The sequence below is a fragment of the Joostella sp. CR20 genome (genome assembly GCF_038433465.1).
GTDB lineage: Bacteria > Bacteroidota > Bacteroidia > Flavobacteriales > Flavobacteriaceae > Galbibacter.
On record NZ_JAESVF010000002.1, the window covers coordinates 1 to 57671 of the forward strand.

The following is a 57671-nucleotide window of genomic DNA, read 5'->3' on the forward strand; positions in this document are numbered from 1 at the left end:
TAAATTCTAATTATTAAAAAGCTCCTACTTCGGCAAGTCGAGTTACTGGTCTGTTATTGTATGAGCTTAAAGATGTTATTCTGAAGTATCTTGCATTTGTTGCTGATTCGAAAACAAACTGTTGTTTTAACATATCATCTGTTGCGGTATGTGCTCCTATTTCGGTATAACTTACATTGTCAGTTGAAACTTCAATAGTGAAGTCTTTCATCATTCCATTTGCATTTTGTTGGTTTTGTAAAATCGAAATTCCACTTAACGATTTAATTTCTTTCATATCAACAGTTACACTGTGAGGGTGAGGAAATGAGCTGTAATATCCAGAATGCCATAGAGTTGCAGGATCATTGTCTAATAAGTAAACAGCTAATCCTGTACTACCTTGGAATCCAGTTTCTTCAGAGGAAGCTTCAACTGTCCAGTTGCTTTTGTCAAAATCATCATATAAGTAATAGTCGATGTCTATATCTGGTTTTCTGTCAACATAATTATAATCATGATTACTAAAAGTTTTGCGTTCTCCATTTTCAAATACTGCCGATATATTTAGCTTAAATGGATATTGTTTGTACTCTTCATCTATATCGCTAAGTGGCATGGTGAACGAAATTTCCTTTCTGTTATTATTGATGCTGATGTTGGTTGAAGTCCATGTAATAGCATTATAATTTAAGTCGTTCGGTCCTGTTTTTGGATCGTTGTACATAATCATTCCTTTTACAGGAATATCAGTCTCAAATTGAATTGTAGCGTATAAATTTTCAGAATCAGCATAAATACGTTGCTTTTTAATTTCTAAATTTGGTGTTTCAGTATAAAAATCTATAGATGGATCTGTGTTGAAAATTTGATTATTGTCTAGAATTAAACTCGAAGCCTTCGTTAATTTTATTCCATTTGGATTACTCCAGTACTGACTATTTCCATTTCCCATCATTGCAGTAAAATTATCTGAAATTTTTTGTCTGTTATGAGGAAGGTTTAAGCCATGTCCTAACTCGTGGATAAGTCCACCTATCCACTTATCGTCTACGCTAGGAAAACCAACGCCATCAACCCATTTTGACATGTCGTAACCGTTTTCGTAGTCTCTTACAAATGCATATTTACCAATACCATAAAAAGGAACACCCACCTCATAACGAGGGATGAAAACTAAAATATGGTCACTTGTTTTTAAGTCTGGATTTTCAGCAAAGTAAGCATCAATCTCTACAATTGCTTTTCTACCACCACCATCATAAGGATAATCGGCAGAAGTTTCTTGGGCATTTATTAAATGGATTTTAACGAGTCCTGGACTTTCTGGGTCTTCTTGTAGTCCGAATTTTTTGTATTCAAATCCATAGTCGCTTAATTCTTCTGCATAATACTCTTGAACATGTTTTAAAACATCGGTAAGTCGCTGTTGGTAATTAGCGTAGGCATCAACATCGTTAGGTAGGAAGTAAACTACGTTTAATTGTTTTTGACCAGGTTTTGATAATGCATCTGGATCGGGGATGTCTGTTCCTCCTCCAGAGGTTCCATCGAGATTATCGCAAGATGCGAAAAAACTGCATAGAGCAAGGCATACCATAAGTAGGTTTACCAATTTAAATTTTGTTTTCATAATATTTTGGTTGTTAAAATTTTATTAAATGTAATATATACTTTTTAAAAATGCAAGTAAATGTAAATTAATAGGTTACGTTAATTGTAATTTTCATGTCATTATTTATGAATTCAAAGCAAATTTACTTTTGAATTCATATTCATCATTTCCCTTGCTATCTATTGTGTAACGCTATATTTGTGTTTATTTTTAAGCGAATAAAAAAACTACAGAATGACTGAAATTAATTGGCAAGATTTTGAAAAAATAGAAATGCGCGTAGGAACTGTGATAGAGGTAAATGATTTTCCTGAAGCTAGACGACCTGCGTTTAAACTACAAATAGATTTTGGTGCTGAAATTGGTATTAAAAAAACATCAGCACAAATAACAAAACGTTATAAAAAAGAGGAGCTGTTGGGGAGGCAAGTAGTTGCGGTAGTGAATTTTCCCAAAAAGCAAATAGCCAATTTTATGAGTGAATGTTTGGTTGTTGGTGCTGTTGGAACCGATGGTGATGTAGTGCTTTTGAATCCCGATTTTAAGGTTGAAAACGGATTGAGAATAGGGTAGTGTAATTTCTATAAAATGAAAAAGGCTGTTGTAAAACAGCCCTTCATTTTATTATACAAATCTCTATACCAACTGAAATTGTATAAGTTTTATTTTCAATACTTCTTGTATTTCGAAGAAATTGATTTTTAAATATCGTCGAAACTAATATCTGTAAATTTCTCGGTAGTTACTTCTTCTAAAGTATCGTTATCTTCAGCGAAAGTTTCTTTTTTGAAATCTTTTTGATGACGTTCAGAAATTACTTCTTCTCCTTTTTCATTAATTACAAAGTCAATCATTTCTTCTAAATTCTCTTTAAAAGCAGCAAAATCTTCTTTGTACAAATAAATTTTGTGTTTCTTGTAGTGGTAAGATCCGTCGTCGTGGGTAAACTTTTTACTTTCGGTAATTGTTAAGTAATAATCTCCAGCTTTGGTTCCTCTAACATCAAAGAAATAAGTTCTTCTTCCAGCTCTCAACACTTTAGAGAATATCTCATCTTTCTCTACAAAACCTTTATCGCTCATAATTCCTCTAAATACTTTTATATGTTAACAAAATCAAAAATGTAAAAAAAAATGAAATCAAACAACAATTTCTCTAACTTTCTTTTTCTGATATCTGATTTTGGTACAATTCGTGGTAGTACCCTTTTTGGTTTATTAGTTGATTATGAGTTCCTTGCTCTGTGATTTTACCGTCTTCAAGGACAATAATTTTGTCTGCATTTTTTGCTGAAGAAATACGATGACTCACAATTATTGTAGTATTTTTCTTCGAAACTTGTTTCAGATTATTCAATATTTCTTCCTCAGTTTCTGTGTCAACGGCAGATAAGCAGTCGTCAAACAAATAAATGTTCGGATTTTTTATAAGTGCTCTCGCTATAGAAACACGTTGTTTTTGTCCGCCACTCAAAGTGAGTCCACGTTCGCCTAAAACAGTATCGTATTTTTTAGTGAATTCAACTATGTTTTGGTGTACAGCTGCTTTCTTTGCAGCGCTTTCGATAGCTTCTTGCGTAGCATCTTTTTGCCCGAATTTAATATTGTTGCCAATAGTGTCGGAAAACAAGAAAGCATCTTGCGGTACGGCGCCAATACTATTTCTTAAATCTGATAAGTTGAGTGTGTCTATTGGAGTTCCATCAATTAAAATAGTTCCGCTAGTTACGTCGTAGAGTCTTCCAACAAGATCTAAAACAGTCGATTTTCCAGCGCCAGTTTTTCCAATAATGGCTAAAGTTTCTCCTTGATTTATAGTGAAGGAAACATTGTTAAGCGCTGTAATTCCTGTATCGTCATACGTAAAAGTTACATTTTTAAATTCTATTTTTCCTTTTATTTCTGAAGGAAGAACGGTTGGATTTTTAATTTCTGGATCTAAATCTAAAAATTCGTTGATACGTTTTTGAGAAGCTTCTGCACGCTGCACTATTGAAGTTACCCAACCTACGGTAGCTACTGGCCAGGTAAGCATGTTAACGTAAATGATGAATTTTAAAATTACACCTGTTGTTGCGATTTCGCCATTAATATATTGGAGTCCGCCAACGTAAATTACAAAAATGTTACTTATACCAATCAATAAAAGCATGAGTGGAAAAAACCATGCGTTTACCTTTGCTAAGTCCATGTTGACGTTTTTTCCTTCGAGCGCTAGAGAATCAACTTCGTCACCTATTCTTCCTTCAATTCCGTAAGCTTTTATTACTGATATTCCGGAGAAAGACTCTTGGGTAAACGTTGAAAGTTTTGATAAATATTGTTGTACTTCGGTACTTCGTTTGTGTATTACTTTACTGATGTTGTAAATCAGAATAGATAAAATTGGAAGCGGAATAAGTGTGTATGCTGCCAATTTTGGAGCGGTGTAAAACATCAACGGAATAACACATAAGAATAGTGTAATGGTTTGGATGCTATACAAAATTGCAGGACCAGCGTACATACGTACTTGTCCGACATCTTCACTTATACGGTTCATCAAATCGCCCGTTCTGTTTTTCTTATAAAAATTAAGCGAAAGACGTTCGTATTGTTCGTATACTTCGTTTTTTAAGTCAAATTCAATATATCTTGAAATATTGATAATGGTTTGACGCATTAAAAAAGTAAATAATGCCGATAATGCTGCCGAGCCAACAATAATAAGAATGTAGCGTAGCAATTGCATTTTTACCGTAGAGATATCGGCGTTATCATCTAAGATATAAGTTTCAACTGCGTTAACAGATTGCTCAACATATTCTGGTAAAACAAGTTTAAAGACAGTGGCTAAGATTGTGATAAATACACCAATAATTAATTTCCACTTATATTTCTTAAAGAATTTGTTAATATATTTTAGTTCCTTCATTAGTTTTATTCAAAATCAATTTTTTTAATAAATCCTCAACGAGACGACTTATTTTAGCTTTTATATTGAAATATTCGTATTTTTGCGCTATTATTTTAACGATATTAAAAAATAAGCAAACAAAAAACGATAATTGTATGGTTTCAGAAATTTTAAATCCTTCAGAACTTAAAAAAGCAGACCCAGTGTTTGGTCAGCTTTCGTTCAATGATCATGAGCAGATTGTTTTCTGTCAGGACAAAGATACAGGATTAAAAGCAATAATAGGAATTCATAATACAGTTTTAGGTCCGGCTTTGGGAGGTACCAGAATGTGGAATTATGCTAACGAGTGGGAAGCATTAAACGATGTGTTGCGTTTATCTCGAGGGATGACTTACAAATCGGCCATTACAGGTTTGAACCTTGGAGGAGGAAAAGCGGTAATTATTGGAGACGCTAAAACTCAAAAAACGCCTGAGTTAATGAAGCGTTTTGGGGAGTTTGTACATTCGTTAAGCGGAAAATATATTACTGCTGAAGATGTAGGAATGGAAACTGCCGATATGGATACTGTTCGCGAAGTAACTCCATACGTAACGGGTATTTCAGAAGAAAAAGGAGGAGCAGGAAATCCATCACCAATTACTGCCTACGGGGTGTTTATGGGGATGAAAGCTGCTGCAAAATACCAATTTGGAGATGATAGTTTAGAAGGTAAAAAAGTACTTGTGCAAGGTGTTGGGCATGTTGGGGAAACCTTAGCAGATTATCTTTATAATGAAGGTGCGCAGTTGTTGATTTCTGACATCAATGAAGCTAAATTATTAGAATTAGCAAAAAGATACAAAGCACAAATTATTCCTGGAAACGAAATCTTTAATCAGGAGCTAGATGTGTACGCGCCATGTGCGTTGGGAGCAACTATTAACGATGCCACGGTAAACGAAATTAAAGCAAAAGTAATTGCTGGTGCAGCCAACAATCAGCTTGCAGACGAAAAAGTTCACGGAGCAATTTTAAAAGAAAGAGGAATTGCTTACGCACCAGATTTCTTGATTAATGCTGGAGGAATTATTAATGTTTATGCTGAATTAGAAGGATACGACAAAAAAGAAATCCTTAGAAAAACAGAAAATATCTTTAAAACTACCTTAGATATTTTTGCACATGCTGATAAAAATGAGTGCACTACGCACGAAGCTGCCTTGAGTATTGCTCAAAGTAGAATTGATAACAGAAAATTAGCATTGAAAAAATAAGACGTTTTCTAAAATAATATTATTTTTGCAGGGCGAAAGGGTATTCCTTTCGCCCTCATTATTTATTATAGGCAAGAAAGTTCTTTAAGCATGTTAACAAGAAGACACATCAGAGTTAAAGTAATGCAATCTGTGTATGCATTCATTCAATCTAAAAACACTGATTTAGGTAAAGAAGAAAAATTTTTATCTGCTAGTATGGAGAATATGTACAATTTGTACTTAACACTCTTGGGTTTACTAGTAGAAGTTCAAAAAACAGCTGAAGAGCAGCTTACACTCTCACAAAAAAAATACCTCGCTACCAAAGAGGAAAAAAATCCGAAGCGTAAATTTATTGACAATCCTGTTTTACAATTATTGGTTAACGATACAGTTTTAACCGAAAAATTAGAAAACAGAAACATCAGTTGGGATCTAGATGATGAGTATGTGAAAATTATTTACAGAGCCATTTTAGAAAGCGATTTGTACAAAGCCTACATGGCAAAAGAAGTAACAACTTTTAAGGAAGATAAAAAACTTATTTTGGAGTTGTTTCAGCATATCATTGCGCCAAACGAGAAGTTGTACGAATATATTGAAGATAAAAAACTTACATGGGTTGACGATCTTCCGTTGGTAAATACGTTGCTTGTTAAAATGATTAAAAAATTGAAGGAAGATTCTCCAGAAGATTATTTCCATCCTTCATTATTTAAAGATCAAGACGATAAAATGTTTGCAAGTGAATTGTTTAAAAAGACAATTTTGAACAACGAACGCCTTCAGCAGGAAATAGATGGTAAAACTCCAAATTGGGATACCGATAGAATTGCCGAACTCGATTCTGTATTACTGAAAATGGCCATTTGTGAGTTTTTAAAATTCCCATCAATTCCAGTAAAAGTAACTATTAACGAATACCTTGAAATCGCTAAAGAATACAGCACTCCAAAGAGTAGTATTTTTATAAACGGAATTTTAGATAAACTCGTAAAAGAGTACGAAGCTAACAATTCGTTAAATAAGTCGGGGAGAGGTTTGATGTAATAAAATATTACTATTTTTGTGAGTCATAGACAGGTTTTAAATAGTAAACCTATTCACAATTAACCACTTAGAAAAACAATAAAATTTTATTAAAATGAAAAAAGTATTATTGGTATTAACTGTAGCAGCAGCGGTAAGTTTTACATCATGTAAAGATAACGCAGCAAGTAAAGTAAATTCGGATAACGTAGCAGCAGCAGAACAACGTGACGAAGCGGCAAAAAAAGTTGCTGTAATGACTTTTGAAGAAACAGAGCACGATTTTGGAAACATTCCACAAGGGCAAGCTGTAGAGAAAGTTTTTAAATTTAAAAACACAGGAGATGCTCCTTTAGTAGTTACAGATGCAAAAAGTAGCTGCGGATGTACAATTCCAAAAAAACCAGAAGCTCCAATTGCTCCAGGAGAAACGGGAGAAATTTTGGTAAAATATAACGGAAGCGGAAGAAATGCTGTAACAAAAACAGTTACCATTACTGCAAATACCGAAAAAGGAACAGAGCAATTAAGAATTAAAGCGTTTGTAGAAGCTAAAGATGCTGCTGCACAACCTAAAGCATAAACACGTAATTAATGGAAGCAATTAATCAATTTGCACCTTTTATTTTAATTTTTGCTGTGATGTATTTTTTTATGATACGTCCGCAATTAAAAAAGCAAAAGCAAGAGAAAAAGTTTGCAGAGGAATTAAAACGTGGTGACCGTGTGGTTACCAAAAGTGGTTTACATGGTAAAATTGTAGACCTTAATAATGATAACACTTGCGTAATTGAAACAATGGCAGGTAAAATGAAGTTTGAACGTTCTGCAATTTCTCTAGAACTTTCGCAAAAACAAAATACTTCTGCAGCACCTGTAAAGGATAAAAAATAAGCAGTAAAGTTTTAAGTTATAAAAAAACCGATTCATCTGAATCGGTTTTTTTATTTTAAAAAAAGTTTAGTTATTTATACTTATCATTGAGTCCTTTCCCTTCAAGTATTAAAGGAATTATTTTATCCAATCTCCGTTGTTTTGTACTTTCTTGTTTGGCTTCAGCAATAAATTCATGGTATTCTTTTTGTCTTCCTTTTGTTAATGCATTAAATGAAGTTTGTAATTTTTCATCTTCAGCTAAAGCGGTAATTAGAAAAGGAGCTGTAATTTCTTTTTTCTTCGGAATACTAACCGTTTTATTCTCCTTCTGATTGGCAATCGCTTCTAAAACATAAGCTTTTACTAATTTCTCATCAATATCATTGATGTTTTCAAAGCGCCATTGACGAAGTGCCACCGTTTTACCTTCTTGTGCATTCAGTAACACTTTTGTTTTGTCGGTTAATAATGCACCGTTATGAAACCAAAGTCCAACATACGATTTAAACGCTGCGATACCAATTACATTTTTACCATTAATAGTATAGGTAGGGACACCCCATTTAACGGTTTCTTCCAATTCGGTGGCGCACAAAACTTTTCTTAAGGCGTAAAGCTCTTTGTGCCAAGCAGTGTTTTCTTCGTAATATTCGTTGGCTGTTTTAGTTTTCTTCATTGTAATATTTGGCTGTTAGCTCTACAATTTTCACAATTACGTCGGTTGCTTTTTTCATACTTTCCACAGGAACGTATTCGTATCTTCCGTGGAAATTATGTCCGCCTGCAAATATATTTGGACACGGTAAACCCATGTACGAAAGTTGAGAACCGTCGGTACCACCACGAATAGGTTTGATAAGCGGTTTGATATCTAAATCTTTCATTGCTTGTTCGGCAATATCTACAATATGCATAACAGGCTCAATTTTTTCTTTCATGTTGTAGTATTGATCTTTAATTTCGAGAGTGATGATATCTCCAAATCGTTCTGTTAGATCGTTAACTACTCGAGTTACAAGTTCTTTACGCGCATCAAATTTATCGCGGTCGTGATCTCTAATAATTCCGTTAATTACAGCGAGTTCTACATCTCCTTTAAAATCGTAAAAATGAAAAAATCCTTCTCTAAAACTAGTGTATTGCGGCATTTCTTTTTTCGGCATCAACGATAAAAACTCGTTGGCAATAACTACGGCATTTATCATTTTTCCTTTGGCGTAGCCAGGGTGAACACTTTTTCCTTGTACTGTAATTTTTACACCAGCAGCATTAAAATTCTCGTATTCGAGTTCTCCAATTTGAGAGCCATCCATAGTGTAAGCCCATTCAGCACCAAACTTTTTAACGTCGAACTTATGGGCGCCTCGACCAATTTCTTCATCGGGAGTAAAGGCAACACGCACAGGTCCATGATGAATATGTGGGTTATTGATAAGGTATTCCATAGCGGTTACAATTTCTGTAATTCCCGCTTTATCATCTGCGCCGAGTAGCGTTGTCCCGTCGGTTGTGATTAGTGTTTGTCCTTTATATTGTTTTAAATCGGTAAAGTAACTTGGCGATAGCACTATATTTTGCGCTTCGTTAAGTATAATCTCTCCGCCATCGTAGTTCTCGATAATTTGCGGATTTACATTTGTTCCAGAAAAATCTGGGGATGTGTCGAAATGCGATATAAAACCGATAGTTGGTACTTCTCTATCTAAATTTGAAGGAAGTGTGGCCATCACATAAGCGTGCTCGTCTATAGTAACATCTTGCATCCCGATTGCTTTGAGTTCTTCGGCCAATTTGTTGGCAAGATTCCACTGTTTTTCTGTACTTGGCGTAGTGTCGCTATTTGGATCGGATTGCGTATCTATTTTAATGTAGCTTATAAAACGGTCTATAATTTGTTGCATAAATTCTTTTTTATCAAAAATACATAATACTTGAAAAGTATCCTTGTGTAAAGTTTTTTATTTGAGAGTTGAATAGTTTGAAGTTTGGTGTATGGAGTGAAAGGTTGGAGATTGAAATTATAAAGACCCCTAAAGTTCCCTCAAGGGGATAATAAATTCCCCCTTTGAAGGGGGGTAGGGGGATGTGTGAAAGTTTGAAGTTTACTTTCCAAATGCAACACAAACAATTCTGAAAAGTAAAATACGCAAGCGTTTGTCGCTAGCCCCGATTGAGCCAACTACCGTGTAGTGGTGAAAGCCTGCCTACCGTAGGCAGGCGGGTAACAGCAATACTAATGAAGCTTTACTTTAGTGCTGCTGAAAAAATATTTTAAGAAAAAGGAAAGCATAAATTTTTAGTTTGAGTACTTTTGCAAAAACTAGCAAAAACATGTATAAATTACTCATACGACCTATTTTTTTTCTGTTTGATCCTGAAAAAGTTCACCATTTTACGTTTTCTGTTTTAAAGTTTATTAATAAAATTCCGGGAGTATCGGCACTTATTAGAGCCATTTTTGTGGTTGAAGATAAACGTTTGGAACTTGAAGTTTTTGGATTGAAGTTTAAAAATCCGGTTGGACTGGCTGCTGGTTTTGATAAAGATGCTAAACTGTATAAGGAGCTTTCTAATTTTGGTTTTGGATCGATTGAAATAGGAACGCTTACACCAAAGCCACAACCTGGAAATCCTAAAAAACGCCTTTTTAGAGTGATTGATGATAAAGGGATTATTAACCGAATGGGATTTAATAATGGTGGCGTTGAAGAGGCTGTTGAGCGATTGAAGAAGAACAATGGAGTGCTGATTGGTGGAAATATTGGGAAAAATAAAGTGACACCAAATGAAAATGCTGTAGACGATTATGTGATTTGTTTTGAAGCGCTTTATCCTTATGTTGATTATTTTGTGGTGAATGTGAGTTCGCCAAATACGCCAAATTTACGTGCGTTGCAAGATAAAGAACCGTTAACTGCTTTGTTGCTTACATTGCAAACTTTAAACGCTAGTAAAGAAAAATCGAAACCTATTTTATTAAAAATTGCTCCAGATTTGACCGATTCGCAATTGATGGATATTGTTGAGATTGTAAAATCGACAAAAATTGCAGGAGTGATTGCTACCAATACCACAATTAGTCGCGAAGGGTTAACATCTGAAAATAAAGAAGAAATTGGAGGGTTGAGCGGAAAACCACTGACTAAAAGATCTACGGAAGTGATAAGGTTTTTAGCTGAAAAATCGGAGAATGCTTTTCCGATTATTGGTGTAGGAGGAGTTCATACACCAGAAGATGCTATTGAAAAATTAAATGCTGGTGCTTCGCTTGTGCAACTTTACACTGGCTTTATTTATGAAGGTCCTGCTGCGGTAAAGAAAATTAATAAGGCTCTTTTAAAGCGCTAGTTTTGGATATTCAAATATTAATAGCTTTTACCATTGCTTCGGTTGTATTGGCTTTAACTCCCGGTCCAGACAATATATATGTGTTAACGCAAAGTATGGCAAATGGAGTTAAAAACGGACTCATAACTGTACTTGGACTTATTTCTGGTTGTTTGGTGCATACAACTTTAGTGGCGTTTGGCGTAGCTACTTTTATTATTGAAAATCAAATTTTATTTACTTCTTTAAAAGTTTTTGGGGCTTTGTATCTATTATACTTGGCTTATTCGGTTTATAAGAGTGATAGCGAAATTCAATTTGAAACCAGCACAGCTTCTCAAAAGTCGACTTTAGGTTTTTATCTTCAAGGGTTTTTGATGAATTTACTTAACCCAAAAGTTTTGATTTTCTTTTTAGCTTTCTTTCCTGGTTTTTTGTTTAGTGATACAATGCCAGTTATCGCGCAGTTTTATACATTAGGAAGTATCTTCTGTTTAATCACTTTCTTAATCTTCTCATTAATTGCATTACTGGCAGGGCGTATTTCGGTATTCGTGAAGGAATCTGCTAAAGTAGGAGTATTCTTTAAATGGTTGCAAGTAGTTGTTTTTGTGTTACTCGCCGTGATAATTTTTGTTTAATACCTGATTTCTTTCGTTTTACAGCTTTATATTGTAGAATTATTACTATTGTAAGTTATTTTTTTACTACATATAAGATAAGGATTACAATAAATCTTGTAAGAAACACTCATTTTAGCAAGTAATTTTGTCATTCATCGATATTTAATTGAAAAAGTTTAAAGCCTTTTTACATTTACATCGTTGTTGTTGAGGATGTCTTAACAAACAATGCCCCAAAGTGCGAATATGCTATTACAAGTTTCCCCTTTCGTGCGTTCTTTTTTCCCCATACATACATATAGTGATTGAATTATTTTAAAACCAATAAATATCTATCTATTATGAAAAAAGTAATTTTTTGCGCTGGGGCGCTTTTATGCGGAGCTGTGGTTATGGCTCAAGATAATTTTTCTTTGTCAACACAGACAGGGAATGCGAATACGGTCAATGTAGACCAAACTGCTGGAGATTTTTCTATTTCTGGAATTGCTCAGATTGGAGACAACAACACAGGAAATGTAACACAAGCTAGTGAAGGTAACTATGCTGCAGTTTCTCAAACTGGGAACTGGAACACAGCTACAACGTCTCAAAACGAGAATGGCGTACAACAAGGAGGTTATAATCAATCTACTCAAACTCAAGTTGGTAATTACAATACTGCTACTGTAACTCAAGATACGCAGTATGCAAGTGGAAATGGTAATGGTACTACAAATTCTGTAGCTGTTCAAACTCAAACAGGAGATGGGAATGTTGCAACTGCAACTCAGGCTAACAATGCTCACCAAAACACTCAAACTCAAGTAGGAAACAACAACTCTTCTGTTGACTTACAAAAAGGTTCTACTGAGGTTTCTGTTACTGAGCAATACGGTAACCACAACACAAGTACTGTAGTTCAAAATGCTTGGGGAAACAACAACTATGTTAAGCAAAGTGGTAATTATAACTCAAGTACTATTAACCAAGACGGTGGTCAAAACATGAACACTTTCATTCAAACTGGTAATAATAATACTGGAGTTATTTCTCAAGTTGGAGATAACAATGTAAACGTGAGTCTTGCTACCGGTAATTTCAATAATACCAACGTTAGTCAATAAAAAATCATCAAGATAATCTAAGCAATTATGAAAACAAAAATGAATATATCATTATTAGTGGGATGCTTAATGATGGTAACAATTGGGTTCGCTCAAAATAATACAAGTGCACTTTCTCAAAGTGGAAATGACAATAATTCGACTGTAACACAAAAAGGAGATTTAAATACTTCTGATGTAATGCAAACAGGAGATGATAACCTTGCGACAGTTTCTCAGAAAAAAACTGAAAACGATGCAGTTACAAGTCAAGTTGGAGATGATAATACTTCGGATGTGATGCAAAAAGGTACTTTGAATATGTCGACAGTAGATCAAGCTGGAGATGATTTAAGTGCTGATGTTGATCAAGACGGACGTGAGAATATTTCAACAGTAACACAAACTGGAGACTTTGCTGAAGCAACTGTTTATCAAGATGGTAAATTTAATGAGGCAACTGTAACTCAAGACGGAGATGCTCTTACATCATTAGGGAAAAATACTGCTGATGTAATGCAAGAAGGAAATAGAAACCTTGCAGTTGTTGATCAAGATGGTCGTTTTATCGATGCTGATGTAGATCAAGTTGGAAACCGTAATACGGCTACAGTTTCTCAAGACGGAGAATTTATTACTAGTGAGTCTTTACAAGAAGGAAATCGTAATACAGCTACCGTAACACAAGATGGTACAGTTTTATCTAGTGAAATCGATCAATTAGGGAACCGTAATGATGCTACTGTAACTCAAACAAATTTTGATGCTTCAAGTACTATTTACCAAGATGGAGACCGTAACTCAGCTACAGTTGCTCAAAATTCTGGTGCTGTTAGTCTTTTTGATGACGGACTTAACAGTGAAATCGACCAAATTGGAGACCGTAACACTGCAGTTGTAACACAATCTTATGTGTCTCAAGGTGCATTGTACGAGGTTGATATTGATAGTGATATTGATCAAGAAGGAGATCGTAACTCTGCAACAGTTTCTCAAACAGGAAGTGCTGAATTGGATGGTTACTTAGTTCCGTTTTTTGGCTTTGGACCTTACGGTGAAGCAACTCTTGAAAGTGATATCGAGCAAACAGGAGACTTAAACGAAGCTGTTGTTAACCAAGTTGGAGACGAAATCGAAAGTGATGTTATTCAACTAGGAGACGAAAACTTAGCTACTGTAGATCAAGTTGGAGTTGAATTAAACAGTTTTGTATTACAAAGCGGAAATGGTAACGAGAGTGCTACTTCTCAAAGTGGAGCTTCTCACGGAAGTGGTGTAGTTCAATGGGGAGATGGTAACTCTAGTGATGTTGCTCAAATGGGAGTTGGACAAATTAGTGGTGTTGCTCAAGTTGGTTCAATGAATACAAGTACTGTATCTCAAGATGGTGAAGCTAACTTAAGTGGAGTTTTACAATGGGGAGATAGTAACATGAGTGCTGTATCTCAAACTGGAACAGGAAGCATGAGTGGTGTTGCTCAATTTGGTGAAGGAAACATGAGTACTGTTACTCAAGGTGGAGACGGTGGTCACTTAAGTGGAGTTTTACAATGGGGAGATAACAACATGAGTACTGTATCTCAATCAGGTATGAGCCAAACTAGTACTGTTTCTCAAATTGGAAATGGAAACATGGGTGCTGTAACTCAAGGAAACTAATCCGTAGGTTATAAACCAAAAAAATAAACACACAATTTAAGTAGCAAGGGAATTTTCCCTTGCTACTTTTAAACTATAAAAATATGAGAGTTAAAACAGTAATATTTACAATTTTATTTTCTGGAATTGGTGTGGTTGCTGTAGCTCAAAGTCCAAAAACTGTAAACGAAGCAATGCTTGCTAATAACCAAACATTGGTTACTCGTAAAAATTCAACCAGCACTCAAAACCAAAACAATGGGGTTTATCTTTCTCAAGTAGGAGATTATAACAGTGCTTCGGTAGCTTTAAAAGCTTCAGAGGTAAATTACAATTTGCAACAAAACGGAAATCAAAATAATGTTAACCAAATGGTTGTTGCACAAAGTATAACTCAGAATGTAACACAGCAGGGAGCAAATAATTATGTGCAGGAAATTGCATACAATCCAAATAATGCAATGAATACACAAACCATTCAAGAAGGGAATAATTTGCTAGTAGAAAAATATGGTAGTAATAGTATCGGAGATAATATGACTATTAAAATGACTGGAAATGATCGATCGGTAATTGTTAGAAACTATAAATAATTTTTTGATTGAAAAAAGCATGTTTTATCATAATGTTATTGCTTTCATCAGTATCTGTTTTTACTCAAAATTTAAATAAAGAGGTAGAGGCAGATATTTTGGTACAAGATCCTAAAGAAGACGTGGTTTTCTATTCGGCATCAGTAAAGAATTTAACAGGAGGTAATTATAGTTTAACCTATCAATTTTCAGTATTAAAAAAAAACAAACAAGAAGAAATAGATAAAGAAACACAAGAAGGGCGCTTCACCCTTACACCTTTTGAGAGTAAGAATTTATTTAAATCTCAATTAGTGGTATCCGACACTATTGAAAACATTCTTTTACTCTTAATTTTTAATGAAGACAAACTTATAAGTACCCATAAAGCAGAAGTTAATTTTAAAAAAGAACTTCCCCAAGAATCTTATAATAAAATGAATGAAGGATTAATGATTAGTGGGATTGTAGCTGAAGATACAAAGACAAAAGCAGGAAAAGATTTTTACGATTTTTTTTATCAGAAATATCATATGAGTTCGCTTAAAACTAATAAAATTATAAAGGTTGAAGAAGCCATTAGTTTTGGACGGACTACTAGAATTCAACTTAAAATAGAAAATCAAATTGTATATCAATTTTTTGCACAACCTAAATTAGATTATATAAAAACACAAGCAGAGTATGCCATGACCTATTTAAACAGGTATTTGCAACAGCTTGAACAGTCAAAAGTCAGTTCCACTCAATATTAAATATTTAGAAAATGAAACTTATAACCAGCCTATTTTTGTTTTTTACTATTTCAGTAATGTATTCGCAAGACCTTGTGTATACACCAATTAATTCTAGTTTTGGAGGTAATTCATACAATTACCAGTGGTTGTTGAGTTCGGCGCAAGCACAAAACTCATTTAAAGACCCAAATGCTTCCACTAGAGAGGAAACATCAGAATTAGAATCTTTCCAAGAGAGTTTAAATTCACAACTTTTAAGTCAGCTTACACGACAATTGTATGCCGAGCAATTTGGCTCTGGCGAATTGCAAGAAGGTACATACACCTTTGGTAGTTTAGCTTTAGATGTTTATCCATCTGAAGGTGGCTTGGTTATCGATATTTTAGATACCAACACAGGCGAACAAACTCAGGTTGTTATTCCAAATTCTTAACATTTTAGCATGACTTATCGTACCTTATTATATGTAAGCATTTTAATGCTTTTTGCAGGATGTGGCACCTATTTTAATCAACCCGTAGATTTTACAGATGCCCGAATAGGAGAAAATACCCAAGCAACAAGTCGTTTAAAATCGTTGCCCGAGCCTCAAGAAAAAGTAGTGGTTGGGGTGTATAATTTTAGAGATTTAACAGGGCAGTACAAACCTACCGAAGTAGGAAGTACTTTTAGTACCGCAGTAACGCAAGGTGGAACTGCAATTTTAATTAATGCACTTGAAGATTCTGGGTGGTTTACTACCATCGAAAGAGAAAATATTGGAAATTTATTAAACGAGCGTAACATTATTCGTTCTACTCGCCAAGAGTATCAAGGAGCGCAAACCAAACCAAGTGTACCTCCGTTGTTGTTTGCCGGCGTTTTATTGGAAGGAGGAATTGTTTCCTACGATTCTAATATCGTTACCGGTGGGATGGGAGCGCGTTATTTTGGTGTTGGCGGAAGTACACAATATCGTCAAGATCGTGTAACTGTTTATCTTAGAGCTATCTCTACTTCAAACGGAAAAATTCTTAAAAATGTTTACGTTTCCAAAACCATACTTTCACAAGCGCTCGATGCCAATTTGTTTAAATATGTAAAGTTTCAACGTCTTTTAGAGGCTGAAGTTGGATTTACCAGAAACGAACCAGTACAGCTGGCAGTAACAGAAGCTATCGAGAAAGCTGTTGAAGGACTTATTGTTGAAGGAATTGAAGAAAATTTATGGCACGCAAGAGACGGCGCCGATGCTGAAGCAGAATTGCTAAAAGATTACAATGAAGAAAAAGAAGAAGCCGAATTAACAAAACTCTACAACAGAAAATACATCAGTCGTGAGTATAGTCATTCCTTAGGATTGAGTTTGGGCGGAGCACTAAACAATAGTGATTACAGCGCTTCCGAACTTCGACCTTCTTTTAAAGTTGACTATTTGTACCGCATGTCGAGGTATCTTTCTTTGAATGTTAGTGCCAATTCTTTCGAACTTAATAATGGCGATTTGTACAAAAGAAAATTCGCTTCTATCGATACCAATTTAGGATTCACCTTTTTACCGAATGATGATTTAACTCCTTTTGCCTACGGCGGAGCAGGAATTCTCTTCGGTTTTGAAAACGATCAAACACCCGAAAATGCCGAGAGTACATTTTTTAAAGCGCAATACGGACTCGGACTCGAATATTTTATCAATCAGAAAATATCTTTAAAACTTTTTGCTGATCAAAACATGACGTTTTCTGATGATCTTGATTATTTGAGAAACGGAAAACGCGACGACTATTACTTCAATTTTGGCTTTGGAGTAAGTTTTACCTTAGGAGTGAAGAATAAAATGCAACTTAACTAACCAACATCAATGCAATGAATACATTAAAACAAATATTAGTTATTTTAGGAATTATTAGCTGTGTTGTTGCGTGTAGCGAAGATACTGTAGATGCTTACGGAACAGGAACGATAACAGGAAAAGTTGTATTAACAGGTGTAAACACACCCATGGAAAATGTAAAAGTTTCAACCAATCCTGCTTCTTCTACGGTTTTTACCGATGAAAACGGAGACTTTGTGTTGAAAGATGTTGAGGTAGGCGATTATTCGGTGCAAGCGCAAATCGACGGATACCTAACTGCTTTTGAAGGCGCAACTGTAAAAACAGGCTTGGAAGTGAATGTAATTTTTGAAATGGAGGTGGAAACCGCCAATAATAAAGCTCCAGATGCACCGCAGTTATTAGCACCAGAAAATGGAGCAACCGACCAAAATTTGGAAATGCAATTTATTTGGAAAGCTACCGATAGAGAAGGCGATTCACTTACATATTCCTTAGAAATTAAAAATAGTTTAAACGACGATATACTTAGTTTTGAAGGTATAAAAGACACAACTTACACGGTGGATGGATTGAGTCACGGATTAAAATATTTCTGGCAAGTAAAAGTTTCCGATAGTATAAATAATCCTGTGTTGAGTGAAGTGTATTCGTTTACCACACTTAAAAATCCGCAGTACGATTATGTATTTACGCGTGTTATTGGAGGCAATAATGTTGTAATGGCAAAAGATGAAGATGGAAAAGAAATTCAACTTACAAGTAGTTCTACCAACAGTTTCCGTCCGAAGTTGAGTGATGCTGGCGATAAAATTGCTTTTATACGAACAGTCTCAGGAAAGAATCAAATTTTTGTAATCAATGCCGATGGTACTAATGAAAAACAGCTTACAACAGCTATCCCGATAAATGCTATTGATACTGAAAAGATGGGCTTCTCGTGGGCGAATAACGATACGGCTTTGTTGTACCCAAGTTTGAATAAAATGTATAGAATCCCGATTACAGGCGGAAGCAGTCAGTTAATGTTTTCTGCGGAAAGCGGTAGGTATTATATGGATGTAAAACAAAGTTCCGACCGCACCAAATTGTTGGTTTTGGAGACAAATATTAGTGGATATGAAGGTGCTGTGAAAATTTTAGACAATATTGGAGGTTTAATTTCTGAAGTATTCCAAGGGGTAAAAGGCGCTGTTGGAGGTGTCGATTTATCGTTAGACGGAAACATGGTTTTGTATACTTACGATGTTTCTGAATACGAAAGCGATACAAACAGGCAATTAAATGCAAAGGTGTTTTTGTACAATATTTCTACAGCTACAAACTATTTAATTAGTGACGCCAAAGAAAACGGTACCAACGATACAGATCCGATTTTTGCATCCGATCAAGCTTCGGTTTTATTGGTAAACGCACCAAATAATAAAGCAGACGATTCAGATGTTTTAAAGGTCGCTTTTGATGAAGAATTTAATGTTACCGCAAGAGAGATTGTTATAGAAAACGCCAAAATGCCAAATCAATAATTTTGTTGGATTGAAAGCCAAATAGCAAATAAGTTAAAGAGGTAAGGTTTGTTTTTATTTAAACTTTGCCTCTTTGTTACTTTGTGAAATTCTGTCATATCGAGCTTAGTCGAGATATCACATCTTGTTTAATTGTTGAATTGAAAGTCAAAAAGAAAATAAGTTAAAGAGATAAGGTTTGTGTCATTTATACTTTGCCTCTTTGCAACTATCTATAACCCTGTCATATCGAGCTTAGTCGAGATATCACATCTTGTTTAATTGTTTAATCGGGCAATTGTTGAATCGAAAGTTAAAGACAAATAAGTTAAAGAGTAAAGGTCTGTTTTTATTTGTACTTTGTCTCTTTGCAACTTTCTAAAACCCTGTCATATCGAGCGGAGTCGAGATATCGCATCTTGTTTAATTGTTGAATTGAAAGTCAAAAAGAAAATAAGTTAAAGAGGTAAGGTTTGTGTTCATTTATACTTTACCTCTTTGCTACTATCTAAAACCCTGTCATATCGAGCGGAGTCGAGATATCACATCTTGTTGAATCGAAAGTTAAAAGGTAAAGACCTGTTTTTATTCATACTTTGAAACTTTGCCACTTAGAACCTCTGCTACTTTGCTTCCCAAAAAAAAAGCCTCCAAAAAACGTTTGCGTAAGCTGTGCAGGTTCTTTACCTTTGGTTTAAACCTTGTAGATTTTGAAGAAAGACTATTTTATTTTTGATATGGACGGTGTAATTGTCGATAGCGAGCCTGCCCATAGAAAAATATTAAATACAGTTTTTGATGAATTGGGTTTGAATTTTTCAAACGAATATCATCAAACTTTGGTAGGAATGGCTGCCGTTCCCATGTGGAAAAAAATTAAAAAAGACTATGGTATTCATACCAACGCAAACGAATTGGTTAATTTTCATCGAGAGATTATTCTTTTCGAAATGGAAAAAATCGATGTCCAGCCTGTGCCTGGAGTATTGCAATTTCTTCAGCAGTTAAAATCTCAAAATTTTCATATTTCGTTGGCTTCTTCATCTACCAGAAAGCTCATTTCACTTTTTATGGATAAATTTGAAATAGCAACTTATTTCGATTATTTGGTAAGTGGAGATGATGTAGAGCGTAGCAAACCAAATCCTGATATTTTTCTGAAAGTTGCTGAAAAATATAACATCAGCCCTAATAATTTTATTGTTGTGGAAGATAGTTATAACGGTGTAACAGCAGCGAAAGCAGCGGGAATGATGTGTGTTGGTTATGTGAATTCGAACTCTGGAAATCAAGATTTATCAGCCGCCGATATGATAATCAATGATTTTGCTGAATTAAATATCGATAAAATTAAAGAACTCACAACGTAGTGGAAACTGTAAAAATCATAGAATGTCCGCGTGACGCCATGCAAGGGATAAAAGAATTTATTCCGACGCAACAAAAGGTGAATTACATTCAAGCTTTGTTGCGATGCGGCTTTGATACTATCGATTTTGGAAGTTTCGTTTCACCAAAAGCCATTCCGCAAATGGCAGACACTGCAGAAGTTTTGCAACAATTAGATCTGTCTCAAACGGAGAGTAAATTGTTGGCAATTGTAGCTAATGTACGTGGAGCAGAAGACGCGTGTAATTTTCCGCAGATAAATTATTTAGGCTATCCTTTTTCGATTTCTGAAAATTTTCAGATGCGAAACACTCACAAAACTATTGCACAAAGTGTGGAGGTGTTGCAAGAAATTTTATCGCTTGCCAATGCACATCAAAAAGAAGTGGTTGCGTATTTGTCGATGGGATTTGGAAATCCTTATGGAGATCCGTGGAATGTTGAAATTGTAGGCGAATGGACCGAAAAATTGGCAGCTATGGGAGTGAAAATACTTTCGCTTTCGGATACGGTTGGTTCCTCAACTCCAGAAACCATCAGTTATTTGTTTTCAAATTTAATTCCAAAATACCCCGAAATCGAGTTTGGAGCGCATTTACACACAACTCCCGATAGCTGGCACGAAAAAGTAGATGCAGCGTATATAGCAGGTTGTCGAAGGTTTGATGGTGCTATCCAAGGGTTTGGCGGTTGTCCAATGGCTACCGATGAGCTTACAGGAAATATGCCTACGGAAAAGTTGTTTTCATATTCAAATTCGGTCAAAGCTACTTCAAATATTAAGGCGATGAGTTTTGAAAGCGCCTATAATGAAGCACTAAAACTTTTTCAGAAATATCATTAATACATTCTTTTTAAAAGATAATTGTCAAAAACATTTCTTTTGTTTTTTTGTTGAATGAATTCAGTAATAAAAACGCGGTAAAGTTAAGATATTCTTAAAATGAGAAACCGCTAGAATGTTACGGATAAAAGCAGTATATTTGCGTGCAACTAAATGATAAGTTGCAATATGGAAGCTCACAATGCAAAGTTTGTAGGCGAAGGGTTAACTTACGACGATGTCTTACTCGTTCCGAATTACTCTGAGGTATTACCCCGCGAAGTCAACATACAAACAAAATTCACAAGAAACATAACAATTAATGTGCCTATTGTCTCTGCAGCAATGGATACTGTAACCGAAAGTAGAATGGCTATTGCCATGGCTCGCGAAGGCGGGATAGGAGTGTTGCATAAAAATATGACTATCGAGCAGCAAGCACTTAAGGTTAGAAAAGTAAAACGTGCTGAAAGCGGAATGATTATCGACCCGGTAACTTTACCACTTACAGCAACGGTTGAAGATGCCAAAAATAGCATGCGTGAGCATAGCATTGGAGGAATTCCAGTAGTAGACAATGATGGATACTTAAAGGGAATTGTAACCAATCGCGATCTTCGTTTTGAAAAAGAAAACAAGCGTCCAATTGTGGAGGTGATGACTGGTGAAAACCTTGTGACGGCTGCCGAAGGAACTTCTTTAGCAGATGCGGAAGAGATTTTGCAACAACACAAAATTGAAAAATTACCAGTAGTAAACGATCATAACAAATTAATCGGACTTATTACTTTTAGAGATATTACCAAACTTACTCAAAAGCCTATTGCTAACAAAGATATCTTCGGACGTTTACGTGTAGCTGCGGCAATTGGTGTTACTGGAGATGCTTTAGATAGAGCTGAAGCACTTGTAAATGCAGGTGTAGATGCAATTATTATTGATACTGCACACGGGCACACTAGAGGAGTGGTAACCATTTTGAAAGAAGTTAAAAAAGAGTTTCCAGACTTGGAAGTTGTTGTAGGGAATATAGCTACTGCCGAGGCTGCTAAATATTTAGTAGAAAACGGAGCAGATGCTGTAAAAGTAGGTATTGGTCCTGGTTCTATTTGTACAACACGTGTAGTTGCAGGGGTTGGTTTTCCTCAGTTTTCTGCAGTGTTGGAAGTAGCAGCAGCTTTAAAAGGAACTGGTGTTCCTGTAATTGCTGATGGTGGAATTCGTTATACAGGAGATATTCCAAAAGCTATTGCAGCTGGAGCCGATTGTGTAATGCTTGGTTCTTTATTGGCAGGAACAAAAGAGTCGCCTGGAGAAACTATTATTTACGACGGAAGAAAATACAAGTCGTATAGAGGTATGGGATCTGTGGAAGCTATGCAACACGGAAGTAAAGACCGTTATTTCCAAGATGTTGAAGACGATCTTAAAAAATTAGTCCCAGAAGGAATTGTAGGTCGTGTACCGTACAAAGGAGAATTATATGAGAGCATGCACCAGTTTATTGGAGGTTTACGTGCCGGAATGGGGTATTGTGGTGCCGAAAGTATTGATGCTTTAAAAGAAAGAGGAAGGTTTGTAAAAATTACTTCTAGCGGTATTCATGAAAGTCACCCGCACGATGTAACTATTACCAACGAAGCTCCAAATTACAGCAGATAGTTTTACGACTAATTTATATAGAAAACGCTACCTTTTTGGTAGCGTTTTTTGTTGTAATTATATTCTTGAAATTATGTGGTTTCGTTATAGTAAGTCCCTCGTTGAGGTTTTAACGCATCTCGAACTTGCAACATATGCTCTTGGGCTACAACCACAAAAGCAATTGCGTGTTCATTTTCGATAATAACTTCAAAGCCAGAAGTTGTATATGGAATTTGGTGCATCGCCATAAATTCTTTTAAATGAATTTCGTAATGTTTGGCAGTTTCCAGAGCGGTATCACTTTTAAAATCCCAAATAAGTTTTAATAGTTTCATAGCTTATTTTTCAGCAAAAATACATTTTTGAAGTTATTTAAGAAGGTTTTTAAAATGATATATAATTAATGAAGGTTAGGTATATATTTTATGAATATTTGATAAAATTGACCTATTTAAAAAGTATTGAAAATCAAGGAAGCAGTAGGGTGAGAGATAAAAAGCTGTTTGAGCACAGCGAGTTCTTTTTATCTGTGGAGGATGGTTCCGTAGATTTTCTTATACTTTTTTAATCAGTCTTGACTTTTTTGTTTCGTTTTTGTGTCAAGACAAAAATGAAATAATTGTTATGGATCTGAAAAGCAGTCGATTTAAAACTGCTAATTTTATTGTTTATCTCGAACAGAGGTTAGTTAGCTTATGTAATAATCTTAATTGTAAGCGTAAATTCAGTATTAAAACATTTATACTTTGTAAATAAATCAATCTTCAAATTATTATCAAAATCATAAACTATCTTATAGCGTTGTTAAAAAGCTTGGTTTATATAGCCTAATTATTATTTTTGTCCGAATTAAAGCATACGCTTTAATAACTTGTAAGAAATGCACAGAAGTTTTATAGCAATTATATTAGTTTCCCTACTTTCCTCTTGTAATCTTTTTAAGTCGGAGGCTGTGGATAATCCGGTAGCTCGTGTTGGCGAGCATTATCTTTTAAAATCAGATTTAGATAATATCTTACACGAAAATATTTCAAAAGAAGACTCTATTCTTTTGGTTCAAAATTACATTCAAAATTGGGCACAACAACAACTATTGTTAGAGCGTGCCAAGATTAATATTTCTGAAAATAAACAAACGCAATTTGAAGAATTGGTAAGGCAATATCGTGCCGATTTATACATTAATGCATACAAAGAAGCCTTGGTAGAAAAGTCGATGGATACACTTGTGAGTCATCGAGAAATGGAAGAATTTTATGAGGCACACAAAATCAATTTTAAGCTAAACGAAGATTTGGTAAAGTTGAGGTATATTAATTTGCCTCCAGATTTTGGTGAGCTTAACAGTGTGCGAGATGCGTTAAAGCGATACAATGAAAAGGATAAGGCATATTTGCAAAATACAGCAATTAAGTTTAAAGCCTATACGTTTAACGATTCTGTTTGGGTAAAATCGTCATCAGTAATAAAAAACATTCCTAAAATTAATGTTGAAAATAAAGATAGCTATTTAAAAAAGTCACATTTTTTTGAGCTTTCCGATTCTTTAGGAGTATATTTGGTAGCTGTAAATGAAGTGCTTAATCGTACAGAAACAGCTCCGTTGGCCTATGTTGAGCCTACGGTAAAGAAAATTATTTTGAACAAGCGAAAGTTAGCTTTTATAAAAAATTTGGAGAAAGATCTTTTGGATGGAGCCACCCGAAAGAAGGAGTTTGAGATATTTGAGAATAAAACACAATTGAATAAAAAATAATCAGAAATGAATAAAGTTGTATATGTTGTAGCAGTAGTATTGACGTTTTTTGTAAGTGTTATACAAGGGCAAGAAACTTCAATCGATTCGCTATCGGTTACCAATAATGAAGTTTTAGCAGAGAGCGCTACTGGTGTAGGAGCAAATACTGCAACGGCGGTAATCGATTCGTCTACTGTAGATTTGAAACGAGAAAAGATAGATGGAGTTACAGCGGTAGTGGGGGATTATGTTATTTTAGAATCCGATATAGACAAGAGTTTCTTGGATATGCAAACGCAAGGAGTTTCTACAAAAGATATTACGCGTTGCCAAGTGTTAGGGAAGCTAATGGAAGATAAATTGTATGCGCACCAAGCCATTCAAGATAGTATTATTGTTTCTGATGTTGAAATAAATAGTACTGTAGATCGTCAAATAAATTACCTTGTTTCTCAAGTTGGTTCGGTTGATAAATTATTACAATTTTACCGAAAAGAAGACGAGCAGAGTTTAAGAGAAGAGTTGTTCGAAATTGTAAAATCGCAACAACTTTCGCAACGTATGCAAGCCAAAGTTGTAGAAGAAATTGAAATTACACCAGAAGAAGTACGCCAGTGGTATAGTGGTTTAGCTGAAGACGAAAAACCAGTTTTTGGAGACGAAGTAGAAATTGCACAAATTGTAAAAGTGCCAGAACCATCTGAAGCTGAAGTAAAAGAAACCATCGAAAAGCTAAAAGAGTTTAAGCGCGATGTTGAAGAAAACGGAGCAAGTTTTGCTATCAAACAAACATTGTATTCAGAAGATCCTGGAAAGGCGCAGGACAACGGGATTTATCCAATTTCTAAAGATTCACCTTTTGTGCAAGAGTTTAAAGATGCAGCGTTCAGTTTAGATAAAGGAGAAATTTCTGAGCCTTTTAAAACCGACTTTGGATACCATATTTTATATGTTGAAAAAATTAGAGGGCAAGAGCGCGATGTGCGTCATATATTATTACGTCCAAAAATTTCAGAGCAAGCTATTGCTGATACGAAAGCAGAGTTGGATAGTATCCGAACAAAAATTTTAGAAGGGAAGTTTACTTTTTCTGAAGCTGCACGTAATTTTTCAGATGAAAAAGAAACGCGTTTTGACGGTGGAGTTTTAAGAAACCCACAAACTTTCGATACCAAATTCGAACTTACCAAAATGGATCCTACTTTATACAGTCAAATTAGTCCGCTTGAAGGGGAAGAAATTTCAAAACCTCTTATGGAAGAAACACGTACTGGTGTTCAGTTTAAACTGTTAAAAGTAATTTCAAGATACAAATCGCATAAAGCAGACTACACGCAAGATTACGTTAAAATTAAAGAGTTGGCCTTAAAAGAAAAACAATTTGATGAAATCGGGAAATGGATGAATGAAAAAATAAAAGATACGTATATTAGCGTAGCTCCCGATAGCAGAGATTGCGATTTTGCAAACAACTGGTTAAAAAAATAAAACTATATGTCTGACGTTGCTGCCGTAGAAAACTTAGTTAAAAAACATAATTTATTAAAACAGGAAATTGCCAAAGTAGTTATTGGGCAAGAAGCTGTTATCAACGAAATTCTTTTAGCTATTTATTCTGGCGGGCATGCGTTATTAATTGGAGTTCCTGGTTTGGCAAAAACGCTCATGGTGAATACTATTGCCAAAGCCTTAGGACTCGATTTTAAACGGATACAATTTACGCCAGATTTGATGCCAAGTGATATTCTCGGTAGTGAAATATTGGATGCCAACAGGAACTTTAAATTTTTAAAAGGACCTATTTTTGCTAATATTATTTTAGCCGATGAAATTAACCGTACGCCACCAAAAACACAAGCAGCACTTTTAGAAGCTATGCAAGAGCGTGCAGTGACCGTTAGCGGAACTCAATATGCGTTAACACCTCCGTATTTTGTGTTGGCAACGCAAAACCCTATCGAACAAGAAGGAACCTATCCGCTGCCAGAAGCGCAGTTAGACCGTTTTATGTTTGCCATCGAGTTGGATTACCCATCATTTCAAGAAGAAGTTGCAGTTGTAAAAGCTACTACCAATAACGAAACACATACTGTAAAGGCTCTTTTTTCTGCTGAAGAAATTGTTGCTATCCAAAGTTTGGTTCGTAGAGTTCCAGTAGCCGACAATGTTATAGAGTATGCGGTGAAGTTGGTTTCTAAAACAAGACCAAACACTGAAGCAGCTCCAGAAGTGGTAAACGAATATGTTGCGTGGGGAGCAGGGCCAAGAGCGTCACAAAATTTAATTTTGGCAGCCAAAGCACATGCAGTTATCAATGGTAAATTTTCTCCAGATATTGAAGATGTAAAAGCAGTTTCAAACGGGATATTACGTCACCGAGTTCTTAAAAACTACAAAGCCGACGCCGAAGGTTTATCGATTACACAAATCATAAATAAATTATTGTAATTCAATTTAAGATTGCTTAAGAAGCAAACTTCCACTTTTTTGAAGTGTGTTTTTTAACAAAATATCACGACTTTGATACGCATCAGTTCTCTAACGTTTGCGATTCGTTTTTTTGATGCTTCATTCTTGCGGAATCCATAAAAAACAATATTCAATTTTATGTTAAATTCATCTAAAATTATTTTTATTTGAATTATTTCTAAAATAACACTCCCAGCTGAATGTTTTATTAAAAACTTTAATAACTCTTTGGTTTTTCGTATTTTCGCAGGACTTTCAAATTAAATAATATACAAATAATATGGCTTTTGATATTGATATGATTAAGAAGGTTTATGCTACTATGGCAGAACGAGTTGATGCAGCTCGTGAGCTTACAGGTAAGCCACTAACCTTATCGGAGAAAATACTTTACTCTCACCTTTGGGATGGTAATCCAACAAAGGCTTTCGTAAGAGGAAAAGATTATGTTGATTTTGCACCAGATAGAATTGCTTGTCAAGATGCAACAGCGCAAATGGCGCTTTTACAGTTTATGCAAGCTGGTAAAGCAAAAGTAGCAGTGCCAACAACCGTACACTGTGACCACTTGATTCAGGCGAAACAAGGGGCTGCACCAGATTTAAAGCGTGCAAATGAAACAAGTAACGAAGTATTCGATTTTCTTGGTTCAGTATCAAATAAATACGGTATTGGTTTCTGGAAACCAGGTGCTGGTATTATCCATCAAGTAGTATTAGAAAATTATGCATTCCCTGGAGGAATGATGATTGGTACCGATTCTCACACCGTAAATGCTGGTGGTTTAGGAATGGTTGCCATTGGAGTTGGTGGAGCCGATGCTGTAGATGTTATGGCAGGAATGGCTTGGGAGCTTAAATTCCCAAAACTTATTGGAGTTAAATTAACAGGAAAACTTAACGGTTGGACTTCTGCAAAAGATGTTATTCTTAAAGTTGCAGGAATTTTAACTGTAAAAGGTGGAACTGGAGCTATTATAGAATACTTTGGAGAAGGTGCTAAAAACCTTTCTTGTACTGGTAAAGGTACAATTTGTAACATGGGAGCAGAGGTAGGAGCTACTACATCTACTTTTGGTTACGACGATTCTATGGAGCGTTACTTACGTTCTACTGATAGAGCTGATGTTGCAGATGCTGCAAACGAAATTCGTGAGTACTTAACTGGAGATGACGAAGTATACGCAAACCCAGAGCAATATTTTGACGAGGTTATCGAAATTAATTTAGATGAATTGCGTCCGCATTTAAACGGACCTTTTACTCCAGATTTAGCAACTCCAGTTGGAGAGCTTGGAGCAAAAGCTAAAGAAAATGGATGGCCAATTAAAGTTGATTGGGGACTTATCGGGTCTTGTACAAACTCTTCTTATGAAGATTTAACAAGAGCTGCTTCTATTGCAAAACAAGCGGTAGACAAAAAGATTAAACCTAAGTCTGACTTCGGAATTAATCCAGGTTCAGAACAAATTAGATATACAGCTGAGCGCGACGGAATCTTGAAAATCTTTGAAGATTTAGATGCAACTATCTTTACCAATGCATGTGGACCATGTATCGGACAATGGGATAGAAGTGATTTAAAAGGAGAAGAGAAAAACACAATCGTACACTCGTTTAACAGAAACTTCTCTAAGCGTGCCGATGGAAATCCAAATACACATGCTTTTGTAGGTTCTCCAGAAATGGTTGCTGCAATTGCAATTTCAGGACGTTTAGATTTCGACCCAGCAAACGATACATTGATTAATGAAGATGGGGAAGAAGTTAAATTAGACGAGCCTAAAGGAATCGAGCTTCCACCACAAGGTTTTGCTGTGGAAGATGCAGGATATGTTGAGCCAGTTGCCGATGGTAGTGGTGTAAATGTTGTTGTAAGTCCTACTTCAGAAAGACTACAACTTTTAACGCCTTTTGAGCCAATCGGAGGGAATATCGAAGGTGCTAAATTGTTAATCAAAGCTTTCGGAAAATGTACAACCGACCATATTTCTATGGCTGGTCCATGGTTACGTTTCCGTGGTCACTTGGATAACATTTCAAACAATATGCTTATTGGTGCGGTAAATGCATTTAATAAGAAAACAAACTTTGTTAAAAATCAATTAACTGGAGAATATCAAGGTGTGCCAGATACTGCTCGTGAGTATAAAGCAAACAACATCTATTCTGTAGTAGTTGGAGACCATAACTACGGTGAAGGTTCTTCTCGTGAGCATGCAGCTATGGAGCCAAGACATCTTGGTGTTGCTGCTGTAATTGTAAAATCGTTTGCACGTATCCACGAAACAAACCTTAAAAAACAAGGGATGTTAGGATTAACGTTTGCTAATGAAAACGATTACGATTTAATTCAAGAAGATGATACTTTCAACTTTGTTGATTTAAATGAGTTTGCTCCAGACAAACAATTAACGCTAGAAGTTGTTCATGCTGATGGATCTAAAGACGTGATTAAACTAAATCATTCTTACAACGATTCTCAAATTGCATGGTACAAAGAAGGATCTGCGTTAAACTTGATTAAAAAGCAAAACGCATAAGTATAAAGTTTTTTTAAACTGATATTAAAAGCTCTCGAAATTCGAGAGCTTTTTTTTTGTAAGCTAACTACAACGTTTTCGACTATTTTCCTAACTACAACTTAAAACTCGTCGAAATGGCTTATACTTGGTCTTTAATAGATGTTAATCTTTTTGATGCTTTGTGCCCGCATAAGTATGGGAATTTTAAAAAATCGCACGTTTTTCAGCAATATAAAAAGGAAGATTATATTTATTTCGAAAACGATCATTCAGATAAAATATACCTCATAGAAAACGGAAAAGTTAAAATTGGCTATTATACTGAAGATGGTCGAGAGGTTGTAAAAGCAATTCATGTAAAAGGCGATGTTTTTGGGGAAAAGGCAATTATTGGCGAAGAACAACGCGATGAGTTTGCCGTTGCACTTTCAGAGGTTTCTATTTGTTGTTTAACGGTAGAAACGCTTCTTTCGTTAATGAAAGACAATCAGCACTTCAGTTTAAAAATATATAAATTCATCGGCTTGCGTTTTAAAAAAATAGAACGTCGTCTCTCCATACTTTTATTTAAAGATGTAAAAACACGTTTGTTGGAGTTTATCAATGAACTTTCCGAACAATACGGAGCGCATTGTGAGCATACAGGAAACTACATTATAAAACATCCGTACACACAAAAAGATATGGCAAGTTTGTTGGGAACTTCGCGCCCTACACTTAATTGTTTGTTTAATGAATTGAAAGAAGACGGTATCCTCAATTACAACCGACGCGCTATAATTTTATACAAAAATGTAGAAACGTTAGCTGGCTAACATTTTAAAAGTAGATTAATAAATAGCTTTGAGTAATTAATCAATAAAATATAATGTTATGAAAAAACTTATCAAACCATTTTGTTTGTTGCTAACAGCGGGAGCTTTTTTAGTTGCTTCATGTAGTGACGACGACGATAATAATGCAATAGATTACGATACGCTAACACTTAATTTTAATGGTCTTGAAAATTTAGGAGACGATTTTGTGTATGAAGGTTGGATTATTGTTGATGGAAGTCCAATAAGTACTGGGACTTTTACTGTAGATGATGATGGAGTTTTATCGGAAAATAGTTTTCAAATAGAAGATGATGTTTTGGATGCGGCAACAACATTTGTATTGTCGATAGAACCAGCGGTGGATTCTGACCCAGCTCCTGCAGACACCAAAATTTTAGTTGGTGATTTTTCAGATGATTCTGCCTCACTTTCAACTGCAATTGTAGGAGATTTTACAGGTGCTTCAGGTGTTTTTATTTTGAGAACTCCAACAGATGAAGCTGACGGAATGAATAACGGAAATGATGAAAACGGAGTTTGGTTTGTTGATCCTAGCGGAACAAACAGTCCTGCTTTAGATTTACCTGAACTGCCAGACGGATGGAAGTATGAAGGTTGGGTTGTAGCAGATGAAGGACCTTTAACAACTGGTACTTTTACTGCTTTTGATGTTGCTGATGATGCGAATCCTTATAGTGGTTCTGAAGCAAACCCATCATTTCCTGGAGAAGACTTTTTTATGAATGCTCCAAGTGGATTTACATTTCCACTTGATGTAAGAGAGCGTACTGTTGTAATTTCGGTAGAACCAGATCCAGATAATTCGGCTGCACCTTTTACATTAAAACCTTTAGTTGGGACGGCAGGAACAGCTACAGCACCAGAAACTCATTCCCTCGGGTTAAATTTAAGTAGTTTGCCAACAGGAACTGCTTCTCGATAACAGAAAACCCTAAATTCAAACGTGTAGTTTGATAGTGTAATCCCCAATTATGTATGATTAAAAGTGTACTTTCGAATATTGAAAGTGCACTTTTTTATTGTTTAAAATTCAAGAAGCAAACTCATGAAAATCACAAAAAGTCAAATTAGTAATTTAGTTTTTTTAATACTTGTCGCTGTACTGTTATTTACCCCAATTGGTACACAAATAAAAGTTTTTATCACACGTTTAATTGCTACGAGCCCTACAGTAAATACAATAAGTAAAAGTGAGCAGTTAACCAATTATGATTGGGATTTAAGAAACTTAGAAGGTGAGCAACTATCGTTTTCTAGTTTAAAGAATAAAGTAGTGCTGGTTAATTTTTGGGCTACTTGGTGTCCACCTTGTATTGCTGAAATGCCTTCTTTGCAGAATTTGTATGCTGACTATAAAGAGGAGGTCGTTTTTTTGTTTGTAAGTAATGAAGATACAGCTGTTTTGGAAAAATTTATGGAGAAGCATTCGTATAATTTTCCTGTGTTTAATGTATTTTCTGAAGTGCCTAAACAATTGGTTTCAAAATCAATACCTGCTACATTTTTGATATCTAAAGATGGAACCATTGTTATTGATGAAAAAGGAGCGGCAAAGTGGGATAGTGAAGAGGTGCGAAATACTATTGACGATTTGCTTGGTAATTAAGATTGAAAATGCATCGAAATTGTTTGCTTTCGGTATAAAATAATTACACACATTTTACAGCGTCGCTTATTTTATGAAAGTACTGTATTTTATTTAAATCTTTAGGAGGTAACATGTCTTTTATTTGGTACCCGAGTACCCAAAATCCATCTACAGAAGGGGCTTCTAAAATATTGGTAAACTCGTTTAGATAAGCTGCAATTTCTTCTTTTGGCGGGGTAATAGTAAAGTAAGAAACAAAAGTTATGTTGTCGTTGTGAGTTGCAATGTTTTTGAGTCCGTGGATAGGAACAGTTTGTCCTAAATAAATAGACTTATGTCCTCGAAGTATAATTTCGTAATTAAGATAGAGTAAGCCAATTTCATGTATTTCATTGTCGGGGAGAAAAAGCACAAAGGTTCGGTTGGAACTAGAAATGTTGTTTTGATGAAGCTTTTCAATGTTGACAATAATTTTCTGCTTAATTAAGTGAGACATAAAATGCTCGTGAGCAGGCGTAATTGTTTCAGTTTGCCACAAAAATCCTAATTCTTCTAAAAATGGAATGAAAATGTCGAAAAATATCTCCCGAAACGATTTTTCAGCCAATAAACTATTGTAAACGTTGTAAAATAACTGCTGATCAAAATTCATCATAGCTATTTTTAAATCGTTTACATAATGGATATGATGACTTATTTTAGAGGTGATTTCTTTTACTAAAACAATAATTTCATCATCATTCAGCTCGGCAATTTTCGAAATTTTATGTCCGTGATTATAGAGGGTTGTTATGTTTAAAAGCTTTTGTAGGCTTTTAGAACTATAGTACCGAATGTTGGTGTCGGTGCGTTGTGGCTGGAGTAAATTATAGCGTTTTTCCCAAATTCTTATAGTATGAGCTTTTATTCCTGAAAGATTTTCAAGGTCTTTGATACTGTAATGCTCTTTTATAATGTTCATGGGTTTACGCGAAAAATTTAAACAAAAATAACAAATTTCAATATTGAATCCAATCGACTTGATTAAAAGTATGTTGAGGATAAAAAGCTTAAATTCAGCATTGATAATTATTTTAAAAAAATGTTATTCAGATTAAAAAACTCAATAAAAATTAAAGATATTTGCGAATGTGAAAATTTGAGGTTTTCAAAAGTTTATTTTTTACGAATTATTTAATTTTCAGAATGGAAAAAATACTCGTTACAGGAGCTGGCGGACAATTAGGCTCTGAGTTAACAGCAGCATTAGCAGCAACATACGGAAATGACAATGTGATAGCCACCGATATTAATGAAGCCGCAAAGTCAAAATTCGACTATTGTGTGTTTGAGGTTTTGGATGTGCTCGATAACGCTCGATTGGAAGCGTTGGTTGAAAAGTATCAGGTTTCTCAGGTATATCATTTGGCTGCAATTTTATCGGCAGTTGGAGAGAAGAATCCGCTGTTTACTTGGAAATTAAATATGGATAGCCTTTTAAATGTTTTGGAACTTGCAAAAGCAGGGAAAATTCAGCAAATATATTGGCCTTCTTCTATTGCAGTTTTCGGGAAAAGTACACCAAGAGATAACACACCGCAAGATTGTGTGATGGATCCAACAACAGTGTACGGAATTTCTAAATTGGCAGGAGAGCGTTGGTGTGCTTACTATTTTGAAAAATATGGTGTGGATGTTCGTAGTTTGCGTTACCCAGGTTTAATTGGGTATAAATCTGCTGCTGGTGGAGGAACGACCGATTATGCTGTAGATATTTTTAGAGCAGCTATCGAGGGTGAAACTTTTGAGTGTTTTTTGAAGGAGGATATGTATCTCCCGATGATGTATATGCCAGACGCTATCAAAGCAACTTTAGATATTATGAAGGCGCCAAAAGAAGATATCAGTATTCGTTCTTCGTACAATGTTTCGGCGATGAGTTTTTCTCCTTCGGAAATCTATGCTGAACTTTTAAAGTATTACCCAGATTTTAAAATAAATTACAATCCAGATTTTCGTCAAGAAATAGCTGCTTCGTGGCCAGATAGTATTGATGATACGCACGCACGATTGGATTGGAATTGGAAGCAAGAATACAATTTAGAAAAGATGGCAAAAGATATTTTGGATCATCTTGCTAAATAGATATTGATAAGATCTAAGAATTAGGGGTTTCTTTTTAATCTTTTTAGAAATAATATAACGTATTTAAGATTGCCGTTGCGTTCTTAAATACGTTATTTTGTATAGAAACATTTCAGCCATTTTTTCGGCTCTCCATTTGGCTTCGTTTGCTTTTTCTCCTTCGAAGTTTTCATTTAAAGTTTCAGAAAAAAGTAATTTCCATCTATCAAAATGTTCTTTTGCTACCGGAAGTTTTGCATGTGGTGCAAACGGTCCGCCATAATACGTATGGTTGTCTAACAAAACAGTTTCCCAAAACCGATACATTTTCTCTAAATGAACATCCCATTTATCTTGAATTACATCATTAAAAATGTCTTTCAGTAATTCATCTTCTCTAACTTTTCCGTAAAATATATTTACCAAAAGTTTAATATCGTCTAGGGTAGATATGTCTTTTTTCATGTGCTTTAGGCGTTTTTAAGTTGCGTAGCTTTCGTTTTTGCTTACTTCATATACACAAGCTTAATTGTTTTAAACACTTCAGTATAAAAACTAAGGGGTGAGTGCTAACAAAAATAAGGTTTTTTGTTAGGTTACAGAAAACAAAAAAGCTTAGAATGTTACTTCTAAGCTTCTCTTTGTACCGGGAATGGGAGTCGAACCCACACGCCCTAATGGACACATGGCCCTCAACCATGCCTGTCTACCAATTCCAGCATCCCGGTGTTTCATATTGGCTAAAATAAAAAAAGTTAAGCTAGATGCTCAACTTTTTTATCTTTGATGACATTTAAAAAAAATTGCCATTCTAGTGACCCGACTGGGGCTCGAACCCAGGACCCCAACATTAAAAGTGTTGTGCTCTACCAACTGAGCTATCGAGTCTTTATTACAACAAAAGAGTTGTAAGAAAAATATTTGTGCTATTTTAAAAAAATAGTTGCTTAGCAATTGCTTGCTAAAAAAAAGTGACCCGACTGGGGCTCGAACCCAGGACCCCAACATTAAAAGTGTTGTGCTCTACCAACTGAGCTATCGAGTCATTACGTAATGTTAAAAGTACGTCTGCAAAGCTTTGTCGTTTGCGGGTGCAAATATAAGATGATTTATTTATTATTCAAGCCATTTTTACTATAAATTTGTCTTTTTTTTGAATTAAATGTGTAAACAAGTGAAAATTAAATATTTGAAAAATATATGATGCAAGTGTTAATTGGGTATATGGGCAGTGGAAAGTCTACAGTAGGTAAGGTTTTAGCAAAAAACAGTGCTAAAGCTTTTATTGATTTTGACAATTATATAGAAGAAAAGGAAGGGATGTCTATTCCTGAAATTTTTAAAAATAAAGGCGAAATCTACTTCAGAAAAAAAGAAACAGCACATTTAGAGCGTTTACTGGCATCAAATCCAAATGCAATTATATCGTTGGGAGGTGGTACACCTTGCTTCGGAAATAATATGGAAACTGTATTAAAAGCAACGCCAGATGTGTTTTATTTAAAACTTTCGGTTGAAAAGTTAGTTGCACGTTTAAAAACTGAAAAATCGCAACGACCGCTTATAAAAGATATTGCAGATGGAGATTTGTCTGAATTTGTTAGAAAACATCTTTTTGAAAGAAATTTCTATTACCTACAGTCGCATCATATCATTTCGGTTGAAGATGAAACTCCAGAAGAAATAGCTACAAAAATTATTGAAAAATTAGCCTAAATAAACAGCATCGTTGCCTTCTTCGAAAACAACATCTACATGTTCGTGTAGCGAAGTAGAAAGCGAAATTCCTTTAAAATCGGCTTTTACAGGATATCTTTTGTGGTTTCTGTCGACCAAAACAACTGTTTTTAATTTCTTAAGCGGAACATTTAAAAAGTGTTTTACGCCATAAATAAGTGTTCCGCCAGAGTTTAAAACGTCGTCTACCAAAATAACAGCCTTATTTTGATATTCTTCCGCAGGAATAGAAGTTTTTATAGGCGAAAGTAAATTTTCTTTATCAATAGTAACTTCGCAAAAAGTAGTTTTAATGGTTGAAATTTCAAGTAGTATCTTATCAATTTTCTTGGCTAATTCGAGTCCGCTTTTCGCAATTCCAGCAATTACAATTTCTTCTTCCTCCACATATGTTTCATAAATTTGGTAGGCAATACGTCTAATTTTATGTTCAATTTCTGTGTGGTCTAAAATTTTATGTTGTGTTGCTGTCATAATTTTTTATTTAATGCGTAAGCGCTGTTTCAAAAGTTTCGATTCGCAGTGAATTTAAAACTGATATTCCTTTTGAAATTCTTCTTCAAAGATAATAAAGTTTGTATTTACTAATGGGAGTATGATTTGAAAAAGTGCCTAGTGATTAATGAAAAGTTATTAGGAATTGAAAATAGCGTTTAAAATGCGTTTTGCAAATAAACTCAGTTTGCATTATTCAGTAGACTTAACTTTTTGCTTTTTATTAATTTTCAGTTTTGTCAATAGCATCAATACTTCCTTCTTCTTTGTACTCATCAATATCTCGACGGTCTTTTTTGGTAGGTCTCCCAGTACCTTTTTTTCGGTAATAATCTTTCGAATATTTTAATAAATCTACATGCTCAAAAGCTTCTTGTGGTGTGGTGTCTTTTCTGTAAATATCAACCAATTTAGCGCCTACACGACTTTCAGGAATATCTAAAACTTTTATTTGGTAGTTTATTTGATTTTTTCTGACTTCAATTACATCCATCGGAAATACATCGCGCGAGGGCTTTACTTTTTGCTCGTTTATTTTTACATGTCCCTTTTTACAGGCTTCAGTAGCCATATTACGGGTTTTAAAATAGCGAACACACCATAAATACTTATCAATACGCATACTTCTAATTAAAAAATTTCGTTAATGGATAAAGCAAAAATACTAGAAAATAGTATCTTGCGCACCTGAATTTATACAATATATTTAGTTTGATGATAAAAGCAAGTTTGATGAGATTAAAATTTATAGTGCCTACTCTGGTGATGGCGTGTGCTTTTTTTGCATGCAATAATGACGACGATGATAGTAGTGCAGGTGTTGAGTTGAGAGATTTAAGTGAAGTTACAGCAGAGAATGTTGAAGAGTTACAATTGTATTTACAAACACATTTTTATAATTATGAAGATTTTCAAAATCCGCCAGCAGATTTTGATTATAGAATAGTGTTTGATACTATTGCGGGTTCTAATGCTGACAAAACTCCTTTGATTCAACAGGTGACTGATACGACAATTGAAGTTCAAGATGTTTCTCAGAAGATGTATTATTTAGTAGCGAGAGGAGATGTCCATAATAGTAGTTTAAAGCCGAAGTTGGGGAATCAAGTTGTAATTAAATATGAAGCAAGTGATTTAGGAGAGGCTCCTTCTGATATAAGTAATACTGAATATGTGGTTTCTAATATTTCAACTAATTTAATTGAAGGGTTTAAACTTTTTACTACTAAGCTACCGATAGGTACAGGGTATGTGGAAAATGAAGATGGAACATTGACATGGAATCAAGACTATGGAATAGGTGTTGCTTTTATGACTTCGGGATTAGCTTATTATGGATCTGCGAATTATTCTCCATTTGTATTTAAAATGGATATGCTTCAATTTAATGATTTAGATGAAGATATCGTGTATATCAGTTCGTCACAAACAGCTTCTTCTCCAGACGGAATTCCTTCTCATTTAGAAGATGTTGATGGCGATGGAGATCCAAGAAACGACGATACAGACGAAGACGGAATTCCAAACTATTTAGACGCAGATGATGACGGCGACGGGGTGTTGACTCTTTACGAATATGATTACGACGGCGACGGCGTAGTAGATGATTCTGATGGCGATGGAGTTCCAGATTACTTAGATCCAGATTCTCGTATTCAAACTAATTAGGGAAAGTAAATTTTTATAATTACTCGTATTCTGTCATTATACACAGTCACCTCGAGCGTAGTCGAGAGGTTATTTGACTTAACGGTTTTAAACGGGTCTCGACTACGCCTGTCTGCCGACAAAGGCAGGCTCGACCTGACATTTTAAACATGGTATGATACATTACGGATATATAAAAATTCATAAAAAAAAACAGCGTTCAATTTGAACGCTGTTTTTTTTATGAGTTATTTTCTGTTTTACAGTTTAACTGATAAACTTAAAATAAGTTGAGAAGGTCTCGTATCGATTCTTCCTGTACCACTAAGGCCTACAAATTCGGCTTCGTTGTCGCTAAAACCTCTTTCATAACGTAAATCAACACCAAGGCGCTCTCCTAAGTTTACACCAACTCCCATGTTTAATCCGACAGTAAAATCGTTTTCAACATCATTTAAGGTAACACCTTCAAGGTCGGTATCTAAAATAAACTGTAAAGAAGGTCCTGCAAAAAAGTGTACAGGCCCAACAATGTTTATTCCTACTAAAAGTGGCGCATCGAGTTTGCTCATTTCAAATTTATCTCCGTCGTAATCAGAATTTGTTTTTGTGTACACCAATTCTGGTCTGAAATAAAGTGTTCCGAAATCAACCTTTCCGAAGGCTCCAAGATGAAACCCTATGTTGGTACCTCCACTAATATTTTTAGTGTCTTCGATAACATCTCCGTTGGAGTTAAAGTTGAATCCGCCTTTAAAACCAAAGCCAGAACCCGATTGTGCAAAACTTGTAAATCCTGCAAGTAAACAGATAATTAAAAGTGCTTTTTTCATGTTTGTTTATTGTTTTAAGATGATTGTTAAAGTAATAAACTCAAATAAAGCTGGTTTATTTTCTTTTTAACACTTTTGTAACAGCATTTATGATAGCATCACTATTTAAACCGTACTTGTCCATTAATTGTGCAGGAGTTCCACTTTCTCCAAAAGTATCTTGCGTAGCAATAAATTCTTGTGGAGTTGGGTTGTTAAGTGCTAATGTTCTAGCAACGCTTTCTCCAAGTCCGCCAAGGTAGTTATGTTCTTCCGCAGTAACAACACATCCAGTTTTAGCAACAGAGGCTAGAATAGCTTCTTCGTCTAAAGGTTTAATAGTGTGAATGTCTAAAATATCAGCAGAAATACCTTGCTCGGCTAGTTTTTCTCCAGCAAGAATAGCTTCCCAAACTAAATGTCCTGTAGCGATGATGGTAACATCTGTACCGTCGTTAATTTTTAATGCTTTTCCAATTTCAAACTTTTGGTCTGCTGGGGTAAAGTTAGGAACTGCAGGTCTTCCAAAACGAAGATAAACAGGTCCGTCGTGTTCTGCAATGGCAATGGTAGCTGCTTTGGTTTGGTTAAAATCACAAGGATTAATAACAGTCATTCCAGGAAGCATCTTCATCAATCCGATATCTTCTAAAATTTGGTGTGTTGCTCCATCTTCTCCAAGAGTTAAACCTGCATGCGAAGCACAAATTTTTACGTTCTTTCCAGAGTAAGCAATCGACTGACGAATTTGGTCGTAAACACGCCCCGTAGAGAAGTTTGCAAAAGTTCCAGTAAAAGGAATTTTCCCACCGATAGTAAGTCCGGCAGCAATTCCCATCATGTTTGCTTCAGCAATACCAATTTGGTAAAAGCGCTCAGGATTTTCTTTAATAAACTCTTGCATTTTTAACGAACCGATTAAATCGGCACAAAGTGCTACTACGTTTGGGTTGGTTCGTCCAAGTTCTGCAAGTCCGGCACCAAAACCACTACGTGTATCTATTTTTTCAGTATATGTGTATTTCTTCATTGTATTTATTTTGTGTTTTCCGAAGTAAGGGTGTGTACTTCGAGTTTTTCAATTAGTTAGCTATTAATAATCTCCTAGCGTTTCAGGATTTTGAGCTAATGCTTTTTCTAATTGTTCGTCGTTTGGCGCTTTACCGTGCCAAGCGTGTGTACCCATCATAAAATCTACACCATGCCCCATTACGGTATGTAGTAAAATACAAACAGGTTTACCTTTTCCGGTTCTCGATTTTGCTTCTTTTAAACCAGCAATAATGGCTTCAAGGTCGTTTCCTTTTTCGATATCCATAACGTCCCAACCAAAGGCTTCGAATTTTGCTTTCACGTCGCCCATTGGTAAAACGTCGTCTGTAGAACCGTCAATTTGTTGTCCGTTTAAATCGATTGTTGCGATGTAATTGTCTACTTTATTTCCGGCAGCATACATAATAGCTTCCCAGTTTTGACCTTCTTGTAACTCTCCATCACCGTGTAAACTAAATACGGTGTGCGTATCGTTGTTTAATTTTTTTGCAAGTGCTGCACCAATGGCAACCGACATCCCTTGCCCTAAAGATCCCGATGCAATACGTACACCTGGTAAACCTTCATGCGTAGTTGGATGCCCTTGTAGGCGAGAGTCTAAAAGTCTAAATGTATTGAGTTCTTCCACAGGAAAATAACCACGTCTTGCTAAAACACTATAAAAAACAGGTGAAATATGTCCGTTTGATAAGAAAAATAAATCTTCATTAATACCATCCATTTTAAAGTTGGTATCTAGCTCCATAATTTCATTGTATAGTGCAACTAAGAATTCTGTACAACCTAAAGAACCACCTGGGTGTCCAGAGTTTACTTTGTGTACCATCCTTACAATGTCCCTTCTTACTTGGGTCGTCAAATCGTTTAATTGTTGTGTGTCTGGCATTTGTAATTGTTAATTAATTTTCATAAACAAAAATAAACCTTTAAAAAACCTTAGCAAAGTAATTTTGCACACATATTCTACATATTTGTTTTAAATCTTTGGTTTTAGCGCTTCTTTATGAAGAAAGAGCCATTATCTTGACTATCTTTGCAAATTGTTAAACAAGGATAATGTGCAAGTTTAAAGTGTTGTTTACTGATTTTTTTTATTGCTGAAATAACGCCGAAAACTCCATACTAAATATTACAAATGAAGTTTACTATTAACGGAAAAGATGCCGGAAGTAAGGCAAGAGCAGGTGTTGTAACTACAGATCATGGGGCGATAGAAACCCCAATTTTTATGCCTGTAGGAACAGTAGCTACGGTAAAGGGAGTGCATCAAAGAGAATTAAAAGAAGACATCAATCCCGATATTATTTTAGGGAATACATACCATTTATACCTGCGTCCAAAAACTTCAATTATTGAAGCAGCGGGCGGACTGCATAAGTTTATGAATTGGGACCGAAATATCTTGACAGATAGTGGAGGGTACCAAGTATATTCTTTGTCGGGAAACCGAAAAATAAAAGAAGAAGGCGTTAAGTTTAAAAGTCATATTGACGGTTCTTACCACTTCTTCACGCCAGAAAATGTAATGGATATTCAAAGAACTATCGGAGCCGATATCATCATGGCTTTCGATGAATGTACACCATATCCATGCGATTACAACTACGCAAAGCGTTCGATGCATATGACGCATCGTTGGCTAGAAAGATGTATAAAACGCTTTAATGAAACGCCCGATAAGTATGGTTACGAGCAAACTTTGTTTCCAATTGTACAAGGGTCTACATATAAAGATTTAAGAAAACAATCTGCCGAGTATATCGCAAATGCGGGTGCGCAAGGAAATGCAATTGGCGGACTTTCAGTAGGGGAGCCAGCCGAAGAAATGTATGCAATGACAGAAGTTGTGTGTGATATTCTTCCGGAAGATAAACCTCGTTACCTTATGGGGGTTGGAACTCCTATAAATATCTTGGAAAACATAGCGCTTGGTGTAGATATGTTTGATTGTGTGATGCCAACACGAAATGCTAGAAACGGAATGCTTTTTACTGCACACGGTACCATCAATATAAAAAATAAAAAATGGGAAGCCGATTTTTCTCCAATTGACGAAATGGGCATTACCGATGTAGATACCTATTACACAAAAGCATATTTAAGACATTTGTTTGCTGCCAATGAGTATTTAGGGAAACAAATTGCAACAATTCATAATTTAGGTTTTTATTTATGGTTGGTTCGTGAAGCTAGAAAACATATCTTAGCAGGAGATTTTACCGAATGGAAAAACAAAATGGTAAAACAAATGGATAAACGATTGTAGTTTATAAACAATTGTTTTGTAGTGTGATGATGCAGATGCTTAAAACCCAACAAAATTATAACTAAGTGAAAATAATAGATTGGTATATTCTGAAGAGGTATTTGGCTACCTTTTTTGTGATGATTATGTTGTTTGTTCCTATCGGAATTATGATCGACGTATCAGAAAAAGTGGATAAAATGATAGCGAATGAGGCACCAGGTTCCGAAATTCTAACCTATTATATCGACTTTACTTTTTATTTTGCCAGTTTACTTTTTCCTATATTTTTATTTTTATCTATTATTTGGTTTACGTCCAAACTCGCAAATAATACCGAAGTAATTGCTATTTTAAGTTCTGGAATTTCATTTTGGCGTTTTTTAAGACCTTACTTTATTGGTGCAACTATTATTGCGATTTTTTCTTTCGTTATGGGGATGTTTATCGTGCCAAAGGCGAGTGAGGGCTATAATGATTTCAGAATAAAATACCTTAAAGGAGGGCGTGATAAAGACCGAGAAACCAGTCGTGTATTTAACCAAATTAACGATAACGAATATATATATGTAAGTAGTTTTACGCCGAGTACTAAAATTGGATATAATTTTACACTCGAAAATTTCGACGGCAATGAGTTGAAATATAAAATTACGGCCACAAATATTCGTTGGATAGATAAAGATAGTACATACCGACTAAGTGGATATACCAAGCGTATTGTAGGAGAAGGAGATGATATTTTTGAAAAGCGTAACCGTTTGGATACACTTTTTGATTTTGATATTGAAGATTTAACGCCGGTGTCTTACGTTGCTGAAACTAAAAACTTATTCGAGTTAAATAGGTTTATTGAAGAACAACGAAAAAAAGGAGCGCCAAACATCAATACTTATTTAGTGGTGAAATACAAGCGTTGGAGTTTGCCAATTTCTGCATTTATTTTAACCATTATTGCAGTGTCGGTATCTTCTATGAAGCGTAGAGGAGGGATGGGAGTTAATTTGGCTGTCGGAATTTCGCTTGCGTTTATTTATATTTTCTTTGATAAAGTTTTTGGCACAATGGCCGAACAATCAAACTTTCCGCCTTTATTGGCAGTAGCAATTCCTAATATTTTATTTGGGATCCTCGCGATCTATTTATTGAACAATGCTAAACGATAAATTAAGAAACTATCTCCATTTACATTTAATAGTTTTTATTTGGGGATTTACAGCTGTGCTCGGTGCACTTATAACTATAGATGCAATTCCGCTTGTTTGGTACCGTATGTTATTGGCAACATTTTTTGTGTGGACTTATATAGCCTACAAAAAGTTTCCTTTGCGAGTGCCTAAAAAAGCATTGCTAACATTTATTGTAGCGGGAATTGTAATTGCCTTGCATTGGATTACCTTTTTTAAAGCTATCAAGGTTTCAAATGTTTCGGTAACCTTAGCTACCATTTCTACAGGTGCTTTTTTTACGGCAATTTTAGAACCAATCATTTACAAACGAAAAATGATTTGGTACGAAATAGTTTTCGGACTCATCGTTATTGGCGGTTTGTATATAATTTTTAATGTAGAAACTCAATATGTTTTAGGAATTGGTTTGGCACTGGTTTCGGCATTGCTTTCAGCCACTTTCTCGCTTATCAACGGAAAGTTGGCAAAACACTATAAACCATCAATTATTTCGTTTTACGAACTCGGGAGTGGTGTTGCATTTATAACATTATATTTATTATTTACAGGTAGTTTCTCTGCTGAATTTTTTATACTTTCGGCTTCAGATTGGTTGTATTTGTTGCTACTTGCAAGTGTTTGTACAGCATACGCCTTTATAGGGTCTGTTAAAGTAATGAAGCTTATTAGTCCGTATACTGTAATGTTGACCATCAATATGGAACCTATCTACGGAATTATATTGGCATTTATTATTTTAGGATCATCAGAAAAGATGAGCGAAGGCTTTTATATAGGCGCCTTAATTATTTTAGCTACGGTACTGGCAAACGGCATTTTAAAGAATTCGTTGAAAAGAAAAGTGCCTATTGAGCAGGCTAAATAGTTTAAAGTTTTATATTTGTACGCTAATAAAATTATCAAAACAAGACTCATGGAGTATTTAGATTTTGAGTTACCAATTAAAGAGCTTGAAGAACAATTAGATAAATGTAAAGTTCTAGGATCAGAAAGCGAAGTAGACGTTACTGATACCTGCAAGCAATTGGAAAAAAAGTTAGAAAAAACTAAAAAAGACATCTATAAGAACCTCACTGCTTGGCAGAGAGTTCAATTGTCAAGGCATCCCTCAAGGCCCTACACGTTAGACTACATCAAAGCTATCTGCGGAGATACATTTTTAGAGCTTCATGGCGATAGAAATGTAAAAGACGATAAAGCGATGATTGGTGGTTTAGGAAAAATAGGTGATCAAACCTATATGTTTATCGGTCAGCAAAAAGGGTACAACACCAAAACTCGCCAATACAGAAACTTCGGGATGGCAAATCCAGAAGGGTATCGTAAAGCATTGCGATTGATGAAAATGGCTGAGAAGTTTGGAATTCCAGTTGTGTCGTTAATAGATACTCCAGGTGCATACCCAGGTATTGAAGCTGAAGAGCGTGGACAAGGAGAAGCTATTGCGCGTAACATTTTAGAGATGACACGCTTAAAAGTGCCAATTATTGTATTGATTATTGGGGAAGGAGCTTCTGGTGGAGCCTTAGGAATTGGTGTTGGAGACCGCGTAATGATGCTTGAAAACACATGGTATTCGGTAATTTCTCCAGAATCGTGTTCTTCTATTTTATGGAGAAGTTGGGAGTATAAAGAGCAAGCTGCAGAAGCTTTGAAACTTACAGCAACCGACATGAAAAAACTTCATTTAGTAGACGATATTATTAAGGAGCCACTTGGTGGAGCACATGCCGATAGGGATACTACTTTTAAAACGGTTGCAAAACAAATTTCAACAGTTTTTGAAGACTTGAAAAAGTTATCCCCAACCGAATTAGTAAATCAACGAATGGATAAATATGCAAACATGGGGGTGTTTAAAAGTTAAACCCTTGTATTTGTTACCTTATTGTTAAGACCGGAGTTTGTGCTTCGGTTTTTTTTACCTTTATTAACAAGAAAAACAAGTTATCAACAGTTAAATTGTTTATAGTCAGTTAAAAACGAACTACGCAATTTGACCCTTTTTGAGATTACAATTATATACATTCGCATTCATGGAAAAAGTAAACCCAATTCAAGGAATTAAAGTTGACACCTCTAATGTTATTCAGCTAGAAAAAGGGAAAATTCCCCCGCAAGCTATTGATTTAGAGGAGGCTGTGTTGGGTGCAATGATGATTGATAAAAAAGGAGTCGATGAAATTATTGATATTCTTCATCCGGATGCCTTTTATAAAGATGCGAATAAGTTTGTTTTTGAGGCGATTGTTCAGTTGTTTGAATCTTCACAACCAATTGACTTATTAACAGTTTCAGCAAAATTAAAACAAGATAAAAGATTGGAAGCTGTTGGAGGTGACTTTTACCTTATTCAGCTTACCAAAAAAGTATCTTCGTCGGCACATATCGAGTTTCATGCGCGTATTATTCTACAGAAATATATTCAGCGTAGCTTGATAAAAATTTCTTCTGAAATTATCGAAGAAGCCTACGACGAAGGGACCGATGTTTTTGATTTGTTAGATAGTGCAGAGGCTAAACTGTACGAAGTTACCCAAGGAAACATTAAGCGTTCTTCGGAAACTGCGCAGAGTTTGGTAATGCAAGCTAAGAAGAAAATTGAAGAAATTTCAAACAAAGAAGGGCTCAGTGGAATTCCATCTGGGTTTGATAAGCTTGATAAACTAACTTCTGGTTGGCAACCAAGTGACTTGATTATTGTGGCGGCAAGACCTGGTATGGGTAAAACAGCACTTACGCTTTCGATGGCTCGAAATATTGCAGTAAATGCCAATACACCTGTAGCTTTCTTCTCGTTGGAGATGTCGTCGGTACAGTTAATTACACGTTTAATTTCTTCTGAAACAGGACTTTCTTCTGAAAAGTTAAGAACTGGAAAGCTAGAAAAACACGAGTGGGAACAGCTAAACGTAAAAGTAAAATCGTTAGAATCGGCACCACTTTTTATTGATGATACACCTTCGCTTTCAATTTTCGATTTAAGAGCAAAAGCACGCCGATTGGCTTCGCAGCACGGAATCAGAATGATTATAATTGACTACTTACAGTTGATGACCGCAGGTGGAAGTCAAAAAGGGGGAAATAGAGAGCAGGAAATTTCGACAATTTCTCGAAATTTAAAAGCATTGGCAAAAGAGTTGAATGTACCGGTAATTGCACTTTCTCAGTTATCGCGTGCGGTAGAAACACGTGGAGGTAGTAAGCGTCCGTTGCTTTCCGACCTTCGTGAATCTGGAGCGATTGAGCAAGATGCCGATATTGTATCATTTATCTATCGTCCAGAATATTATAAAATTGATGAGTGGGATGATGATGAGCGCAGTCCAACACAAGGGCAAGGAGAGTTTATTGTTGCTAAACACCGTAATGGTGGGTTGGAAAATATTCGTTTGAAGTTTATCGGACACTTAGGTAAGTTTGATAACTTAGACGATTTTGATGCGCCAAACGAATTCGAATCAAAAATGAATGACGACGGCGATACCTTGTCTACTAAAGATTTCCCAAGTCCAGACGAAGCATTTGGCAGTTCAATGAACAACGATTTTAACGCAGGAGATGTTCCTTTTTAAATAAAAGCATTCTCAAAAAATATATAAAACAGGCTTTTGGTTACATCTAGAAGCCTGTTTTTTTATGTGTCATTTTATCAGTTTTTTCAAAATTATAACAAAAAATAGATGTTAATGTTAGTCCATTATGGTACTTTTATAATTCGTCAAATTCTAAATTTCATATAATTTAATTTCGAACTTTTTAAATTCTTTTATTTATAAATGATTGGAAAATACGCTACGTTTTTAAAAATAGCAATAGAAGCGGCTATAGAAGCAGGAAATGAAATTCTTAAGGTTTATGAAAGAGAAGATTTTACTATTGTCGAGAAAGAAGACCAATCGCCTTTAACTGAAGCAGACCAAAAGGCAAATTCTATAATAAATAGGTATTTAAAGTCTACTAATATTCCAATCATCAGTGAGGAGAATTTAATCGAAAATTATGAAGTTCGTAAGCAATGGACTCAGTGTTGGATTGTAGACCCGTTAGATGGAACCAAAGAATTTATTCAGCGAAATGGAGAATTTACTGTAAATATAGCCTTGGTAGAAAATAATCAACCGGTATTAGGTGTTATTTATGTTCCAGTTTCTGGCGATTTATATTTTGGAGATGTGATAAAAAAGGCTTCATATAAGGTAAATGTTGCTGTATTTTCTGAAGATGTTCTAGAAAATTCGAAGCGTATTTATCCTAAAAATAGTGTTGAAAAAATTAAGGTTGTGGGTAGTAGGTCTCACTTATCAGAAAAAACAAATATGTATATTCAAAACTTGAAGAAAGAATCGGTAGTTGAGTTTGTAGCAGTTGGTAGTTCTATAAAATTTTGCTTCTTAGCTGAAGGAGAAGCGACACTTTATCCGAGATTTTCACCAACTATGGAATGGGATACTTGTGCTGGAGATGCTATATGTAGGGCTGTTGGACTTCAGACTAAAAACGCAGAAACCAACAAGCTGATAGAATATAATAAAGAAGACTTGTTGAACCCTTCTTTTATAGTGAGTTAAATGGGAGATATTTCAAGGAAAAGGCATATTGCTAAGGCAATAACATGGAGAGTTATAGGGACTTTAGATACCATATTACTTTCATGGATAATTTCAGGAAATCCTTTTACGGGATTAAAAATTGGGTTTACCGAAGTGGTAACCAAAATGATTTTGTATTATTTTCATGAAAGAATTTGGTTTAAGGCAAATGTTCCAGATAGTAAAAAACGACACTTGTACAAGACTATTACTTGGCGGTTGTTAGGAACAATCGACACAATGTTGCTGGCTTGGGTAATTTCAGGAGACCCATTTACGGGACTTAAAATTGGAGGAGCAGAGGTTGTTACCAAAATGTTGTTGTATTATTTGCATGAACGCGCTTGGTACCAAATAAATTTTGGATTAGGGAAAAGAAATACAAAGAAGTAGGCTGTTATGAAGTCAAATATATTTTCATATCCGTATAAAATTTCTCAGCAAATGAGAAATGAATTGAATGGCCATAAATCACTTTTAATTTGGTTTACGGGACTTTCTGGTTCAGGAAAATCTACTTTAGCTGATGCTTTGGAACAAAAGTTATACGAGTTAGGTGTTCGAACAATGGTTTTAGATGGCGATAATGTAAGAGGAAGTTTGAATAAAGGCTTAAGTTTTTCTGCTGATGACCGTTCAGAAAATATTAGAAGAGTTACTGAAATGTCACGTATACTCTTGGATTCGGGAGTTGTTGTTCTTGCGAATTTTGTATCACCCTACAAAAAAGATAGAGAATATGTAGAAAAGACAATAAAACCTAATATATTTGTCGAAATATATATGAAAACCAGTATTGAAATTTGCAAGCAGCGAGATCAAAAAGGTTTATATATGAAGGCTGAAAAAGGGACAATAAAAAATTTAACAGGGGTAAATGCTCCTTATGAAGTTCCAGAAAATCCAGCGGTAATAATTACAGAAAAAGACAGTTTGGAGCAAGCTGTTGAAAAAGTATATTTAGAAATAAAAGATAAGTTAGAACTCCAGATAGAATGAGTAAATATTATTTAAATTATTTAGACGAATTAGAATCGGAAGCTATATATGTGCTTCGCGAAGTGTGGGCACAATTTGACAATCCTGTAATTTTATTTTCGGGAGGTAAAGATTCAATTGTAGTAACGCACTTGGCTAGAAAGGCGTTTTACCCTGCTAAAATACCTTTTGCATTGATGCATGTTGATACTGGACATAATTTCCCAGAAACGATTAAGTTTCGAGATGATTTAATTGAAAGTTTGGGAGTGCAATTGATAGTGGGTTCTGTACAAGAATCTATCGACCAAGGTCGTGTAGCCGAAGAAAAAGGTAAAAATGCCACGCGAAATGCATTACAGATTACTACGCTTTTAGATGCTATTGAAACAAATAAAGTTGATTGCGCTATTGGAGGAGGTCGTAGAGATGAGGAAAAGGCGCGTGCTAAGGAGCGTTTCTTTTCGCACAGAGACGATTTTGGGCAGTGGGATCCTAAAAATCAAAGGCCAGAGCTTTGGAATCTTTTTAACGGGAAGTGTTTTGAAGGAGAGCATTTTAGAGCGTTTCCGATAAGTAACTGGACAGAGATGGATGTGTGGAATTACATTAAAAGAGAAAACATACAAATCCCGTCTTTGTACTTTGCACATGAGCGAAAAGTGATTTGGAGAAACAACTCTTGGATTCCGTATTCTGAATTTTTACAAATTGATGAGAATGAAGAAATCGTTACAAAACAGATTCGTTTTAGAACTCTTGGAGATATAACTATCACTGGAGGAATTGAAAGTGATGCTGATACAGTTGAAAAAATAGCACAAGAAGTTTCTGCAATGCGCCAAACAGAGCGTGGAAATCGTTCCGACGATAAGCGTTCTGAAACAGCGATGGAAGACAGGAAACGTCAGGGGTATTTTTAATTCCCCTAAATCCCCAGAGGGGAGTTTTTACTATAAAATTAAATATTATAATCAAAAAAATAGAGTCTAGTTCCTCCCTTTTGGGGAGGCTAGGTGGGGCTTAAATATGCAACTAGATAACAACCAATTATTACGATTTACAACAGCTGGTAGTGTAGATGACGGAAAAAGTACACTAATCGGGCGATTATTATACGATTCTAAATCAATCTTTGAAGACCAATTAGAAGCTATCGAGAATACCAGTAAAAAGAAGGGGCACGAAGGAGTAGATCTTGCTTTGTTTACAGACGGACTTCGAGATGAAAGAGAGCAAGGGATTACCATTGATGTAGCCTATCGTTATTTTACAACGCCAAAGCGGAAATTTATTATTGCCGATACGCCAGGTCATATTCAATATACTCGTAACATGATTACGGGAGCTTCAACAGCAAATGCAGCTATTATTTTAGTAGATGCACGTCATGGAGTAATCGAGCAGACCAAAAGGCATGCTTTTATTGCGTCTCTATTGCAAATTCCGCATATTATTGTATGTATTAATAAAATGGATCTGGTTGATTTTAAAGAAGAAGTGTATAACGATATTATTACGCAGTTTGAAGAGTTTTCGTCAAAGTTGTTGGTGAAAGATATTCGATTTATCCCAATCAGTGCTTTATTAGGTGATAATGTGGTAAAACGTTCTGAGACAATGGATTGGTATCAGGGTGCGCCACTTTTGCATACACTTGAAACAATGCATATTAGTAGTGATATCAATAAGGTAGATGCTCGTTTTCCGGTACAAACTGTGTTGCGTCCACAGAGTGAAGCGCATCGTGATTACAGGGGGTATGCAGGGCGAATTTCGAGTGGTATTTTTAGAAAAGGAGACGAGGTAACTGTGTTGCCATCAGGTTTTACTTCAAAAATAAAATCGATAGATGCTTTTGATAAGTCATTAGAAGAGGCCTATGCGCCAATGTCTGTTTCAATAACTTTAGAAGATGATATTGACATTAGTCGAGGCGATATGATTGTTCGTACAAAAAATAAACCAACATCTTCGCAAGATGTAGAAGTAATGTTGTGTTGGCTAAACAACGAATCTGCTAAGCCACGTACAAAATACACGGTGTATCATACCTCTAATGAGCAAATGGCGATGATAAAAGAGGTTGTTTATAAGATAGATATTAATACACTTGCTAGAAATAATGAAGATAAAGAGCTTCATATGAATGATATCTGCAAGGTAAAGTTAAGAACTACAAAACCTTTGTTATTCGATTCGTATAGAGAAAATAGAATAACGGGGAGTTTAATTTTGATAGATCCAGCGACGAATCAAACAGTAGCTGCTGGAATGATTGTTTAAATAATATTATAATAATAAAGAAAACAGGCTTTTGGAAACATTCAAAAGCCTGTTTTTTTTGTTTTATATTTTGATGATTTCTTCTGAAGAAGGTTAAAGTTTCTTAATAAGAAAACCTATTTTTACAATCGTTACGTATATCTTGAAAACGATATATTATCTAGAAGAATGAAAATTATGAAGAACAAATATAAAGTTGCTGTTATAGGCTTAGGTTATGTAGGTTTGCCACTTGCAGTTGAGTTTGCAAAAAAAGGATTTGCTGTGGTTGGTTTTGATATCAATCAGAAAAGAGTTGCAGAATTAAAAGAAGGTAAAGACGTAACCGATGAAGTTGCAGATGAAGATTTACAAGCCGTTAGCGGACTGTTAATTACTTCCGAAGAAAAAGAATTAAATGACTGTAATATGTATATCGTTACAGTTCCAACTCCTGTAAACGATTTTAAACAACCAGACTTAAAACCATTGTTATCGGCGAGTGAAACAGTTGGAAGATATCTCAAAAAAGGAGATGTTGTTGTGTATGAATCTACTACATATCCAGGTTGTACTGAAGAGGACTGTGTGCCTGTATTGGAGACTGCTAGCGGACTTCAGTTTAATGAAGATTTTTACTGCGGATATTCTCCAGAACGAATTAATCCAGGAGATAAAAAACGAAAGTTACCCAATATTATGAAAGTGACCTCGGGTAGCACGCCAGAGATTGCAGAAGAAATAGATCAGCTTTACAATTGTATTATCGAGGCAGGTACACACAAAGCATCGAGCATTAAGGTTGCGGAAGCTTCAAAAATAATTGAAAACACTCAGCGAGATATTAATATTTCATTAGTGAATGAATTGGCGCTTATTTTTGATAGAATGGGGGTTGATACGGTTGAGGTGCTTGAAGCTGCAGGGACAAAATGGAACTTTCTGCCTTTTCGTCCTGGTCTGGTTGGAGGTCATTGCATTGGAGTCGATCCGTATTATTTAACACATAAAGCAGAGCGCTTGGGGTATCATCCGCAGGTAATTCTTTCAGGAAGACGTATTAATAACGATATGGGTGTGTTTATTGCAAACAAAATTGTTAAGCTGATGGTGAAAGAGCAACTGCCAGTGAAAAATGCAAAAGCTTTAGTGTTAGGGATTACCTTTAAAGAGAATTGTCCAGATGTGCGAAATTCAAGAGTCATAGATGTTATTGAAGAGTTGGAAGGTTTTGGGCTGAATGTAGATACGTACGATCCGTATGCTGATAAAGAGGAAGTAGAGCGTTATTATGGCGTAGAATTGGTAGATTCTATTAAAGAAAAATACGAAACTATAGTGTTGGCTGTGGGACATGATAAATTTACTCAGTTAGATTTTGAAAGTTTAAAGTCAAGCCCAAGAACTGTTGTTTACGATGTAAAGAGTTTTCTTCCTAGGGAAAAAGTAACAGGTAGATTATAGTATATTTGTAAAATGAATGAAGGCTTAAATAAGAAAATCTTAATAACAGGAGGGGCGGGATTTATAGGCTCGCATGTGGTTCGACTTTTTGTGACTAAATATCCGTCGTACCAAATCGTAAATTTAGATGCGTTAACCTACGCAGGGAATCTTGAAAATTTAAAGGATATTGAAAGTGCTCCAAATTATACTTTTGTAAAAGGGGATATTACAGATGGTACTTTTATAAATGAATTATTTAAAAAATATAACTTTGATGGGGTTATTCATTTGGCTGCTGAAAGTCATGTAGACCGCTCTATCGAAGATCCGTTGGCATTTGTGAAAACTAATGTTATTGGTACAATGAATTTGTTAAATGCGGCAAAAGATATTTGGAAAAATGATTATGAAAGAAAGCGTTTTTATCATGTAAGTACAGATGAAGTTTATGGTACATTAGGAGAAAGCGGGTTGTTTACTGAGACAACTTCTTATGATCCAAACTCACCGTATTCAGCTTCGAAAGCAAGCTCCGATCACTTTGTTAGAGCCTACGGAGAGACGTACGGATTGCCGTATGTAATCAGTAATTGTTCTAATAATTATGGACCTAATCATTTTCCTGAGAAATTAATTCCGTTATTTATTAATAATATTATTCAGAAAAAATCATTGCCAGTTTATGGTGATGGAAATTATACACGCGATTGGTTGTATGTTATCGACCATGCGAGAGCGATAGATTTAGTTTTTCATAGAGGAGGAAATCATGAAACCTACAATATTGGAGGCTTTAATGAATGGAAAAATATTGACCTAGTAAAGACTTTATGTAAATTGATGGATGAAAAACTTGATAGAAAATCGGGTTCTTCGGAAGAGTTGATTACGTATGTAAAAGATCGTCCAGGACATGATTTGCGTTACGCTATCGATGCGTCAAAGATTAATAAAGAATTAGGATGGAAACCATCGGTTACTTTTGAGGAGGGCTTAGCAAAAACTATCGATTGGTATCTTGAGAATACAGCGTGGTTAGCGCAAGTAACTTCTGGTGCATATCAAGATTATTATGAGAAGCAATACGACGTTAGTTGAAAGTTGAGAGATGATTAGCGGATTGAAAAAGTCAGTGTAAATAAACATTCAACTCTAAACAATAAACACTAAACTATAAACTATAGATGAAAGGAATTATTCTTGCAGGAGGATCTGGAACAAGGTTACACCCATTAACATTATCGGTTAGTAAACAACTTATGCCGATATATGATAAACCGATGATTTATTATCCGCTTTCGACGTTAATGCGCGCAGGAATAAGAGAGGTTTTGATTATATCTACTCCTAAAGATTTACCGCTTTTTAAAAGTTTGTTAGGAGATGGTAAAAAGTTAGGGTGTGTGTTTGAGTATGCAGAGCAAGAACATCCAAACGGTTTAGCAGAAGCATTTATTATTGGTGCCGATTTTGTAGGAAACGACAAAGTAGCTTTAATTCTAGGAGATAATATTTTCTACGGAACAGGACTTAGTGAGTTGTTGCAAGCAAATAATGATCCTGATGGTGGGATTGTATATGCGTATCATGTCAATGACCCTGAGCGGTATGGAGTAGTTGAGTTTAATGAAGAAGGAAAGGCTATTTCGATTGAAGAAAAGCCACTGGAGCCTAAATCAAATTACGCAGTTCCAGGGATTTATTTTTACGATAACGATGTGATTGATATTGCTAAAAATATTAAACCGAGTCATAGAGGAGAGTTGGAAATTACCGATGTCAATAAAGTTTATTTAGAGCGTGGTAAACTGCAAGTAAGTATCATGGATAGAGGTACCGCATGGTTGGATACAGGAACATTTCAGTCGTTAATGCAAGCATCCCAATTTGTTGAGGTTATTGAGGAGCGTCAGGGATTGAAAGTAGGTGCCATTGAAGGAGCAGCTTATGAGATGGGGTACATTACTAAAGAAGAGTTTATAGCTTTAACCGAGCCATTAATGAAAAGTGGTTACGGAAAAAATTTATTAGGATTACTGAAAGAACAAAGATAAATGAACGTTACAGAGACTAAATTAAAAGGTTGTTTTATAATAGAACCTCGTGTTTTTCAAGATGATAGAGGGTATTTTTTTGAGAGTTTTAATGAGAAGCAGTTTAATGAGGCTGTAGGTGCAGAAGTCAATTTTGTTCAAGACAACCAATCTTTTTCTTCCAAAGGAGTTGTACGAGCACTTCATTATCAAGTAGGGGAGCACGCACAAGCCAAATTAGTGCGTGTGTTACAAGGAAAAGTTTTGGATGTTGCGGTAGATATTCGTAAAGAATCTGAAACTTTTGGACAATATGTAGCTGTAGAGCTTTCAGCAGAAAATAAAAAGCAATTATTTATTCCGAGAGGTTTTGCACATGGATTTGTCGCTTTAAGTGAAACAGCAGAATTCTTTTACAAGTGCGATAATTTTTATAATAAAGAAGCCGAAGGCGGAATTATATACAACGATCCTACTATTAATATCGATTGGATGCTAGCTAAAGATACGCTGCTTTTATCACCAAAAGACATAGAATTACCAACATTAGAAAATGCAATTCTATGATAAAAATACTAGTTACAGGCGCTAACGGACAATTAGGTCGTACAATCCACAAGTTTAAAAACGATTATAAAAATGCTGAATTTATTTTTTGTGATTCAAATGAATTAAATATAACAAAAAAGGATTCTGTTGAAAGTGTTTTTGAAAGATATCAACCAGATTACTGTATAAATTGTGCAGCTTATACAAATGTAGAGAAAGCTGAAGATGAGCCAGAAAAAGCGTTTGAAGTCAATGCTGAAGGAGTAAAGAATTTAGCAGAAGCTTGTAAAGTAAATCATACTATTTTAATTCATATTTCTACCGATTATGTTTTTGATGGAGAAAAAGGAACTCCATATTCTATTGATGATATTACGAATCCGATAAATGAGTATGGGAAGTCTAAATTAAAAGGCGAGCAATATATTCAAGATATTTTAGATAAATATTTCATAATTCGAACCTCATGGTTATATAGTAAAGAGTTTGGAAAGAATTTTTATAAAACAATTCTAGATAAAGCGCAAAAAGGAGTTGAAATCCGTGTTGTAGATAGTCAAGTAGGATGCCCTACAGGTGTAGTAAATTTACATAGATATGTTAAAGATATTGTAGAGGGGAAAAACACCCTTTATGGAATTAAACACTATTGCGATGGTGAGGTGTTAAGTTGGTATGATTTTGCAAGAAAAATAGTGAAAGAGAGTGGGTTTGAGAATGTTAATGTAGTTTGTGATAATTCGTATGTTACAAAAGCGAAGAGACCTAAGTATAGCGTGTTAGATTCGACTGAATAAATTGAGAAAGAAATCACTTGGTTAAATAATGGATTATTGTATTTTTGTGCGAAATGCTAAAGAAAACTTAAAAAAAGTAAATGTCGAAAATAATTAATGTTATATTGAGTGCGGAATTAGAAGTTTTGAAGAGTGGGCATTAAGGAAGTCTTTTTTAAAAAGTATAATTGCAACATAGATAATGAATAAAATTTGTTAAGATGAAAAGCTACGTAGAAGAGTATTTTAAAACAATTAATGATTCTTTTAAAGATTCTAATTATTATATTGATAAAGAGCAAATTAATTATGATTTGTTCTTTGATAGATTGTTGATTAAAACCAAGGAAGTCCAGAAAAATAATGGAAGAATTTTCTTTATAGGCAATGGTGCAAGTGCAGCTTTTGCAAATCATATGTCATTAGATTGGTCAAAAAATGGAGGAGTTTTAGCTTTGTCGCTTAGTGATAGTTCTCTTTTAACAGCTCTATCTAACGATTATTCTTATGAAAGTGCTTTTGTTGAGTTTTTGAAAATAAATAAAGTTAATTCATCTGATGTTGTTGTTACTATAAGTAGTAGTGGTAATAGTGGTAATATTGTAAAGGTTCTTGATTATTGTAATGAGTTTGATATTGTAACTTTCGGACTTTCAGGTTTGAAGGATAATAATGAGTCGATTAAGAAAGCAGGATACTCTATTTATGTACCTAGGAAAACTTATGGAGTAGTGGAATGTGTTCATCAGATTTTTTTACATTTATGGTTAGATAAATTTATGAACATAGAGGATTGGGCGAGAGATTCTTTTCAAGATATGAATTCATCAACATTTAATTTATAAACTTATTATTATGATTCATATTGGAATTGCTGGGTATGGTAAAATAGGAAGAGTAAGAGCAAATGAAATTAAAAAGAATTCTAATGCAAAGGTAGTGGCTGTGTTTGATATTCAGCGACCAGAGGACTTAGATGAGGATATTCTTTTTTGTGATTCGTTTGACGAGTTGTTAGAACAGAATATAGAAGCTATATTTATTTGTACATTTAATAATGTATTGGCCGATTATACTGTAAAGGCGATTGAGGCAGGGTTACATGTGTTTTGTGAGAAGCCACCTGCAAGAACGTCTGAAGAGTTAATGAGGGTTATTGAAGTGGAAAAGAAAAATGAAATCCATCTAAAATATGGATTTAATCATAGATATCATTACTCTGTTATAGAGGCGAAAAAAATAATCGATTCAGGTCAGATGGGTAAATTATTGTGGTTGAGAGGGGTTTATGGGAAAGCAGGTAGTATTGATTATGATAAGAATTGGAGGAATTACAAAGAATATTCAGGAGGAGGGATTTTAATTGACCAAGGGATTCATATGCTAGATTTAATTAGATATTTTTCTAATCAAGAATTTGAAAAAATCAATAGTTTTGTGACAACTTCATATTGGAATATTGAAGCAGAGGATAATGCTTTTGTAATTATGCAATCAGATCAAGGAATTACTGCAATGATGCACTCTAGTGCAACTCAATGGAGGCATAAGTTTTTACTTGAAATGTGTTTTGAAGAAGGTTATGTGAATTTAGAAGGAATATTATCTAATACAAGGAGTTATGCTCCCGAAAAATTAATAGTTGGCAGGAGAGAATTTGAAGATATAACCTTTGCGATGGGGAAACCTAAAGAAAATGTTACATGGTTTGAATATGATAATTCATGGAAATTGGAGGTTGAAGAGTTTATAGATGCAATCTTACGGAAATCAAAAATCATGAATGGAACAAGTCAAGAT

Annotated in this window: 57 protein-coding genes and 3 tRNA genes (1 of these 60 running past the window's edge); 44 read left to right on the top strand and 16 right to left on the bottom strand. The window is 35.1% G+C overall.

Annotation, left to right across the window (positions count from 1 at the left end):
* Window positions 1-13 precede the first annotated feature (13 nt).
* A complete protein-coding gene (locus JMA43_RS04080) occupies window positions 14-1612 on the bottom strand; it encodes a discoidin domain-containing protein (protein ID WP_342155103.1) in 1599 nt (532 codons plus the stop codon).
* A gap of 216 nt (window positions 1613-1828) precedes the next feature.
* Here JMA43_RS04080 and JMA43_RS04085 point away from each other — a divergent pair, with 216 nt between their 5' ends.
* Entirely contained in the window at window positions 1829-2167 is a 339-nt protein-coding gene (locus tag JMA43_RS04085) for a tRNA-binding protein (protein ID WP_342155104.1), read from the top strand.
* A 128-nt stretch (window positions 2168-2295) separates the two neighbouring features.
* On the opposite strand, the gene JMA43_RS04090 is transcribed toward JMA43_RS04085, so the two are convergent.
* Together JMA43_RS04090 and JMA43_RS04095 are read right to left on the bottom strand one after the other, a co-directional pair.
* Entirely contained in the window at window positions 2296-2676 is a 381-nt protein-coding gene (locus tag JMA43_RS04090; protein ID WP_342155105.1) for a PUR family DNA/RNA-binding protein, read from the bottom strand.
* A gap of 73 nt (window positions 2677-2749) precedes the next feature.
* A complete protein-coding gene (locus JMA43_RS04095) occupies window positions 2750-4507 on the bottom strand; it encodes an ABC transporter ATP-binding protein (protein ID WP_342155106.1) in 1758 nt (585 codons plus the stop codon).
* A gap of 137 nt (window positions 4508-4644) precedes the next feature.
* On the opposite strand from JMA43_RS04095, the gene JMA43_RS04100 reads away from it, so the two are divergent.
* The 4 genes from JMA43_RS04100 (at window position 4645) to yajC (ending at window position 7653) form a co-directional block, all read left to right on the top strand.
* Window positions 4645-5748 (top strand): Glu/Leu/Phe/Val family dehydrogenase, encoded by a 1104-nt coding sequence (locus JMA43_RS04100; protein ID WP_342155107.1) that lies wholly within the window; start codon window positions 4645-4647, stop codon window positions 5746-5748.
* Between the two features lie 90 nt (window positions 5749-5838).
* On the top strand, window positions 5839-6780 hold the full coding sequence (nusB, locus tag JMA43_RS04105) for a transcription antitermination factor NusB (protein WP_342155108.1): 942 nt from the start codon (window positions 5839-5841) through the stop codon (window positions 6778-6780).
* Window positions 6781-6874: 94 nt separating this feature from the next.
* Window positions 6875-7342, top strand: coding sequence for a DUF1573 domain-containing protein (locus tag JMA43_RS04110; RefSeq protein ID WP_342155109.1), 468 nt, complete (start codon window positions 6875-6877; stop codon window positions 7340-7342).
* An 11-nt stretch (window positions 7343-7353) separates the two neighbouring features.
* The gene (gene yajC / locus JMA43_RS04115; RefSeq protein WP_342155110.1) at window positions 7354-7653 is read left to right on the top strand and encodes a preprotein translocase subunit YajC; all 300 of its coding nucleotides are present in this window, start codon (window positions 7354-7356) and stop codon (window positions 7651-7653) included.
* Window positions 7654-7723: 70 nt separating this feature from the next.
* On the opposite strand, the gene JMA43_RS04120 is transcribed toward yajC, so the two are convergent.
* Window positions 7724-8311, bottom strand: coding sequence for a YdeI/OmpD-associated family protein (locus tag JMA43_RS04120; protein WP_342155111.1), 588 nt, complete (start codon window positions 8309-8311; stop codon window positions 7724-7726).
* On the bottom strand, window positions 8298-9536 hold the full coding sequence (pepT, locus tag JMA43_RS04125; protein WP_342155112.1) for a peptidase T: 1239 nt from the start codon (window positions 9534-9536) through the stop codon (window positions 8298-8300). The genes JMA43_RS04120 and pepT overlap by 14 nt, the downstream gene beginning before the upstream one ends.
* 430 nt (window positions 9537-9966) lie before the next feature.
* Here pepT and JMA43_RS04130 point away from each other — a divergent pair, with 430 nt between their 5' ends.
* From JMA43_RS04130 to guaB, 12 genes are all read left to right on the top strand, one after another.
* Window positions 9967-10983 carry a quinone-dependent dihydroorotate dehydrogenase gene (locus JMA43_RS04130; RefSeq protein WP_342155113.1) on the top strand — a complete coding sequence of 339 codons (1017 nt, stop codon included), beginning with the start codon at window positions 9967-9969 and terminating at the stop codon, window positions 10981-10983.
* 2 nt (window positions 10984-10985) lie between these two features.
* Window positions 10986-11603 (top strand): LysE family translocator, encoded by a 618-nt coding sequence (locus tag JMA43_RS04135; protein WP_342155114.1) that lies wholly within the window; start codon window positions 10986-10988, stop codon window positions 11601-11603.
* Window positions 11604-11926: 323 nt separating this feature from the next.
* Window positions 11927-12691: a hypothetical protein gene (locus JMA43_RS04140; protein WP_342155115.1), complete on the top strand. Its 765-nt coding sequence runs from the start codon at window positions 11927-11929 to the stop codon at window positions 12689-12691.
* A 39-nt stretch (window positions 12692-12730) separates the two neighbouring features.
* Window positions 12731-14329: a hypothetical protein gene (locus tag JMA43_RS04145; protein WP_342155116.1), complete on the top strand. Its 1599-nt coding sequence runs from the start codon at window positions 12731-12733 to the stop codon at window positions 14327-14329.
* An 83-nt stretch (window positions 14330-14412) separates the two neighbouring features.
* Entirely contained in the window at window positions 14413-14901 is a 489-nt protein-coding gene (locus JMA43_RS04150) for a hypothetical protein (protein WP_342155117.1), read from the top strand.
* 8 nt (window positions 14902-14909) lie between these two features.
* Window positions 14910-15635, top strand: coding sequence for a CsgE family curli-type amyloid fiber assembly protein (locus tag JMA43_RS04155; RefSeq protein WP_342155118.1), 726 nt, complete (start codon window positions 14910-14912; stop codon window positions 15633-15635).
* Window positions 15636-15646: 11 nt separating this feature from the next.
* The gene (locus JMA43_RS04160; RefSeq protein ID WP_342155119.1) at window positions 15647-16051 is read left to right on the top strand and encodes a curli production assembly/transport component CsgF; all 405 of its coding nucleotides are present in this window, start codon (window positions 15647-15649) and stop codon (window positions 16049-16051) included.
* A 9-nt stretch (window positions 16052-16060) separates the two neighbouring features.
* Window positions 16061-17449 carry a CsgG/HfaB family protein gene (locus JMA43_RS04165; RefSeq protein WP_342155120.1) on the top strand — a complete coding sequence of 463 codons (1389 nt, stop codon included), beginning with the start codon at window positions 16061-16063 and terminating at the stop codon, window positions 17447-17449.
* Window positions 17450-17463: 14 nt separating this feature from the next.
* Window positions 17464-18957 carry a carboxypeptidase regulatory-like domain-containing protein gene (locus JMA43_RS04170; RefSeq protein ID WP_342155121.1) on the top strand — a complete coding sequence of 498 codons (1494 nt, stop codon included), beginning with the start codon at window positions 17464-17466 and terminating at the stop codon, window positions 18955-18957.
* A 689-nt stretch (window positions 18958-19646) separates the two neighbouring features.
* Window positions 19647-20306, top strand: coding sequence for an HAD family hydrolase (locus JMA43_RS04175; protein WP_342155122.1), 660 nt, complete (start codon window positions 19647-19649; stop codon window positions 20304-20306).
* On the top strand, window positions 20306-21169 hold the full coding sequence (locus tag JMA43_RS04180) for a hydroxymethylglutaryl-CoA lyase (RefSeq protein ID WP_342155123.1): 864 nt from the start codon (window positions 20306-20308) through the stop codon (window positions 21167-21169). Before JMA43_RS04175 ends, JMA43_RS04180 begins: the two co-directional genes overlap by 1 nt.
* A 168-nt stretch (window positions 21170-21337) precedes the next feature.
* On the top strand, window positions 21338-22810 hold the full coding sequence (gene guaB / locus JMA43_RS04185) for an IMP dehydrogenase (protein ID WP_342155124.1): 1473 nt from the start codon (window positions 21338-21340) through the stop codon (window positions 22808-22810).
* Window positions 22811-22881: 71 nt separating this feature from the next.
* Here guaB and JMA43_RS04190 read toward each other — a convergent pair whose 3' ends face one another.
* Window positions 22882-23127, bottom strand: coding sequence for a hypothetical protein (locus tag JMA43_RS04190; protein WP_342155125.1), 246 nt, complete (start codon window positions 23125-23127; stop codon window positions 22882-22884).
* 545 nt (window positions 23128-23672) lie between these two features.
* Here JMA43_RS04190 and JMA43_RS04195 point away from each other — a divergent pair.
* From JMA43_RS04195 to JMA43_RS04225, 7 genes are all read left to right on the top strand, one after another.
* A complete protein-coding gene (locus tag JMA43_RS04195; protein ID WP_342155126.1) occupies window positions 23673-24548 on the top strand; it encodes a peptidyl-prolyl cis-trans isomerase in 876 nt (291 codons plus the stop codon).
* A 6-nt stretch (window positions 24549-24554) separates the two neighbouring features.
* Window positions 24555-26018 carry a peptidylprolyl isomerase gene (locus JMA43_RS04200; RefSeq protein WP_342155127.1) on the top strand — a complete coding sequence of 488 codons (1464 nt, stop codon included), beginning with the start codon at window positions 24555-24557 and terminating at the stop codon, window positions 26016-26018.
* Between the two features lie 6 nt (window positions 26019-26024).
* Window positions 26025-26978, top strand: coding sequence for an AAA family ATPase (locus tag JMA43_RS04205; RefSeq protein WP_342155128.1), 954 nt, complete (start codon window positions 26025-26027; stop codon window positions 26976-26978).
* Between the two features lie 301 nt (window positions 26979-27279).
* On the top strand, window positions 27280-29541 hold the full coding sequence (locus JMA43_RS04210; protein WP_342155129.1) for an aconitate hydratase: 2262 nt from the start codon (window positions 27280-27282) through the stop codon (window positions 29539-29541).
* A gap of 116 nt (window positions 29542-29657) precedes the next feature.
* Window positions 29658-30338 carry a Crp/Fnr family transcriptional regulator gene (locus JMA43_RS04215; protein ID WP_342155130.1) on the top strand — a complete coding sequence of 227 codons (681 nt, stop codon included), beginning with the start codon at window positions 29658-29660 and terminating at the stop codon, window positions 30336-30338.
* Window positions 30339-30396: 58 nt separating this feature from the next.
* Window positions 30397-31284 (top strand): anti-sigma factor, encoded by an 888-nt coding sequence (locus tag JMA43_RS04220; protein ID WP_342155131.1) that lies wholly within the window; start codon window positions 30397-30399, stop codon window positions 31282-31284.
* A gap of 123 nt (window positions 31285-31407) precedes the next feature.
* Window positions 31408-31968, top strand: coding sequence for a TlpA family protein disulfide reductase (locus JMA43_RS04225; RefSeq protein ID WP_342155132.1), 561 nt, complete (start codon window positions 31408-31410; stop codon window positions 31966-31968).
* Between the two features lie 43 nt (window positions 31969-32011).
* Here JMA43_RS04225 and JMA43_RS04230 read toward each other — a convergent pair whose 3' ends face one another.
* Window positions 32012-32911 (bottom strand): MerR family transcriptional regulator, encoded by a 900-nt coding sequence (locus tag JMA43_RS04230; RefSeq protein ID WP_342155133.1) that lies wholly within the window; start codon window positions 32909-32911, stop codon window positions 32012-32014.
* A 224-nt stretch (window positions 32912-33135) separates the two neighbouring features.
* Between JMA43_RS04230 and JMA43_RS04235 the strand changes: the two genes are divergently transcribed.
* Window positions 33136-34074 carry an NAD-dependent epimerase/dehydratase family protein gene (locus tag JMA43_RS04235; protein ID WP_342155134.1) on the top strand — a complete coding sequence of 313 codons (939 nt, stop codon included), beginning with the start codon at window positions 33136-33138 and terminating at the stop codon, window positions 34072-34074.
* A gap of 63 nt (window positions 34075-34137) precedes the next feature.
* On the opposite strand, the gene JMA43_RS04240 is transcribed toward JMA43_RS04235, so the two are convergent.
* The 4 genes from JMA43_RS04240 to JMA43_RS04255 all read right to left on the bottom strand — a co-directional run bounded on the left by JMA43_RS04240 (window position 34138) and on the right by JMA43_RS04255 (window position 35098).
* The gene (locus JMA43_RS04240) at window positions 34138-34518 is read right to left on the bottom strand and encodes a group III truncated hemoglobin (protein ID WP_342155135.1); all 381 of its coding nucleotides are present in this window, start codon (window positions 34516-34518) and stop codon (window positions 34138-34140) included.
* 179 nt (window positions 34519-34697) lie between these two features.
* A tRNA-Leu gene (locus tag JMA43_RS04245) sits at window positions 34698-34781 on the bottom strand.
* 87 nt (window positions 34782-34868) lie between these two features.
* Window positions 34869-34941: transfer RNA gene (locus JMA43_RS04250), tRNA-Lys, on the bottom strand.
* Between the two features lie 84 nt (window positions 34942-35025).
* Window positions 35026-35098, bottom strand: a tRNA-Lys gene (locus JMA43_RS04255).
* Window positions 35099-35253: 155 nt separating this feature from the next.
* On the opposite strand from JMA43_RS04255, the gene JMA43_RS04260 reads away from it, so the two are divergent.
* Window positions 35254-35769, top strand: coding sequence for a shikimate kinase (locus tag JMA43_RS04260; protein WP_342155136.1), 516 nt, complete (start codon window positions 35254-35256; stop codon window positions 35767-35769).
* On the opposite strand, the gene JMA43_RS04265 is transcribed toward JMA43_RS04260, so the two are convergent.
* Together JMA43_RS04265 and JMA43_RS04270 are read right to left on the bottom strand one after the other, a co-directional pair.
* Window positions 35761-36264, bottom strand: a complete 504-nt coding sequence (locus JMA43_RS04265) for a phosphoribosyltransferase domain-containing protein (RefSeq protein ID WP_342155137.1) — start codon at window positions 36262-36264, stop codon at window positions 35761-35763. The two genes, JMA43_RS04260 and JMA43_RS04265, sit on opposite strands and share 9 nt — an antisense overlap.
* 244 nt (window positions 36265-36508) lie before the next feature.
* Window positions 36509-36907 carry an RNA-binding S4 domain-containing protein gene (locus tag JMA43_RS04270; RefSeq protein ID WP_342155138.1) on the bottom strand — a complete coding sequence of 133 codons (399 nt, stop codon included), beginning with the start codon at window positions 36905-36907 and terminating at the stop codon, window positions 36509-36511.
* A gap of 110 nt (window positions 36908-37017) precedes the next feature.
* Here JMA43_RS04270 and JMA43_RS04275 point away from each other — a divergent pair, with 110 nt between their 5' ends.
* Complete coding sequence (locus JMA43_RS04275) at window positions 37018-37953, top strand: hypothetical protein (protein WP_342155139.1); 936 nt, start codon at window positions 37018-37020, stop codon at window positions 37951-37953.
* Window positions 37954-38192: 239 nt separating this feature from the next.
* Here JMA43_RS04275 and JMA43_RS04280 read toward each other — a convergent pair whose 3' ends face one another.
* The 3 genes from JMA43_RS04280 to JMA43_RS04290 all read right to left on the bottom strand — a co-directional run bounded on the left by JMA43_RS04280 (window position 38193) and on the right by JMA43_RS04290 (window position 40683).
* Window positions 38193-38765 (bottom strand): outer membrane beta-barrel protein, encoded by a 573-nt coding sequence (locus JMA43_RS04280; protein WP_342155140.1) that lies wholly within the window; start codon window positions 38763-38765, stop codon window positions 38193-38195.
* A gap of 55 nt (window positions 38766-38820) precedes the next feature.
* Window positions 38821-39774: a transketolase family protein gene (locus JMA43_RS04285; RefSeq protein WP_342155141.1), complete on the bottom strand. Its 954-nt coding sequence runs from the start codon at window positions 39772-39774 to the stop codon at window positions 38821-38823.
* Window positions 39775-39837: 63 nt separating this feature from the next.
* On the bottom strand, window positions 39838-40683 hold the full coding sequence (locus JMA43_RS04290) for a transketolase (RefSeq protein ID WP_342155142.1): 846 nt from the start codon (window positions 40681-40683) through the stop codon (window positions 39838-39840).
* A gap of 249 nt (window positions 40684-40932) precedes the next feature.
* Here JMA43_RS04290 and tgt point away from each other — a divergent pair, with 249 nt between their 5' ends.
* The 17 genes from tgt to JMA43_RS04375 all read left to right on the top strand — a co-directional run.
* On the top strand, window positions 40933-42063 hold the full coding sequence (tgt, locus tag JMA43_RS04295) for a tRNA guanosine(34) transglycosylase Tgt (protein ID WP_342155143.1): 1131 nt from the start codon (window positions 40933-40935) through the stop codon (window positions 42061-42063).
* A gap of 65 nt (window positions 42064-42128) precedes the next feature.
* On the top strand, window positions 42129-43208 hold the full coding sequence (locus JMA43_RS04300; protein WP_342155144.1) for an LptF/LptG family permease: 1080 nt from the start codon (window positions 42129-42131) through the stop codon (window positions 43206-43208).
* Window positions 43195-44097 carry a DMT family transporter gene (locus tag JMA43_RS04305; protein WP_342155145.1) on the top strand — a complete coding sequence of 301 codons (903 nt, stop codon included), beginning with the start codon at window positions 43195-43197 and terminating at the stop codon, window positions 44095-44097. The genes JMA43_RS04300 and JMA43_RS04305 overlap by 14 nt, the downstream gene beginning before the upstream one ends.
* Window positions 44098-44145: 48 nt before the next feature.
* The gene (locus tag JMA43_RS04310; protein ID WP_342155146.1) at window positions 44146-45099 is read left to right on the top strand and encodes an acetyl-CoA carboxylase carboxyltransferase subunit alpha; all 954 of its coding nucleotides are present in this window, start codon (window positions 44146-44148) and stop codon (window positions 45097-45099) included.
* 169 nt (window positions 45100-45268) lie between these two features.
* Entirely contained in the window at window positions 45269-46807 is a 1539-nt protein-coding gene (gene dnaB / locus JMA43_RS04315) for a replicative DNA helicase (protein WP_342155147.1), read from the top strand.
* A 204-nt stretch (window positions 46808-47011) separates the two neighbouring features.
* A complete protein-coding gene (cysQ, locus tag JMA43_RS04320) occupies window positions 47012-47803 on the top strand; it encodes a 3'(2'),5'-bisphosphate nucleotidase CysQ (protein WP_342155148.1) in 792 nt (263 codons plus the stop codon).
* Complete coding sequence (locus JMA43_RS04325) at window positions 47804-48217, top strand: DUF2061 domain-containing protein (protein ID WP_342155149.1); 414 nt, start codon at window positions 47804-47806, stop codon at window positions 48215-48217.
* A 6-nt stretch (window positions 48218-48223) separates the two neighbouring features.
* Entirely contained in the window at window positions 48224-48823 is a 600-nt protein-coding gene (cysC, locus tag JMA43_RS04330; protein WP_342155150.1) for an adenylyl-sulfate kinase, read from the top strand.
* Entirely contained in the window at window positions 48820-49725 is a 906-nt protein-coding gene (gene cysD / locus JMA43_RS04335; RefSeq protein ID WP_342155151.1) for a sulfate adenylyltransferase subunit CysD, read from the top strand. Before cysC ends, cysD begins: the two co-directional genes overlap by 4 nt.
* A 106-nt stretch (window positions 49726-49831) precedes the next feature.
* Complete coding sequence (gene cysN / locus JMA43_RS04340) at window positions 49832-51088, top strand: sulfate adenylyltransferase subunit CysN (protein WP_342155152.1); 1257 nt, start codon at window positions 49832-49834, stop codon at window positions 51086-51088.
* Window positions 51089-51265: 177 nt separating this feature from the next.
* Window positions 51266-52531 carry a nucleotide sugar dehydrogenase gene (locus JMA43_RS04345; RefSeq protein WP_342155153.1) on the top strand — a complete coding sequence of 422 codons (1266 nt, stop codon included), beginning with the start codon at window positions 51266-51268 and terminating at the stop codon, window positions 52529-52531.
* 12 nt (window positions 52532-52543) lie between these two features.
* Entirely contained in the window at window positions 52544-53611 is a 1068-nt protein-coding gene (gene rfbB / locus JMA43_RS04350; protein ID WP_342155154.1) for a dTDP-glucose 4,6-dehydratase, read from the top strand.
* An 86-nt stretch (window positions 53612-53697) separates the two neighbouring features.
* Entirely contained in the window at window positions 53698-54567 is an 870-nt protein-coding gene (gene rfbA, locus JMA43_RS04355) for a glucose-1-phosphate thymidylyltransferase RfbA (protein WP_342155155.1), read from the top strand.
* A complete protein-coding gene (gene rfbC / locus JMA43_RS04360; RefSeq protein WP_342155156.1) occupies window positions 54568-55113 on the top strand; it encodes a dTDP-4-dehydrorhamnose 3,5-epimerase in 546 nt (181 codons plus the stop codon).
* A complete protein-coding gene (gene rfbD, locus JMA43_RS04365; RefSeq protein ID WP_342155157.1) occupies window positions 55110-55892 on the top strand; it encodes a dTDP-4-dehydrorhamnose reductase in 783 nt (260 codons plus the stop codon). Before rfbC ends, rfbD begins: the two co-directional genes overlap by 4 nt.
* Window positions 55893-56092: 200 nt before the next feature.
* Window positions 56093-56716 carry an SIS domain-containing protein gene (locus JMA43_RS04370; protein WP_342155158.1) on the top strand — a complete coding sequence of 208 codons (624 nt, stop codon included), beginning with the start codon at window positions 56093-56095 and terminating at the stop codon, window positions 56714-56716.
* A 10-nt stretch (window positions 56717-56726) separates the two neighbouring features.
* Window positions 56727-57671 carry the 5' portion of a Gfo/Idh/MocA family protein gene (locus JMA43_RS04375; protein ID WP_342155159.1) on the top strand. The gene runs 54 nt beyond the window's last position, so the window shows 945 of its 999 coding nt (coding positions 1-945); its start codon is at window positions 56727-56729; the stop codon falls past the right edge of the window.

Excerpts from the sequence above, each read along its gene's own strand:
- JMA43_RS04080 (WP_342155103.1), bottom strand. The coding sequence starts at position 1,612 with ATGAAAACAAAATTTAAATTGGTAAACCTACTTATGGTATGCCTTGCT.
- JMA43_RS04085 (WP_342155104.1), top strand. The coding sequence starts at position 1,829 with ATGACTGAAATTAATTGGCAAGATTTTGAAAAAATAGAAATGCGCGTA.
- JMA43_RS04090 (WP_342155105.1), bottom strand. The coding sequence starts at position 2,676 with ATGAGCGATAAAGGTTTTGTAGAGAAAGATGAGATATTCTCTAAAGTG.
- JMA43_RS04095 (WP_342155106.1), bottom strand. The coding sequence starts at position 4,507 with ATGAAGGAACTAAAATATATTAACAAATTCTTTAAGAAATATAAGTGG.
- JMA43_RS04100 (WP_342155107.1), top strand. The coding sequence starts at position 4,645 with ATGGTTTCAGAAATTTTAAATCCTTCAGAACTTAAAAAAGCAGACCCA.
- nusB (WP_342155108.1), top strand. The coding sequence starts at position 5,839 with ATGTTAACAAGAAGACACATCAGAGTTAAAGTAATGCAATCTGTGTAT.
- JMA43_RS04110 (WP_342155109.1), top strand. The coding sequence starts at position 6,875 with ATGAAAAAAGTATTATTGGTATTAACTGTAGCAGCAGCGGTAAGTTTT.
- yajC (WP_342155110.1), top strand. The coding sequence starts at position 7,354 with ATGGAAGCAATTAATCAATTTGCACCTTTTATTTTAATTTTTGCTGTG.
- JMA43_RS04120 (WP_342155111.1), bottom strand. The coding sequence starts at position 8,311 with ATGAAGAAAACTAAAACAGCCAACGAATATTACGAAGAAAACACTGCT.
- pepT (WP_342155112.1), bottom strand. The coding sequence starts at position 9,536 with ATGCAACAAATTATAGACCGTTTTATAAGCTACATTAAAATAGATACG.
- JMA43_RS04130 (WP_342155113.1), top strand. The coding sequence starts at position 9,967 with ATGTATAAATTACTCATACGACCTATTTTTTTTCTGTTTGATCCTGAA.
- JMA43_RS04140 (WP_342155115.1), top strand. The coding sequence starts at position 11,927 with ATGAAAAAAGTAATTTTTTGCGCTGGGGCGCTTTTATGCGGAGCTGTG.
- JMA43_RS04145 (WP_342155116.1), top strand. The coding sequence starts at position 12,731 with ATGAATATATCATTATTAGTGGGATGCTTAATGATGGTAACAATTGGG.
- JMA43_RS04150 (WP_342155117.1), top strand. The coding sequence starts at position 14,413 with ATGAGAGTTAAAACAGTAATATTTACAATTTTATTTTCTGGAATTGGT.
- JMA43_RS04160 (WP_342155119.1), top strand. The coding sequence starts at position 15,647 with ATGAAACTTATAACCAGCCTATTTTTGTTTTTTACTATTTCAGTAATG.
- JMA43_RS04165 (WP_342155120.1), top strand. The coding sequence starts at position 16,061 with ATGACTTATCGTACCTTATTATATGTAAGCATTTTAATGCTTTTTGCA.
- JMA43_RS04170 (WP_342155121.1), top strand. The coding sequence starts at position 17,464 with ATGAATACATTAAAACAAATATTAGTTATTTTAGGAATTATTAGCTGT.
- guaB (WP_342155124.1), top strand. The coding sequence starts at position 21,338 with ATGGAAGCTCACAATGCAAAGTTTGTAGGCGAAGGGTTAACTTACGAC.
- JMA43_RS04190 (WP_342155125.1), bottom strand. The coding sequence starts at position 23,127 with ATGAAACTATTAAAACTTATTTGGGATTTTAAAAGTGATACCGCTCTG.
- JMA43_RS04195 (WP_342155126.1), top strand. The coding sequence starts at position 23,673 with ATGCACAGAAGTTTTATAGCAATTATATTAGTTTCCCTACTTTCCTCT.
- JMA43_RS04200 (WP_342155127.1), top strand. The coding sequence starts at position 24,555 with ATGAATAAAGTTGTATATGTTGTAGCAGTAGTATTGACGTTTTTTGTA.
- JMA43_RS04205 (WP_342155128.1), top strand. The coding sequence starts at position 26,025 with ATGTCTGACGTTGCTGCCGTAGAAAACTTAGTTAAAAAACATAATTTA.
- JMA43_RS04210 (WP_342155129.1), top strand. The coding sequence starts at position 27,280 with ATGGCTTTTGATATTGATATGATTAAGAAGGTTTATGCTACTATGGCA.
- JMA43_RS04215 (WP_342155130.1), top strand. The coding sequence starts at position 29,658 with ATGGCTTATACTTGGTCTTTAATAGATGTTAATCTTTTTGATGCTTTG.
- JMA43_RS04220 (WP_342155131.1), top strand. The coding sequence starts at position 30,397 with ATGAAAAAACTTATCAAACCATTTTGTTTGTTGCTAACAGCGGGAGCT.
- JMA43_RS04225 (WP_342155132.1), top strand. The coding sequence starts at position 31,408 with ATGAAAATCACAAAAAGTCAAATTAGTAATTTAGTTTTTTTAATACTT.
- JMA43_RS04230 (WP_342155133.1), bottom strand. The coding sequence starts at position 32,911 with ATGAACATTATAAAAGAGCATTACAGTATCAAAGACCTTGAAAATCTT.
- JMA43_RS04235 (WP_342155134.1), top strand. The coding sequence starts at position 33,136 with ATGGAAAAAATACTCGTTACAGGAGCTGGCGGACAATTAGGCTCTGAG.
- JMA43_RS04240 (WP_342155135.1), bottom strand. The coding sequence starts at position 34,518 with ATGAAAAAAGACATATCTACCCTAGACGATATTAAACTTTTGGTAAAT.
- JMA43_RS04260 (WP_342155136.1), top strand. The coding sequence starts at position 35,254 with ATGATGCAAGTGTTAATTGGGTATATGGGCAGTGGAAAGTCTACAGTA.
- JMA43_RS04265 (WP_342155137.1), bottom strand. The coding sequence starts at position 36,264 with ATGACAGCAACACAACATAAAATTTTAGACCACACAGAAATTGAACAT.
- JMA43_RS04270 (WP_342155138.1), bottom strand. The coding sequence starts at position 36,907 with ATGCGTATTGATAAGTATTTATGGTGTGTTCGCTATTTTAAAACCCGT.
- JMA43_RS04275 (WP_342155139.1), top strand. The coding sequence starts at position 37,018 with ATGAGATTAAAATTTATAGTGCCTACTCTGGTGATGGCGTGTGCTTTT.
- JMA43_RS04280 (WP_342155140.1), bottom strand. The coding sequence starts at position 38,765 with ATGAAAAAAGCACTTTTAATTATCTGTTTACTTGCAGGATTTACAAGT.
- JMA43_RS04285 (WP_342155141.1), bottom strand. The coding sequence starts at position 39,774 with ATGAAGAAATACACATATACTGAAAAAATAGATACACGTAGTGGTTTT.
- JMA43_RS04290 (WP_342155142.1), bottom strand. The coding sequence starts at position 40,683 with ATGCCAGACACACAACAATTAAACGATTTGACGACCCAAGTAAGAAGG.
- tgt (WP_342155143.1), top strand. The coding sequence starts at position 40,933 with ATGAAGTTTACTATTAACGGAAAAGATGCCGGAAGTAAGGCAAGAGCA.
- JMA43_RS04305 (WP_342155145.1), top strand. The coding sequence starts at position 43,195 with ATGCTAAACGATAAATTAAGAAACTATCTCCATTTACATTTAATAGTT.
- JMA43_RS04310 (WP_342155146.1), top strand. The coding sequence starts at position 44,146 with ATGGAGTATTTAGATTTTGAGTTACCAATTAAAGAGCTTGAAGAACAA.
- dnaB (WP_342155147.1), top strand. The coding sequence starts at position 45,269 with ATGGAAAAAGTAAACCCAATTCAAGGAATTAAAGTTGACACCTCTAAT.
- cysQ (WP_342155148.1), top strand. The coding sequence starts at position 47,012 with ATGATTGGAAAATACGCTACGTTTTTAAAAATAGCAATAGAAGCGGCT.
- JMA43_RS04325 (WP_342155149.1), top strand. The coding sequence starts at position 47,804 with ATGGGAGATATTTCAAGGAAAAGGCATATTGCTAAGGCAATAACATGG.
- cysC (WP_342155150.1), top strand. The coding sequence starts at position 48,224 with ATGAAGTCAAATATATTTTCATATCCGTATAAAATTTCTCAGCAAATG.
- cysD (WP_342155151.1), top strand. The coding sequence starts at position 48,820 with ATGAGTAAATATTATTTAAATTATTTAGACGAATTAGAATCGGAAGCT.
- cysN (WP_342155152.1), top strand. The coding sequence starts at position 49,832 with ATGCAACTAGATAACAACCAATTATTACGATTTACAACAGCTGGTAGT.
- JMA43_RS04345 (WP_342155153.1), top strand. The coding sequence starts at position 51,266 with ATGAAGAACAAATATAAAGTTGCTGTTATAGGCTTAGGTTATGTAGGT.
- rfbB (WP_342155154.1), top strand. The coding sequence starts at position 52,544 with ATGAATGAAGGCTTAAATAAGAAAATCTTAATAACAGGAGGGGCGGGA.
- rfbA (WP_342155155.1), top strand. The coding sequence starts at position 53,698 with ATGAAAGGAATTATTCTTGCAGGAGGATCTGGAACAAGGTTACACCCA.
- rfbC (WP_342155156.1), top strand. The coding sequence starts at position 54,568 with ATGAACGTTACAGAGACTAAATTAAAAGGTTGTTTTATAATAGAACCT.
- rfbD (WP_342155157.1), top strand. The coding sequence starts at position 55,110 with ATGATAAAAATACTAGTTACAGGCGCTAACGGACAATTAGGTCGTACA.
- JMA43_RS04370 (WP_342155158.1), top strand. The coding sequence starts at position 56,093 with ATGAAAAGCTACGTAGAAGAGTATTTTAAAACAATTAATGATTCTTTT.